Raw genomic sequence first — 57,671 nt, 5'->3', positions numbered from 1 at the left:
CCATCTCCTCGAGAATGTCAGCTGCGCGGGCCACGCCAAGACGTTCCAGGATGGTGACCTTGACCTTGTCGTCCTCCAGTTCAGCGAGTGTATCAGCCGCCTGCTCGTCGTTGAGCGCTTTGAACAAAGCGTCGCGCTCATTGAAATCCAGGTCGTCCACAATGTCCGCCAGGTCCGAAGGGTGCAGTTTCGAGAGCTCTTTCCAGGTCGCTCTCACCTGCACGCTGCGAACATCGCGCCCCAGAGGCTCGACAAAACTCCACGGAATCGAGTTCTCGCCAATCTTGTGATGGCGCCCCCGTTCGACGACATGGATGAGCCACGCGAAGCCAGCCCTGCGCACAAAGCTCCGGAACCCGGCATCGGCCGCTATGACACGCAGCTGCCCGTGGCTTTCCGCCAACTCGATATCGTTCACACGCACGACCTTGGCACCATGGATGTCGACAATCTGTTTGTCGAGAACATGGTTGAGCAGCAACATGGACGTGTCTTCCAGCTTGAAGTTGGGCTGAAGTTCTGCATCGGCGAGTTTGAGCGTGCACTCCGTGATGCCCAGGCCACGCACGTTGTGCCATGCCACGCGCGTCAAGCCGCGCCGGGTCGTGACCAGAACGGCCATGACGGCCGGGAACTTCTCGCCGGTGGCCACTTCAAGATCAGCTATCGAGCCGACGACGGCTTGCTTTCGATCCAGAACGCGCATGCCAAGAATGTTGCTGAGGTAGAACATTCGCGCCTCCTGGGGCGAGAGAATAACACAGCGCCTGTATGCTATGCATGATGGCTTGCAGTGTCAAGCAGGCGCGTGGAGACACCGAAATCAACTTGATGAACGCAGGCTCAGAACCCTACGGACGGTCGTCAACCTCAACTCCGCAGACCGACGATATGGCTTCCTCGCCGATGAGCAACGCCTCAGGAACAGGCGCGTGCTCGATGACGTTTTTGCGCCAGTCCACCGTGAACACAAGAATGAGCGAGAGCAATCCTGCCGCAACGTTGCTGACCGTCATGCCGATCCAGACACCACGTGATCCGAGTTTCAGGGCCATAGCGAAAAACCACGCCAGCGGCACGCGCAGACCCCATAACCGGACCAGGTCCAGGATCATGTTTGGAACATTGTGCCCTGAGCCCTGGAACGCTGACTGGACACCCATCATAAGCCCAAAGAACGGGTTGGCCCAGAGGAAGATGGACATGAAGAGGACTCCTTCGGCGATGATTTCCGGCTGGCTCGGGATGAACGCCCGAAACACCAGGGGCGTGATGAGGTACAGAAGAACGCTCGCACCCCCCATCAGGCCGACGATGGCGATCGTCCCCTGTCGTACGACGGTCGTGGCCCGGTCCTTCATGCCGGCACCCAATGCCTGTCCCACCATCGTGGCTATGCCCACACCCGCTCCGTCGTTGATGAGGGAGGTGATGCTGAACATTCTGTCCCCGATCCCGTACGCCGACAAGGCGATCGTGGCGTTTGGGACACGGCCGATGATGCCCGTCAGGACAATGAACCCGAAGGACGTACCAGATGCCCCGATTGAGGCGGGAAGGCCGATGCGAAGGATGCGTTTGACCCAGGCAATCTCAGGACGCAGGTCACGCCAGGTCACTCTCAGCTTTCGTCTCCCAGTCATGAGGACCCAGAGGGAGATAACGGCGGACAGTGCTTGACACAGAATGGTCGCGAGAGCGGCACCGGCTACACCCATGGGGACAAACGGGCCCCATCCGAAGATCATCAATGGGTCCAGCAGGACATTCAGACCAACGGTGACCGCATTGATGAGCATCGGCGTCACCGTATCTCCGTAGGCATTCATGATCTGGGCGTACAGGGCCGACACGAAGATAGCGGGCATGCCGATGAAGATGATCCGCGTGTAGCTGATCGCGTTCGCCGAAATGGCCCGGTTTGGAGTCAGCAGGGGAAGCAGGATTGGAGACAGCACCACGCCGATGACCGCCACGGCGAATCCAAGCAGGATCGCCAGAGACATGGTCTGACCGGCCGCCTTCTCCGCATCGACCTCGTTGTGCGCTCCCATGAACTGGGAAACGAGAGCGAGACCCGAGGACCCAAATCCGAATGCAAATGCGACGAGGAACCATACGACCGGTCCTGCCACCTGAAGCCCGGCGACTGCCGCTGCATTCTCGGCCTTTGGAAGGTGCCCGACCCAGAACGTGTCGGTCATGTTGTACACCATGTTGAGCAGGGAACTTACCATGACCGGCCAGGACAGCCGGAACATTGTCACGACGACCGGACCGTGCAGGATCTCCTCGTGTGTGGGCATTCTGGAGCGATCGCTCATGTTCTTCTCCTATGCCTGGGGCTCAGCCGGGACAACCAACACGTCAGGGGTTTCTCCCCCAAGAACTTCGCCCGCTGTAGAGGGAGAGTGCTCAATCACCTTGTGGTGCCAGTCGACGGTCGCCAGGAACACGAGAGCGAGTATGGCCGCAAGAACGTTGCTTACCAGCATCCCCGTCCAGATGCCGCGCGATCCCATGTGGAGGGCGAACCCGAAGAACAATGACAGCGGGACGCGAAGGCCCCAGAGACGTACGAGCTGCATGATCATCGGCGGGGTGTTGTGCCCTGAACCCTGGAACGCCGACTGGACCCCGTTGACGATGCCGAAGAACGGAATGGAGGGCAGGAACAGGGACATGAACAGGATGCCTTCGCTGATGATCGCCGGCTGTGTCGGAATGAAGGCCCTGAACAGCCATGGCGTGAGACCCCACAGAAGGGCCCCTTCACCTACAAGCATCCCAAACATCAGCGCTGTGCCGGTCCATACGACACTGTTGGCTCGTTTCCGCAGGTCCCCGCCCAACGCGTGACCAACCATCGTCGAGATGGAGAGCGACAGACCATCGATGGCAATGAAACTGATGTTGATGAAGCGGTCACCGATGCCATATGCCGAGAGTGCTACCGTTGCGTTGGGCACACGGCCGATGATACCTGTCAGAACCAGAAACCCGAATGACGTCCCTGAGACACCGATGGAGGCAGGGAGGCCAATCTTGAGAATACGTCTGTACCAGAACCAGTCCGGCAGAAGGTCGCGCCAGCTGACACGGAGACCATGTCTCCCCCTGAACAGGATGACCAGCGAGATGATTGCGGCGATGGCCTGGCAGATGATGGTGGCCACCGCAGCCCCTGCAACCGTCATGCGCGCGAAGGGCCCCCACCCGAAGATCATGAATGGGTCCAGGACAATATTGATGAGGACGGTCGCCACATTCACAAGCATGGGCGTAACTGTATCCCCGTACGCCGCCATGACCTGGGCGTATGCTACGGCGACGAACTCAAATGGCATGCCGATGAAGATGATGCGTGTGTAGATCGTTCCGGCGCGAACAACAGCAGGGTCATCGGTCAGGAGTCTCAACAGCCCAGGCGAGAAAATGACGCCTGTTGCCATGATGAACAACCCGAAGACAATCGACAGGGAAAGCGTCTTGGCTGCTGCCGTGTTCGCTTCCTCCTTCCGATGGGCACCCATGTACTGGGACACCAGCGCCAGCCCTCCGGAGTTGAACCCGAAGGCAAATGCCATCAGGAAGAAAATGACCGGACCTGCTATCTGGAGTCCGGCGACTGCAGAGGCATTCTCCGAGGCGGGCAAGTGGCCTACCCAGAAAGTATCGGCCATGTTGTACAGGTAGTGCAGCAGGCTGGAAATCATCAACGGCCATGCCAGTCTGAACATGGTCCGGACGATGGGTCCCTCGAGTATTTCTTTTCTTGATGCAGTTCTTGCCACAGTCTCCTCCAGACGGCGGGGCACGAACCCACACCTGCTTCAGACGCCTAGTAGTATACCCTCATTCGTACTACGAACAAGAAATAGCACGGACCAAAAAAGACGGGAGGCGCCATCCGGCGCCTCCCATGGTCAACTCAGTTTCGATCGAAGCTAGTGGTTGTAGGGGCCGCTCTTGCTGCCCCTGTGATCGCGCGGATCACCGTGCCCACCACTGGGGCGGTGTACTGAACCGGGGCTTCCACCTGGTCTCGAAGCACCGAGACTCCCACCGCGTCTGTCGCCCTGAGGACGCCCATCTCCGCTTGAAGAACGACCAGAAGCACCGGGACGAGGTCCCCCGCGATGCTCGTTCGGACGAGGACCGCCAGTGCTCTCGGTGCCGTCTGGACGGACGAAACGCGGCAACTCGGTCTTCGCCTTGCCATCCCAGATGCTGTAAGAACCAGTAGCCGCCTTCTCATGGCTCACCGGCTTGATATCGGGAGCGTAGCGGCTGACAAACTTGCGACGCGGTTCCTCCGTGCCACGAGGCCCTCTGCGATCAGAAGGACCACTACGTGGCGAAGACTGGAATCTTCGATTATCACTCCCCGGACGCCCCGTTCCCCGACTTGTCCCTGGTGTGCCGTCGAGCCTCGGTCCCTCCGTCCTGGGACGGTCAGCATATGGCCTGTCGGTACGCGGGCGGTCTGAATATGGTCTGTCTGTATGTGGACGGTCCGACGCAGAACGCTCTGTGCGCGGTTTGTCCGAATACGGCCTGTCGGTACGCGGGCGATCTGAATGCTCACCCTGGAGACGCGGGCGGGCGGCATGCGGCCGGTCGTCTCTGGACCCTGCACTCTTCGAGGAGCTTCTCTGACCAGCGGTACCGTGGTGTTCGCCGTGCCACACGTGCCCTTCCTGCCCACGACTGTCCGACCGCTCGTGGCGGTCCGGTCGTTCCTGATCGGCCGCGGCCATAGGCATCGAAGGCGTCCTGCGCACTTCATGGCTCTCTTCTTCTGTCCTGCGGCGCCAGTGAGCGTCGTCTTCTCCCTCAGGCGCTATGTCGAACATCCCGAAGCCATGAGAGTTCTTGCCTCCCAGGCCGGATTCGTACAGGAACGACAACAGCTTGGCATCTCCAGTCAACTGGAAACGACCTGTATAGCCATGCACGGGCGTGTCCTTGAACGAGATGACGGCCAGATGCGGCGTATGGTCGAGACAACTGATACTGAAACCATCGCTGGGTGCCTTCTCCTGCGTCCAGGCGTAGTACTTGCGCACGGCATTGTCCAGAACAATCTTGGAGAATAGTGGGTCGTCGGGCGCAAAGTAGTGTGCAGAGTTGCTGTCCTTGCTCTCACTCTGGTACACGGTGATGGGACTGATCGTACGAATGCGCCACGTCACCAGCCCGTGGGTGGGGATGGTAACGGGATAGGCGGCACTGACACGCACCGATTGCACGAGGTTCCGCTCCAGGTGAAGGTCATGGGCCTGCTCCAGCCGAGGCGTAAGCGCCTGGATGAACTCGGGGCTGGGCGACGACAGGTAGAACCAGACTGGTGACGACATCACCAGCTGATAGTGAACGTGTCCGTCTGCTTCAGCTTCTTCCCGCGGGGCAACGTCGATACGCTCCACCGACTTCGCATAGAGCTGCGAGAAGGTGAAGAGCTTGAAATGGGCTTCTTCCGTGCCCGTCGCGATGCCAGACCACTTGATGTCTTCGGGGATGCACGCATTGACAAGCCCCTGCACATAGGGGTTGTACCCCTGAGGTAAAATGAACTTGCCGAGAGCGCTCTGTACTTCGATCCTGATACGCATAGATACCTCCACTCAATTCAGAGAACAGACAACCGGAAAGGTGAGCCACCATGGCCATGACGCGCCCCATCCACTGGGGTGCTCGTTCGAATGTCCTGCTGTAGATATATCATTATAGGAGTTGTCAGGCACGGTGCAACCACAACTTCAAGACGAACAGGCACAACCTGCCTGCAGACGCTTGATGACATGTCTGGACCACATATACTCAGCTCATGAGTCTGCACACACGGATCCAGAAATCATTCAACGGTCACACTCCGCGTCTTCAGGCATTGGAGCTCCTGAAGTACATTGGCCCCGGCTTTCTCGTCACCGTGGGTTTCATTGACCCCGGCAACTGGGCATCGAATGTTGCTGCAGGCTCGCTCTATGGCTACCGCCTCCTGTGGATGGTGACACTGTCGACCCTGATGCTCATCCTCCTGCAGCACAATGCCGCTCACCTGGGCATCGTCACGGGCCTGTGCATCTCCGAGGCGGCCACGAAGTACATGCGTCCCCGGTTCGCCCGCCTTGTACTGAGCTCGGCCGTTGCCGCCTCCGTCTCCACGGCCCTTGCGGAGATCATGGGTGCCGCCATCGGCCTCAACCTGCTGTTCAAGCTGCCGCTGCGTATCGGCGCCATTCTCGTGTCGGCCGCCGTCATCTGGCTCCTTCTCAGCAACGGCTACCGGCGCATCGAGAAGCTCATCATCGCATTCGTGTCGCTCATAGGGCTTTCTTTCCTGTATGAGTTGTCGCTCGTACGTATCCCGTGGGCAGAGGTTGCGACCGGATGGGTTACCCCCGCCATACCCCTGGGCTCCATTCCTGTCATCATGAGTGTCCTCGGCGCGGTCGTCATGCCGCATAACCTCTTCCTGCACAGCGAAATCATCCAGAGCCGCCAGCTGAACCAGAAGGGTAGAGACGTCGTAGAAAAGCAGCTCCGGTTCGAGTTCGTGGACACCTTGAACTCCATGGTCATCGGCTGGGCCATCAACAGCTCCATGATCATCCTTGCTGCAGCCACGTTCTTCGTCAGCGGAACCGTCGTTACAGAACTCGGACAGGCTCAGGCCATGTTGCGGCCGATGCTGGGCCGGGCAGCGGCCATCGTCTTTGGTGGAGCACTGCTCATGGCCGGCCTCTCATCGTCGGTCACCGCGGGCATGGCAGGCGGCAGTATCGTCGCCGGCATGTCCGGCGAACCTTATGATCCGTCGGACAACCACACGCGCCTGGGCATCATGATGACACTGCTTGGGGCTCTACTGATCGTGCTGGTGATCACCAACCCTTTCAAGGGCCTCATCTTAAGCCAGATAGCGCTCTCCATTCAGCTACCATGGACGATCGTCCTGCAGATCCTGCTCACCTCCAACCCGCGCGTGATGGGAAGGTACGTGAACTCCATACTCGACCGCGTGCTCCTCTGGACGACGACCGTCATCGTCAGCGGTCTCAACGTCCTGCTCCTGGTCGATACGCTTCGCCATCTCCTTCGTTAGCGGCAGAACAGGCGGATCACACTCTTGCGCTCTTGACAAGACGCCCCGGCTCGAGTCTAATGAGATTGGCAGAAAGGAACGGTTTCCCTTGTCTGGCCATCCTGTGTCGGACCACGCGGGAAGAAAGGAGTCATCCTGTGACAACCTCAAAACCAGATGCACGCTGGAGAAGGCAGATCGTCGTCGTTCTCGCCATCATCGTGGCGACAGCCTCCTCGCTCGTTCTCTCTCCTGCCCCACGCGTGAGCGCTGCGACGTACAACCCTCTCAAAGCCATCCAGTATGCCGACCAATGGTGGAACAAGCGCAATCCCAAGTTCCAGAGCTATGGCTTCAATGATTGTGCCAACTACGTTTCCCAGTGCCTTATCGCAGGTGGCCTCAGCCTCCGCGCAAGCCCTTTGGTCGACAAGAGCGGAAGTCTCGCGCAGTGTACGAGCCTGGACGCCTTCCTGACGAACACCCTCAAGGCCACCATCTGGAAGACGTCCTCGAGTTCACTGGCGCCGACCGGCCTGCAGCCCGGTGATGTCGCCATTTTTGGCAATTGGCTTGGCCTGCATCATGCCGTGTTCGTTTCGGCCAAGCAGTCCAATGGCCAACCCCTCTTCAACGCCCACACGTACGACCGGAAAAGGACAACCATCGGCTGGCTGCTCGGTGGCTGGACGTACGTCAAGTACTACCACATCGTCAAGTCACCGATCACCGTCGCAGCCGCTCCCAAGCCTGCAACGCCGGCAACGTCGGCCGTTGTGACCCAGCCAGCTGTGACGACGAGAAGTTCGGTCCCTGCCGCGATCCTCAACCACCAACCCGAACCAGTCGAACTCGAGCGTCTCGTCACCACGCTTGCTCCGTCATCGGTGACGTCGGCGTCGGCAGTGCTGAACGGCATCATCAAGCCTGATGGTCAGCCAGCCCTCTGGTTCTTCGAATATGGTGTTTCCGAGACCTACGAGTACGCCACAGAAAAGCAGGGGCCACTCCTTGGAAACATGACGTACAATGTCGACCTTGCAGTCATGGAGCTCAAACCAGGCACACTGTATCATACGCGTCTGGTGCGGGTCGCGCCAGACGGCAGCCTCACGACAGGATTGGACACCACATTCCGCACGCCAGAGGCTCCGCGCGCAGCCACACACCAGGACTGACGGCGAGTCGCGAGCGGCGATCCACTGCTGTTCACGATTCTACGTTGCATTTCCCGCCTCCGAAGTACACTGACAGTCGACGCCTCTGCCCAGATTGCAGTCAGGGGGAGCCGCGCACGGAGGAACGTCGGTCATGACAGGTGATATGATCAGTGATCGCAATGACATCGAGTTGCCGGCTTCTAGTGTTGCACGTTCCGGGTCAGGTTTATGAGTACACTCAGAGGAATCCCTGCGTCAGCAGGTATTGCCATCGGCCGAGTGTACATCTATCGCCCGGACGACGTCATCTCGGGGATGTCCAAGGCCGATCTGCGGGCACTGCCCTACCCCGCCATTGTCGTCGCTCGCGACCTGACACCCGCGGACACAGCCTCGATCGACCGCAGGAACGTTCTTGCCTTCGTCACGGAGCAGGGCAGTACGACGAACCACACTGCTATCCTGGCTCAGACGCTGGGAATACCTGCTGTCGTCGGCCTGGGCACGGCGCTTGCGAGCATCGACGAACAGACACGCCTCGGCGTCGACGGGGCCGCTGGAACAGTTGTTCTGGACCCCACTCCCGAGGAACGTGCTATCCTCGAAGAGCATGCCCACGCCCTAGCAGCCGAACAGGATCATCTTTCGCAGTACAAGGACAGGGAAGCCATCCTCGGGAGTGGTAAGCGCATTGAAGTCTCTGCCAACATCGGTGGCCCCGGTGACGTCGCCACAGCCCTGCAGTTCGGCGCGAACGGGGTCGGCCTGTATCGCACGGAGTTCCTGTTCCTCGACCGCGACAGCCCTCCCACCGAGGAAGAGCAGGTCGAAGCATACCGTTCCGTTCTCACCGCCTTTGGCAGCAAACCCGTCATCATCCGGACTCTCGATATCGGAGGAGACAAGCGGATCCCGTACCTGCACCTGCCCCCGGAGACCAACCCGTACCTCGGCGTACGCGCGACTCGCCTTGGCCTGCGCAGACCAACGCTGTTCAAGACCCAGCTGCGCGCCATTCTGCGGGCCAGCACGGCCGGCACGGCGCGGATCATGTACCCAATGATTGCCGTCGCCGAGGAGATCGGACAAGCCAACCTTCTTCTCCAGAGCGTGCGTGACGAATTGGACGCAGAAGGGGCCGCGTACGACCACGACCTGCAGGTCGGCATCATGATAGAAATCCCGTCTGCGGCACTGGATGCCGAGCGTCTTGCCGATAGAGTCGACTTCTTCTCCATCGGCACCAACGACCTGACACAGTATACATTTGCCGCCGACCGAACGAACCGCGACCTCAACTACCTATATCAGCCGCTGCACCCAGCCGTGCTATCACTCATCCACATGACCATCGAGGCAGCCCACACCCATGCCAAGTGGGTGGGCGTCTGTGGTGAACTGGCGGGAGATCCGAGGGCCATCCCCGTTCTCATCGCCATGGGCATCGACGAACTGTCCATGTCGTCCGCCAAGATCCCACGCGCCAAACAAATTATCCTATCCCTCTAGCTGCTTCTTGTTCTCATGGAACAACAACCGGCCCCGTCTTGGCATGGGGCCGGTTCTGCACCTTCCGCAAGACGATGGGGACAGACCTCAATTCTGTTACACGCGAGCCACGAAGAAGACACGAGGTTCGGACTCCGGGTCGGCAAGAGGTACGGTCAGGTCTGCGGCACGCGCCTGATAGACCGCACTGAACCCGACCTCCAGCAGAGCTGTGGTCACCTCTCGCACCGACCACGCGCTTTCCACGAATGTCTCGTCGAAGCGAAGCCAGCTTCCCGACTCCTGCCGAACGAATCCGGAGATCTTGATGCGCCCCTGACGCTTGTCTTCGTCGTACATGCCGCGGTTGATAACCATCGCGTCCAGGGCATCCTCCACAGTCACATTGTTCCAGCGTCGCAGTCCCATCATCGTATTGAGGTCAAACGCAAACAGGCCTCCCGGCAGCAGGCATTGGTGCACACAGGCAAAACAGGACAGCAAGGCGTCGATGCCCGACAGATGGTTGAGGGCGTCGAATGTCGACACGGCGAGCCCAAACCGCGAGGACAGCGAGAAATCTGCCGCGTCACCCTGGACAAAGGACACCTCGCCAGAAGAGACGAACGAAGCGCAATTGATGCGCGCATGGGCCAGCATCGGTTCCGAATTGTCCAGACCCGTCACGACATACCCTGCCTGCAGGAACTGGAGCGCCAACTGGCCAGTGCCACAGCAGACGTCGAGCAGCGACCGCTCGCCCTTCGGACAGACCTGCTCGTACAGGGTCCGCAATCTCGGCCCGACCAGCGTCACAAACCCGGTCCATCGTTGATTGTATGCCTGTGCAAATGGTGCCGTATAGGACGATTCCATGCGAACCTCCCACCAGTGCGCTTCCAGCCAATCTAGCACCAGCACGCCCCGGGGTCAACACCGATGACACTGACAGGCGAGCCCGTCTCTGGCGAGAAGGGATCGGTCAGAAATGACGAGAGCGCCCCTCCGTGTGGAGGGGCGCTGCAACACCAATATGACCTGTCCCCAGTGTTACAGCAATGTCACAGGGCTAGGCGATGACACTCCACTGCGACGGCCTGACCTCGTCGCCGAAGGTCTCCTGCGCTTCCAGCAGACGCGCACGCTGAGCCTCGAGCTCGGTGAACAGGACCTCGGGGGTGTCGTGCGTGTTGTTCTTCCAGCTCTCGATGACGCGATCGATCTTGCTCAGGTTCTCGGGGATGCGGAGCGAGAACTCGGCCTCGTACTCCTCGTGCGTGTACTCGCGACCGATAATGTCCCCAAACAGCGGGACAAGGTCCCGGTACTCCGGGATCCAGCCTGTCGCAGTCTTGACGGCCTTGACGTCACCGTTGCAGCGCAACTCCATCCACTTGTACCAGACCTTCTTGTCGTTCTTCCCGTTGAGGAATTTGCCATCGCGGCTCTTGAGGAAGTAGTTGACGCCGAAGATCTTCGGCAGCCGCCTGGCCCCCCTGGCGAAATCGACGTTGATCTGGAGGTACTTGCCGAGCGGGACCGACAGGAAGTCCAGGTTGGACATCGGGTTGTGCTGGCGTATACCGGCCTTGCCGATGGTTGCAGCGGTCGTCTCGGACTCGATGGAAGCCCCAAAGGCGACGATGCCGTTGGCCCAGTCGATGGACTCCTGTACGGGAACCCACGTGTCCGAATCGCGACCGCCGTAGACATATGCGCTGACCTCGATGCCGTCAGGATGGTCGGCGTTCTTGTCCAGGTTCTCGAGCATCTCCAGGCCCAACGTGAAGCGGGCATTTGCATGAGAAGCGGGCACGGGCTTGCCATCGTTGTCGACCTTGCCCGGGGTCCACTCGCCCCTATAGTTGACGCCGTGCTCCGGGACCGCCGCGTCCTTGCCTTCCCAGTAGACGCCACCGTCATCCGTCCTGAGGACGTTGCTGAAGATGACCTGATGACCGGGTGCATGCAGTGCCTTCCACTGGATAGGGTCGTCCTTGCTGTTGACGCCCAGGATGATGCCAAACATGCCGTGCTCGCAGTTGACTGCTCGCACGATGCCATCGATCTTGCGGAGATAGGCGATGTCGTCGCCAACGATGCTCTCGCCGTCCAGCATGGCGGTCGACGTCTTGCCACACATTGAAGGGAACGCGCCCGTGAAGTAGGTGACACGATCATGAGGCCCGTGGATGCCCATGACCAGCATATGCTCGCACAACCAGCCTTCCTGCGACCCACGGTGGATGGCGAGGCGCATGGCCATCTTCTTCATGCCCAGCGTGTTGCCGGCGTACTGCGTGTTGGCACTGTAGACCATGTCGTCCTTGAGATCGATGTAGATACGGCGCTTGTCGATATTCTTCGTCGTCTTGCTCTCGGTCAGCTCGCCCTCAGCATGCACAAACTTGAAAAGGTGCGCCTGTTCACCCTGACGGACAAACTCCTCATAGCCTGGCCGATACAGCAGTTTCTCCGAATGTGCGACGTAGGGGCTGTCGGTAAGCTGAACTGCGGGGATAGCGAACTCGGAACCGTTGGGCCCCAGCGTAGCGAAGACGATCAGCATCTGACGTCCACGCATGATACCATCCAGGACCTCGCCGATGTCCCTGAGACCCTCGGTGCGGTCACGCGTCGAGATCCTGGGACCCATCTCTTCTCCAGGATCCACCAGGATGTTCGTGTGCTCCTTGTCGCGGCCCTGGTCGAGAGGCGAATCGAAGTGGATCGTATGGCCGTTTATAGCCAGATGTTGCTCCTCACCATCGTGGATCGCTTTCTCGCTGATGTAGGAAAGATCCTGGGTCGAGTCATCACAGACGAAGACGCTTGCTGGATCGAGCACCTTGATGAAGTGGGCAATGAAATCGTACAACTTCCCATTTGAGATCCTGCTGAGCTTGGCGTACTGCTCCCCGCCAAGCCGTTCCTCCAGGAACTTTGCGACGTTTTCGATCATGCACACACCTCCATCGATACTGGCCCTCCGGCCATGATTATTACTTGGACATTCTACTCCATTGTTCGCGAACGAACAGGCGGCGAGAACGGGTGAAAGCCCTGCGACGACGTCACATCCAGTGTTTGCGCCTGTAGTACCTGAAGAGGATGATGACCACGACGGCCATGACCACCCATACAAACAGGTAGCCATAGCGCCACTCGATCTCGGGGAAGTAGCGGAAGTTCATGCCGTACAGGCCTACGATGAACGTCAGGGGCACAAAGATGGTCGAGATGATCGTCAACGTTTTCATGATATCGTTCATCCTGTTGCTGAGCGATGAAAGGTATGCATCAAGCATGTTCGAGGCCAGGTCACGGTAGGTCTCCAGCATGTCCATCAGCTGGACCGCGTGGTCGTAGGCGTCCCGGAGGTATAGCTTGGTCTCGTCCTTGATCAATCCCGACAGGTCCTGCTGCAATCCAAGGACGACCTCACGCTCCGGCCACACCGTCTTACGCAGCATGAGGAGTTCCCTCTTCAGACTGAAGATAACACTTAGCGTCTCCGGCGTCGGATTGTCGATGACCGACTGCTCAAGGTCCTCAAGCTGGTCCCCCAGCTGCTCGAGGACAGGGAAGACCTCATCCAGAGCGACGTCGATGAGCGAGTAGAGCAGGTAATCGGCACCTGCGGACCGCAGCCGGCCCGCCCCTCCGCGAATGGCTGTACGCACGGCCTCCCATGGGTCGATCGGGTCCTCCTGGAACGTGATCAGCGTGGACCCCACGAGAAACGCTGAGACCTGCTCCATGGACACGCTGCCGCTGATGCGGGCAAGCCGAAACACCACGAACTTCTGGCCTTCATACGTCTCCACCTTCGGGCGCTCCCGCAGGTTCTGGATGTCTTCGAGTGCAAGAGGATGCAGGCCATACGTCCGCCCTAGCTCCTGCAGGACCGCCGGGTCACCGACACCGGTGACATCGATCCAGGTGGTCCCTGCCCGGCCAGCGTAGGCGGCGCAGATACGGGCTTCTCCGGACTCCTGCTCCTCGCAGTGGTCCTGGTCATACCACAGGACCCGGATATGGGTCGGTGGAATCACGGCATCTGCAGGCGGAACAGTCAGCGTTCCCGGCGGAGTGCCCGTCCTAGGCTTAGGCGTTCGCCCGGCCCGCGTGGACCGGTCCTTGCCGTGCGCATGGTCCTCTCGCATGTCAGCGCTTCAGGAGCGTATCATGGTAAGGAGCCACACGCAGGGCTCCAGCGCATCGACGGCATGGACGATGCCGGCCGGCATGACGATGGCGTCGCCCGCTGCCAGTGTGTGATGCACGCCGTCCAGGATAATGTCGACACTCCCCTGCAGTGCGCTCACCAACGCGTCGAATGGGGCCGTGTGTTCACTCAGCTTCTGCCCCTTGTCGAACGCGAACAGCGTGACGGTCCCTGTCGGCTGCTCGATCAGCGTCTTGCTGACAATCGCCCCTGGCTGAACCACAATCAGGTCGACCAGCCGTGCTGACTTGCCGTGAAGTTCGTCTGTCGCCATGATACACCTCCGCCTTGATTGTATCAGGATACCTGATGTTGGACCAGAGTCCACTGACGACACAGTAGTCCCGGGAACCGTGTCGGCACTCCGTACGTCCTAGGGGTGACGCGTCGGGGACACCGACCGGTTCAAGGAGATGAGATTATGAAGAGGAGCATGCTGGCTGTTATCGTGACTGTGGTGGCGGTTGCCGCCGTAGTCGTCACCCTTGTGCTGACCCGAGCCTCCGGAGGAGACCAGGTCACCGGGGATACGTTTGAGACGGCCGCCGGAAAGACGTTCACCATCGCACTGGATGCCAACGCCACCACTGGGTACAACTGGAGCCAGACCATCGGCGACAAGACGGTGGTCACGTTCGTCGGCAATACGTATGAAGCAGAGGCCCGCGACCCCCAGGTCGTTGGAGGGGGCGGCACGGACACCTTCACGTTCAAGGCCGTCGGCAAGGGAACGACCACCATCACGCTGGCCTACGCCCGTCTCTGGGAGAGCGTCCCTCCTGTCAAGACCAGGACCATCACGGTCACCGTCAAGTAGAACAATCACGAAACCTGAACCGCCCCGCAGCCTGCCACTGCGGGGCGTGGTCATACACCCTCCCGTGCAGTCTCCGACCACGCTCTTTCGAGACACCAGGCCTCGCATGGCCATGCTTTTCGGCGGCATCTGCATATACTGTCCACTATGAAAATGACAGATGCCGTGAAGCAGGTCCTGACCTTTGCGCTGATCGCCCTCGTCCTCGTCGTCATCATCCCGATGGTCAAGAAATCCCTCAAGCCCATCCCTGGAGTCCAGGCGCATGTCGGCGAAACCTTCACGGTCACGCTCGACAGCAGTGCCGATCCGGCATTCCGGTGGGATCTGCTGGCCACCGACAAAACGAAGGTACAGCTCCTGGATCAACCAGATGCCAAGGAGACCGTCGCAAGAACCGAGGTCTGGACCTTTCGCGCTGTCGCTCCCGGCAAGGTCACCCTGTACTTCGGCTACATCCGCATCGGTTATCCCAACTCCATTGCGGTCCGTACCCACTCAGTCCTGCTGACTGTCAACCCCTGAACGAACCCCCACCAAGCAGTTCTGGATGCTCCGATTGAACCTGTCCAATTCGACGCCCCGATCCGAGTAGAAGTACGCCCTCGCGCGGACGCCAGCAGCAGGAGAAGCCGAGCAGTGTGCTAAAGCGTTTGGCCCTCGCCTTGTTCGAGCATAGCCAACTCTGTTAGCTTCGCATGCAGATCTGCGATATGTTCATAGCTTTCAAACAGAACTCGATTGCACACATCGCCGAATGCCGTCAGAGCGACCTTGTCCGTGAATTCGCGCTTCCGCAAGGCGTCAGCTACAATGAAGAAGCGAGCTGCGAAGTCCTGCAACTGCACGAACTTTGACAGCGCATTCAGCATATCCGTCGAGTTCTCGACCTCAAAGAAAGCCTCGGGCATCTTCCTTTCGTTGAACCACACGACGTCCACAGTCTGAGCCTTTCTCAGCGTCTCGTCATACGTGAACTTGTACATCACCGGGACAGTTGCAACCGATGCCAAGGTTTGTTGCATGAACGGCTTGTTCTTGTCCTGTAATGGCACAAAAGTCTCCATGTGGCGCATAGCTCCAACTTGGACAATTAGCCCCTGATAGTATGCGTGAGTGTTCTCGTTCACCTTGGCAATAGGGGTCTTCCCTGACGGCAAGATGCTTTCGGGCAAACGGTCTCGACAGTCGTTCAGTGCCCACAAACCCGGACGGATTCTGAAGAAGAAACGCGGGTCCTGCACAATCCTGCGAACGGATGCGAAGGGTGTCTTTGTCTCCCAGGCGCACTCTGCTATGGTCGGTACAACTTGATAGAGTCGTCCGAGTGTCGCATATCCACCCTCGCGCTCCATCGCCTCGATAACGGCTTCGTACTGTTTCATTTCGGTCCTCTCCTATCTTCTTCGAGCAGTCTTCTCAGGCAACTCCGTCACGTCAAACAGGCTTTCTGTCTCCAGTTCAGCTGCTACGGTCGGACCTTCCTCGCCGAGGAGCCAGTTGTGTTCGGACAGGAAGGCTATGAGTTCGCCCTTGCGGCGCTCATACATATAGGGACGGAGGATGGGGTGCAGCTTCTGCACAGTGACGGGTGGGTCGAGGTAGTAGATGAAGTTGGCACCGGACCGGCCGTGCTCGAGCAGTTGCTCGGGGACCTCAGCGTCAAGGCATGAGACCCGCATCAGTGCGAGGTACCCTTCCTGCAAATCTTCGAAGTAGGCCAGTGGCGCCGAGGGGTTCCACAGCGAGAACCAACCCTCAGCACACAATCCCGCGAACACTGCATAATTGACGGGGATATGCACGTAGCTGTCCACTTCGGCCACATACGATAGCGCATACTCGGTCTGATTGGCTTGCTCCTGAGCTGTGGCGCCGAGCTGCGACAACTGAAATCGAGGGCGACCCTTGCGCGGGTCGAGGACAAACGGGCCACGGTGTCCGATGGGGCGTTTCTTGCAGACGAACAACTGCGGCTCGAGGCGTATGCCCATGCTCACGCCGCTCAGAGCGAACACGTTGACCCGTTCGTCGCGCCACGCCATTTCGATCTGCATGCGAGGTACCTCCGACTTCGACAGACCTGTACCAATCATGCTAGGCCTGCTGGATAAAACGTCAACACGTGCCTGCGGAACTTTGACGCCTCGGGCAACGTCCATGACATTGGAGTATCATCTCTTTTCCACGGTTGAAGCGGTCTCGGATGTGGTACAATGAACCATCCATTTGACAAGAGTCTGGGGGTTTTGCTGTATGAAAATCGCAATCAAGGTGCTGGTCGTTCTGCTGGCCGTGCTGATCGTCGCGGCCGGCGTTGCATGGTACATGATCGGGCACGGAGGCCAGCAAAGGGGAACAAATGTTCCCACGGTGGACATCGCACCCGCCCGGCAGCTCCTGAGCGACCTGAAGGCAAACAGCAGCCTCAAGTTCTCGATGGCTGTGCCGCGCAGCTTCGACTGGTATGTCGCCACGGGCGAGGGCAACCCAACGAGGCTGACTCTTTCGGGCGTCGTCATGATCGCCAAGTCGGCGACCTCGGACGAAGCTGTGAATATCGACACCTGGCTGCGCCGGCAAGGTTTTGCAGGTGACGTCGAGAACACCAGCTTTGGCGACACGACGGTCTGCGAGGGATATGTCAACAAGTCGCTTGTGGTCCTGGTTGTGACGCCGGTCTCGTCCGACGGCACAACGACGGAGGCGACCCAGCTTGTCGTCTATGCCGGTGTGTTGCCGGAGACCCCAGCGGCCAACTGACCTCAGGACATACGAAATGCACGAGGCGGGAGCAGTGATGCTCTCGCCCTTTTCATTGCGTATGTTCCCTGCCGGCTACTCTGGCATCACCACGACGATAGGCGTCATAGAATCGTCATTGCCCGCCGGGTTGTCCTCCAGCGACCGCCTGAGCCAGTCCTGGTCGACGCCTTCGGTCGACGCAACGATCTCCGCGCCGAAGACATCGTTGACGTCCACCACGCTGATACGTGCGCCTGTGCGCTCGAGGCGCCTGATGCTGGTCTTCACGTCCAGTGGTCCGGGGACGAGACAGGCGTCGTATGGCATGACCTTATCGCTGTCCACGGCCTTGGCCACCGGGCCGACGACCGCATAGAACCATCCCTTGCGGTGCAGCAGCTTTCCCAGTACCGTGGCGCCTGCCCCGAGAAGGACGCGGAACGTCCCTGCGAGTTCGATGTACGCCTGCACCTTCCAGGCTGCTTCCATCGGATAGCTGTACCAGTGAATGAACTTCCCGCCGCCGTGCCCTGTGCAGGGGCCGAGGAAACGCGCCAGGCGTGACGGCTTGAACGTGGGGGTCCACATCAGCGTTCCCTCGCACATGGTCATCACGCTGCTGGCAATCGTAACGACGCCCGTCGGGTGCTCCTGATGAACCCTGTCCACGATCGACGAGAGGTCGCTCACCTCGGTGAGCAGCCCGGTGTACACGTTGTGTCGGACGGCCGCCGTCCCCGAGGTCTTCACCTTGTACGAAGGAAGCCGGCCGAATCCGAGCCTCTCCCAGCACGCTGTCAGCATCGGGTCCCCGCGATAGAGATAGAAACCACGGTCGAGCATCTCCCTCGCCTTGTCCAGCTCGCCGCGCGATGCCAGGATGTCGACGTAGGCAACGATGTGCTGTTGGCGGAAGTTGTCGGTGTCCAGCTCCGCAAACCGCTCGAGCAGCACAGGATCGCTGGTGATGCGACACAGCCTTTTGAGGAGGAGACGCGCGGGATTGTCGAGTTCGCGGGCACTCTTCCAGTCCACCTTCGTGTACGCCTGACGCCACCATTGCACACCCTCATCCTCGCGGTGAAGAAAGAAGTAGAGCAGGTCACCCAGGATGACTTCTTCCCAGATGCCCATCGGGGGACTATAGAGCTGAACGGCTTTCTCGGGGTCGCGACGAAGGTACAGCGTTGCCAGCAGGCGCTTGGTGCGCTTCCATCCGGGATGAATGGCGCGTACGCGTGTCAGGAGGCCCAGTGCCTCCTCATCCCTGCCGGTCTGCATGAGACCGACCGCCCCCCACCAGGCGGCGTAGTCTGAACGTGGAGCAGCAGCAAACAACCGCATGGCGACGCGCTTGGCGCCAAGCCAGTCACATAGCGCGGCGATGGCGTAGATCATGGTCTCTTCCCGTCCGTTGTCGGCTATTGTGGCTTCTTCTCCGTAATGACGACTCCGATCATGTCGGGTCCCGACTGCCTTCCGACGACAGGTCCTAACTGGGTCAGCATGCTCGGCACGTTGTACCTGGACGTGAACTCACGCTGGAAGTCCTCCAGCTCGACCCGGTTGGCGCCGTAGTGGAACCCCACATACTCGACGCCCTTCTGCACATGCTTGTCGATGATTGCCCACAGATGTTCCAGCGCAACCTTCTTGGTGCGGGGACGGTCCACGACATCCGTGACCCCCTCGATGAAGCTGAGGATGGGCTTGATCTTCAGGACGCTGGCGGCGATGGCAGCAGCCTTTCCGATGCGCCCGCCTCTCTCGAGGTATTTGAGGGAGTCGAGCACGAAGTAGGTATGGGTCCGCAGAACCAGCGCCTCCACTTCTGCGATGACCTGCGACAGCGACACCCCTGCTTCGGCGAGCTCCACTGCTCGCATCGTCGGAAATCCGACACCAAGAGCAGCATTCAATGTGTCCACAAACTGGACGTGAGCCGTGTCCAGCTGGTTGCGCCCGGTGAGAGCGGAGTTGAGCGTACCCGACATGCGTGAACTGATGTGAAGCGAGATGATGTCTCCTTCGGGATCCTTGTCCAGAATGGCGCGATATGCGGAGGCGAATTCCTCAGGTGACGGCTGCGTGCTATCCGCCTTCGCGCCTGCCACGAGGCGGCGGTAGAACTCGTCGTTCGCAATGTCGATGCCGTCGCGGAAGTACTCACCGTCGAGTGAGACCTTGAGTGGAACGACGGTGACGCCGTGCTCTTCGGCATACCCTTGCGGCAGGCACGCCGTGCTGTCTGTTACGATGTGGATGGCCATTGTCGGCTCCTTTCTCCGCTTGTGCAGTCATCCCGCCGGCGGAGACAGCGGACCTGCTCACATGATCGTTAACGGGGGACTTCTTTCCCTGCATCTTACATTACACTACTTTGTCGACGATAACAACGCCCAACGTCTCGGGTCCCATATGACACCCGACGCCCGGCCCCAGCTGGCTGAGGACGGACGGAATCCCTGTGCGCCTCGTGAACTCAGTCTGCATTGCCTCGACCTCGGCCCTGTTGCTCACGTAGTGGAACCCAATGTGCTCGATGCCCCGTACGGCCGCCTGGTCGATGAGCGCCCAGATACGGTTTAGAGCGGCCCGCATGGTTCGCTGCCGGTCATACACATCGATTATACCGTCCTTGACCGTGAGGATGGGCTTGATCTGCAGGATACTGGCAGCGATGCCCGCCGCCTTCCCGATACGCCCGCTCTTGATGAGATACTTCATGGTACCGACGAGGAAGTAGATATGCGTGCGTGGCTGCATCCCGTCCAGCATTGTGATGATGGCGTCGATGCCGGCTCCTCCCACAACAAGCTTGATAGCCTCCATGACCATGAACCCGAGCCCGAGACCTGACGACCGCGAATCATAGAGATGGATACGCCTGGGATCGGTCTGCTCGGCTGCAATGTGCGCGCTGTTGAGCGTCCCGCTCACTCGGGATGACAGGTGAATGCTCAGCACCTGGCCGTCCGGGTTTGCGAGCAATCTGGTGTAGACATCGATGAAATCTTCGGGGCCGGGCTGTGTGGTGCCATACCTGGCTCCGGCTGCTTGTTTCGCGTAGAAGACATCAGGAGATATCTCCACAAACTCGCGGAAGAAGACGTCGTCGACCGAAACCTTGACCGGTACGACGGACAGGTCGTACTGTTCAGCAAAACCAATGGGAAGGTAGCTTGTGGAATCCGTTACGATATGGATGCTCACATTTGGCCCCCTTTTTCCGACCAGTTCTGTCAGGATTCGCCGCTGCGCCCCGGTCAGCCTTCATGTTCAGACTGCTTTGTCGACGATGACGACCGCTACGGTCTCGGGTCCCGTATGACACCCGACGACAGGACCGAGCTGGCTGAGGACGGACGGAATTCCCGTGCGCTTCGTGAACTCAGTTTGCATTGCCTCGACCTCGGCTCTGTTGCCCGCATAGTGAAACCCTATATGCTCGATACCACGTACGACCGCCTGGTCGATGATTGCCCACATGCGGTCTCGGGCTGTCCGCATAGTTCGCGGCCGTTCGAACACATCGACAATACCGTCCTTGACCGTGAGGATGGGCTTGATCTGCAGGATACTGGCTGCGACGCCTGCCGCCTTGCCGATGCGCCCGCCCTCGATCAGATACTTCATGGTACCGACCAGAAAGTACGTGTGAGTACGCAACTGCATCTTGTCCAGCATCTCTGTCACATCCTGGATACTTGCGCCGCCCTGTACCAGCTTGACTGCTTTCATGACCATCAGCCCAAACCCGGGGGCAATCGTCCGTACATCGTACAGATGAACGCGCCGAGGATCTGTTTGTTCGGCAGCAATGTAGGCACTGTTGAGCGTTCCGCTCATGGCAGATGAAAGGTGAATGCTCAGCACTTCGTCGTCCGGGTTTGCGAGCAACTTGGTGTAGACCCCGATGAAATCCTCTGGGGACGGCTGTGTTGTTCCACACTTCGCGCCGGCTTTCTGCTTCGCGTAGAACGTATCAGGAGATATCTCCACAAACTCACGGAAAAAAACACCGTCAACTGAGACCTTGAGCGGCACGACGGGAAGATTGTGCTGCTCAGCAAATCCGGTGGGAAGGGTGCTTGTGGAGTCCGTTACGATGTGAATAGCCATAGATTCCTCCTAGTCGAGAATCTCGGACGCCTTGACGATGCGCACGTCCTCCACAGGATGTGAACGCTCGCCCCACTGCGCCTGGGCGACGGGTGTCGCCGCGATAGCCGCCAGAACGTCCATGCCTTCAGTCACATGTCCGAACGCGGTGTAGTTGCCATCCAACTGGTCAGATGTGCTGGTCATGATAAAAAACTGCATGTCGGACTGATCGACGCGCGCTTGCTGAGCCGCCATGCTGATGACGCCGGGAACGTGCTTGACGTCGGAGCCCTCGAACTTGACGCTGCCGCCGCCCGTGCCGTTGCCCTGTGGGTCGCCACCCTGAACCATGAAGTCCTTGATGATGCGATGGAACTTGAGACCGTCATACGTGCCGGCGGTGACGGCCACCATGAACCGCTCGACAGTCTTGGGCGCCCGGGCGGCGTACAGTTCGAGTGTCATCGCACCTTTGGACGTTTCCATACGGACGAACTTGTTCTCTTCTTCCATGTGACGCTCCTAGTTGGCGACTTCGGTCGCCTGGATGATCATGATTCCGGTCAGAGGGGAGGACATTTCGTCGGGCATGTTGGGGTTCGGCCCGACAGGGACGCTGGCGATCTGGTCCACGACGTCCATTCCTTCGACAACGTGGCCAAACGCTGCGAACGTACCGTCCAGTCCGGTGTAGTCGCCGTGCATGATGAAGAACTGCATATCCGACTGCGTGACTCCCGCCTGCGACGATGCCATGGAGATGACGCCCCGGACGTGGCTGACGTCTGTCTTCTCAAAGGGGATCGCTCCGCCTCCCGTGCCGTTGCCATTGGGATCCCCGCCCTGGATCATGAATCCCTTGACGACCCGATGAAACGTCAGACCGTCGTACTTTCCTCCCGTGACGTTCTCGAGAAACTGGGTGACGGTCCTGGGCGCTTTGTCCCCGTAGAGTTCAAGCTTGATCGTACCCATGCTGGTCTCCAGCACAACGTATTTGTTCCCTGCCACCTGCGGGGCTTGAGCCTTCTTGAGGACGACGAACACAAGCAACAGCGACAGGATTACTGTCGCTGCCACTGTAATGACCACCGTGCGCGTGCTCGGCGGAATGGGCTTGTGGCCCGGATACTTCTTCTGCAGTTCCTGCGTCCGACTCACCTTCGGTGCAACTTTCTTCTTATTGGTGCTCATCGGTGGTTTCACTCCTGACAGTCTCGAAGTTGATTCGGCGAACAGACGAAGCAGTTGTCGATGCGCGTGTTCGCGCGCCGTCTGACGCAAAGGGGCCTGCCGAAGCAGGCCCCATTACTGGTTCTCTGACGCTAGTAGTCCTCTGACTTGACTTGATAGAAGCTCTGCGCATGTTGGCACGCGGGGCACTTGGTCGGCGCCTCGGTTCCCTCATAGACGTACCCACACTCACGACAGACCCAGACGATCTTGTGATCCTTCTTGAAGACGGAGTGGGCCTTGACTTCCTTCAGCAACTTGCCGTAGCGCTCTTCATGATGGGCTTCAGCTACCGCAATGGCACGCAGGCGCAAGGCGATTGCATTGTAGCCTTCCTGATCGGCAACGTCGGCAAAGCCCGGGTACATCGTCGTCGTCTCATAGTGTTCACCGTCGATGGCCGCCTGCAAGTTCTCGGCCGTTGTCCCCAGCACCAGCGGGACTTCCGCACTTGCAAGCGTCAGTTCCCCGCCGTTCTCCTGCTTGATGTCCTGGAGAAAATGGAACAGGATGGTGGCATGCTCCCGTTCCTGTTCGGCGGTCTCAGCGAAGATCCCTGCTATCTGCTCAAACCCTTCGGTCCGGGCCACCTTGTTGTACATGGTGTACCGGTTGCGGGCCATGGATTCACCGACAAAAGCTGCACCTAGATTGAGAAATGTCTGTTTCAACGCTCACCTCCATGCGCGAGTTGTGCTGCTACACTTCATTGTATCCAATGACCACGGACGGCACAAAGGGGAATATTCACAGTACCGGTCGGGTTTCACAGATTAGCGAAGGCCGGTGATGACACCGTCTCCGGTCACGTCGATATTCACCATTGCAGGAACCTTGGAGAGTGCCGGCATGGTCTGCATCGTTCCACCCAATGGGTACAGGAAACGCGCACCGGTCGCGGCGCGAATGTCGCGAATCGGGAACAGGTATCCAGATGGTGCACCCTTGACGTCGGGGTCATGACTGATCGATAAATGTGTCTTCGCCATGCAGATGGGCCACTTGTCATAGCCGGCCGCAGTGAACTCCTTGATGCGCTCGACCGCCACAGGTGTCAGTTCGATGTCACCGGCACGGTAGATCGTACGGACCAGTTTGCGCATCTTGTCCTCGATGGTATCGGTCAACTCGTATGGGTAGTGGATGGCTCCCACGTGAGATGTCGATGCCACTTCCTGGACGGCGCGTGCCAGTTCCAGGCCACCCTCGCTGCCATCCACAAAGAACGTGTGCGGAACGGCGGCCAGCGCACCGAACTGCAGAGCTTTGGCCTGAACCATCGCTACCTCTTCAGCGGTGTCGTCCGGGAATCGGTTGATGGCGACAACAACTGGCAGACCATACGAACGAATGTTCTCGATATGCACCCGGAGGTTCTCGCAGCCCAGCTCAAGTGCCGGCATATTGACAGCTGAAACAAGAGCGGGATCAAGCTTCTTGCCTGGCCTGACACTAAACGCCCCGCCGTGCATCTTCAGCGCGCGGACTGTGGCAACGATGACCACACAGTCAGGCCCCTTCATGCCGGCCTGTCGAAGTTTGATGTCCATGAGCTTCTCGAAACCCATGTCGGCACCAAACCCGCTCTCTGTCACGACATAGTCACCAAGTTTCAGTGCAATACGGTCGGACAGCACCGAGTTGTTGCCAAAGGCAATGTTGGCGAATGGTCCGATGTGAACAAAGGACGGCGTGCCTTCTTCGGTCTGAACCAAGTTGGGATAGATGGCATCCTTGAGGACAGCGGCCAGGCCCCCGGTTGCGCGCAGGTCCGCGACCGTCACAGAGGCCCCATTACGGCTCCGCGCAACGACAATCTCCGACAGACGCTCGTGCAGATCTTCGAATCCCGTCGTCAGACCCATGATGGCCATGATGGGCGAGGCGGCGGCAATGTCGAAGCCGGTCTCGTACGACGTCTCTGTCTTGACGCCGTCTTTCTTCTCTGTGAGCTGAATCGTGAGCTTGCGCATCGACCGGTCTTCTACGTCCATGGTCCGGCGCCAACTGATGCTCTGTGGATCGATGTCCAGTTCGTTTCCCTGGGAGATATGGTTGTCCACGACTGCAGCCAGCAGGTTGGTTGCTGTCTCTACTGCATGAATGTCGCCCGTGAAGTGCAGGTTGATCTGCTCCATCGGAAAGAGAGAAGACTTGCCACCACCCGTTCCACCGCCCTTGATACCAAAGACTGGACCCATGGACGGTTCGCGCAGTGTGTTGACCGTCTTGAATCCCTGTTTGTTCAGTGCCATGCCCAATCCAATGGTCGTGACCGTCTTGCCTTCACCAAACGGTGTCGGCGTGACAGCTGTCACATCGATGTACTTGCCATCCGGTCTATCCTGCAAACGCTGAAGGATATGGTAGTCGATCTTGCCCATGTACTTGCCAAAGAAATCGACCTCCTCGTCACGAATACCGAGCGACCGTGCAAGATCGCCGATGTTGTACTTGTTGGATGCTTTTTCGAACATAGGTCACACTCCCCCTTTCACGTGGTAGTTCTTATTATTGTACCCTCAATCTGGTTCCCCCGCACCCGCAGAGGCTCAGACAAGACCGAAATAGTGAGCTGCAAACGTGAAGACCGACGCAGCGACACAATAGAGCGCAAACCACTGCATCTTTCCCTTCCGTGCAACCTTGAGCAGCAGCCCAATCGCGACGAGGCTGGTCAGCACGCTGACGACGACACCGATACCGACCTCAGTGAGGGCGCTTGAGGACATGCCCGCCCGCAGAAAGTCTTTGAGCTTGAAGACTGCCGCGCCCGCAATGGTGGGGATGGCCATGAGGAAGCTGAAATGGGCGGCATCCTCCTGCTTGAGACCCCTGTAAACGCCGACGGACATCGTCGTTCCACTGCGCGAAAGGCCCGGGAGCAACGCGAACACCTGCGCGATACCAATGGCCACCGCATCCTTCCAGCCGACCTCGCGGATCGTCCTGGTCGTCGACGAAAAACGCTGCAGAACCAGCAGGACAGCAGTGACCAGGAACATGGCCGCCACGACGTAGTAGCTGGCAAAAGCCTTCTCGATGGTCGCACCGAACAGGACACCGACGACTCCGGACGGGATGATGGACATGACGATGAGCCAGAACATGTTGCGCTTGCGCGCTTCGTCATGAGACAGGCTCTCACGGAACGTGTAGAGGAATCCCTGGAACAGGCCCGTGATGTCACCCCAGAAGAAGATGATCAGGGCGATGAGGCTGCCGAAGTGCAAGGCCACGTCAAAGGCCAGCGTCGAATCGGCCTTGAGGAGTCCCGAGAACACGACCAGATGCCCCGAGCTGCTGACAGGCAGGAACTCGGTCAGCCCCTGTACAATTCCGAGCACAATGCTTTTCCACAGTACCATCGGTGGTACCTCCAGGTATGACCTCAGACATATGCCATATGGTAGACAAACGCCTCCAAAAAGCAAAGAAACGGCTTCCAGAGAACGGCCAAATCCTTGTTCGGGCCGTTCCGTCCGGCCTGGCTTCAGATCAGAGAAGCGAGTGTGTGCCCGGCGGCCGTCAGGATAGCCAGCGAGCCGTTGGGCAACTCCTCCCAGGGACCGGTGCCCAGGGGTTCGCTGGCGACGAGTTCTCTGCCATGCTGGTGTTGCAGGTACATGCTGTGTCGCTCTGGATCAGTGCTGTAGTGGAAGGCATACATGCGTCGTCCGTCGCACAGCAGGAAGTTGAGGCCGGTGAAGTCCCCGACGGACGCCACCTCGTGGACGGCGCCCCTCAGAGCGTCGAGGGGATCGGCCGCCGACTCGAGATGCTGCAGCAGCAACGCAAAGTAGACTTCACTGTCATTTTCACCTTCAAGGCCGTTCCTGAACCTGGGCAGGAGGTGCTCTATCAGACGTTCGCGCGAACAGTGCCCGTTGTGGCAGAATGTCCAGCGGTGCGCGACGAACGGGTGCGTGTTGGCCAGCCGGCGGGACGTACCACTGCTGCGGCGGATGTGAGCAAGAGCAATGCGGGCACTGACCTCGCGAGCGGTCAGCTCGAAGAGTGGCGATTCGTTTGCAGGTCCCGGTTCCCTGACAACACGGGGGCCGTCCTGTTCACCGTCATACCATCCGATACCCCAGCCGTCGGGATTGCCCTCACCGGACTTGTCGGCAACCGCCAGTGAACGTAGCGAAGGTTCGATGTCCATCATCCAGGGAGCTATAGATTGTGACATCGTGGCGACCATTCCAAACATCCTGCACATCAGCGTTCCTCCACAGGCAAGCCGTCCACGGCCTCCCTGCGTTCAGGATACGTCGTCAGCGCCGCAGCGCAATTGTGAACGCTCATAGTGCCTGACCCCAACGCTGTTCACAATTGAAGACGGGAACGCAGATCGCCGATGAATTCAACTTCGTCTTCGGGTGAGATGCCATACTTATGACGGCCGCCGGTCTCCACGAGAACGACATCCCTCAGCGCACGAGGCTGTTTGCAAACAAGGTGCCCGCGACTGCCACGAGGATAATTGCGGCGAGCCAGCCAACGAACAGGCCTGAGAACAGCCGCTTTCGCTCGTCTTCGGTCATGCCGCGCAGGCCGAGGAACATGAACCCGAAGACGCCGGACAAGACGGCAAGGGTCAGTCCCGCCTTGAGGTTGACCTGATGCCAGACCGCAGGATCGGCGAGCGTCGCAGGCACACGAAACCCAAGCCACGGATTGGGCGTGGAGAACGCCGACAGGACCCCGACGATGCCGATGGCGAAACAGCTGACGGCGACCAGGAGAGGCGTGGTCCTGCCGACCTCCACGTCACGGGCAGTGACGCCACTGTCCCGCGCAACCTGTTCGGAGTAGCGCCACAGCCAGACACCCGCAATGAGGATATAGACCACCAGGGCTCCCGCAACATACAGCCCCGCATCGCGCGTGACAACCCCGGCGACAGCAAGCAGGTCGACGATCCCGGCCACCGCTCCCCCAGCGACAAACAGGACTCCACACTTCCGGTTCACGACGTCCCAGACGCGGTCGTCCGCCATGGTGGCAGGGAACCGGGCACCGTAGAAGCCGTTGCGTTTGACTTTTCCCAGCATCAGCGGAACCCCAAGGACGACAAACAGCAGCGCCAGCCCAAGACTGTTCAGAACATTCTCCATAAGCATTCATCTCCTCGCCGGAGCCCACCCCCGACATGGTGCGCGCTCATCACGTCCACTTGATACTATACACATCCTCGGAGTGGAAGCCACCACGACACCTGCAAACCAAGACCTCCGGGACTCCTAAAGTCACAGACTTCCGATGAGCTCCCAGACCACCCGAAGCACGTCACGCGCAGCCGTGCCGAGGACAGCCGCGGGGAGGTCCTCCGCCGTGTCAGTGGTGGCATGGTACCATGGAGCTTCTCTCCCGTGCGCCGAGAACATGCAGCTGGGAACGCCGAGCTGGCTGAACGTCTCATGGTCCGATCCCCCTGTCCAGGGGATGATCGCGAGTGAGGCGCCATCCTGGATTGCGCCTGAGACAGCAGTCATGATCGCCTGGTCGGATGGATCGATCGCTACCCCGAGGACCGACGTCGACCGCATCATGTCCAGGTCCAGCACAGCGGACAACGATTCAGCCAGCTCGGGGGCTGCTGTCACAAAGGCAGCAGACCCCAGCAGTCCTTCTTCCTCCCCGCTGAAAGCGACAAACCAGATCGATATCGGGGGGACCGCGCCCAGCGAGACCATCGAATGCGCCATCTCCAGCATGACGGCGACGCCCGACGCGTCGTCGTCGGCTCCAGGGTACATCACGCCCGAGCGGTCGGTCCCCAGGTGATCGAAGTGTGCGCAAACCATAATCGGCCGCGTGTTGTCAGTCCCGAGCAGCACGCCGGCAACGTTGGAAGCAGTTGCGTCCGGATTCCATGATGCCGTGATGCCAAAGGAAACCTTCAGATTGAGGTCGCGTGAAACGACCTGGCCTGCCCATGCCTGTGCCGCTATGTCGTCGAAGGAGAGCCCTGCCGCCCAGAACACAGAACGCGCTCCAGCCACGGATATGAGAGCCGACACGGGTGCATCGGGAAGGGCTGACACGAACTGGCCATGCATGTCGAACGGATTGGGCGCCGAAGGCATGTCGAGGATGAGCACGCCGGCGGCGCCATGTGCGGCGGCGCTCCCGACCTTGGCCGCCAGGTACGTCTGCGATTCGGGTACAGAACGCACCGGGGCGCTGTAGCGCAACAGGACCACGACCTTTCCCGCGACGTCCAGGCCAGCATACTCGTCATAGCCCGTCATCTGAACCCCAAACCCCGCAAGCACAGCATCGGCCTCAACGCTCCCATTTCCAGCATACGGGATCGCCATGCCGCGGCCACCGAGGAACGACTCACCGCGCGTTCCAGTCGCCTTGATACCCGTGAATGAACTCACCACGTACAGGGGTGCCTCATACGTGGCAAGATACTCCTTGAACCCGGGAGGTTCTCGCAGGCCAATCGCCTTGAACTGTGAAGCGATCCATGCAGCAGCCTGTGCCTCGCCGGTCGTGCCCGTACGGCGACCGGCATAGGCCGGTGAAGCAAGCTCGACGACAGCATCGTGAGCACGCTGTGCGTCCACTGCAGACACGGCCTTGTCCACACCCGGCCATATGGTCCGGGGTCTGCAGCCCGCAGCGGTGACAATGACCAGGACCAGAACGACCCATCTACGATTCACGGCAACCTCCCCAACGGACACGCGCGCGTCCTTCGATTGGCCCTCGACCACGAGATTCGCACTCCACAACATCGCCTTGACTCATCCTGTCGCCACCCTACAATAGAGGCGCACTATATCTATAGTAGTATGTACGAATGGGGGTCGACTTACAGATGAAAATTGGAATCCTGACAGGCGGCGGGGATTGCTCCGGGCTGAACCCGGCGATACGTGGTGCGGTGTTTAGAGCCATCGACTACGGAGACGAGTGCATTGGCCTTGTCGGAGGCTGGCAGGGACTTCTCTCATGTGAGACCGAACCGCTGGACCTCGCGCGCGTCGACGAGATCATCGACCGTGGCGGCACCATCCTTGGGACGTCGCGGACCAACCCATTCAAGGACCCCTCTCTTGTACAGCAGCTCATTGCCAACATTGCAGCCCTGGGTCTGGATGCCGTCATCGCCATTGGTGGGGACGACACACTGGGTGTAGCCACCAAGCTTGCAGCGCTGGGCGTCAAGGTCGTCGGCGTTCCGAAGACGATGGACAATGACCTGTCAGGAACGGACTTCACATTCGGATTCGACACGGCAGTGAGTGTTGCTCTCGACGCTTCGCGAAGGCTGAAGGACACTGCACTGTCCCATCGGCGCATCATCATCCTGGAAGTCATGGGCAGATATGCTGGATGGGTTGCACTCTATACCGGCATCGGCTCAGGAGCCGACTACACACTCATCCCCGAGGTCCCCGTCGACTGGGACGCCCTGGTGCGCCAGGTCATGACCGCCTACAGGCGCAAGAAGTACGCCTTCATCGTCGTGAGTGAGGGTGTAGAAGTCACACAGGCCACCAGCGAGAAACTGGACGACTTCGGCCACATGCTGCTGCAGGACAGGGGTGTGGGGCCGGAAGTGGCCAGGATCGTCGAGGAGAAGACGAGAATCTCGACTCGTTCGGCCACGATAGGGCACATCCAGCGGGGAGGAAGTCCCACCCTGTTCGACCGCATCCTGGGATCCCGCGTCGGCGTGAAAGCCGTCGAGATGATCCATGACGGCGAATTCGGCAAGATGGCTGCTCTCCGCGGCACCGAAGTGACCGCAATTCCGCTCATTGAAGCCGTTGGCAAGCTCAAAACGGTCCCTCAGGAGTGGGTCGACCTCCTGAAGGTCTTCTCCAAGTAGCCATGAAACGCATCGGACTTCTGACCAGCGGTGGCGACGCCAGCGGCATGAATGCTGCCATTCGCGCAGTTGCACGTACGGCTGCGTCGATGGGAGTCGAGGCAGTCGGGTTCGAGCGCGGCTACGACGGACTGGTATCCAACACCTGGATAGAGCTCAACGCACGCAGCGTCTCCGGCATCCTGGAACTCGGAGGCACGATGCTCAAGAGTGCCCGCAGTGAACTGTTCCGTACTGAGGAGGGCCGCAAGCAGGCAGCGCTCGTCGCCCAGCAGAACCGGCTGGACGGCCTGGTCATCATCGGGGGCAACGGCTCACAGACGGGTGGTTACCTGCTCGGCCAGTTGGGTGTTCCCGTCGTCGGGGTCGCGTCGACCATCGACAACGACCTGTATGGGTTTGACTACACCATCGGGTTTGATACTGCTGTCAACATCGCCATCGACGCCATCGACCGTATTCGCGACGTGGCGGAGTCTCACGACCGCGTGTTTGTCGTCGAGGTCATGGGCAGGGACAATGGCTCCATTGCACTCGAAGCCGCTCTGGCGACGGGCGCCGACATCGTTCTGACCCCGGAATTGCCCTTCAGCATCCCCAAACTCATCACACGCCTGCACGATGACGTCATGGCGCAGAAGAAACACCACATCATCGTCATGGCAGAAGGCGCAGGGCATGCAGAGGAACTGTCGCACTATATCGATGCCAACCTGCCGGTGGAGTGCAGGGCGACCGTCCTCGGCTACGTCCAGCGAGGGGGGAGCCCCACGCGCTTCGACCGCATCCTGGCCAGTACATCGGGCGAAGCGGCAGTTGTCGCTCTCAGTGAAGGCCGCTCGGGTGTCGTCGCAGGAACACGCGACGGGCATATTGTCCTTCAGGAGACGCTCGAAGCAGTCACCCGGCGCAACCTTCTCAAGCCAGAGCTTGTGGAACTGCTGAAGCGAGTATCCATCTGACCTTGTTTCATCCCAGGAGGACCAATTGGGTCGAGTCTTCAAGTCGCTGACCTTCCAGATTATTGTGACTGCCCTGCTCATCGTGGGCGTCTCGATGGCGATTCTGAGCAACCGCCTCATCTTCGAGTTTCAGGACGAACTCGTCAAGAAGGAAAGCGAGACCCTCCAGGCCATAGGATCGCAGGCCGTCGAACGCTGGAACCGCATGTATCGCGAACTGTCCAGCAGCTACAAGTTCGACAAGCTGAGCCAGAGCAAGCAGAACGAATTGGTGAGCGTCTTCCTCTCGAAGTCCTATTATGACTACATCGATGTGTTCAAGGGAAACTTCCCACGTGTCAGCATCGGATACCAGGTCAGCCTCTTCACGCCAAGTCTCGTCTACCTGACCGATGGGTCGCGTAACCCGCTGCCCAAGCTGACCGTCGCTCTTCCCTTGAAGGCAGGCACACGGACTCTCGGCTATCTGGTCGTCGACAGGGACATGCCTCAGGTCCTCGCTCCGTTGCAGCGTGTCCGTTTCGAGGCCTTCAAGACTTCGACTGTCTCCATCGCGCTGAGTGGCGCAGCGACAATCATCCTGCTGACCTTCTTCCTGATACGCCTGTTGTCCCTTCGCCGCAGCGTCGTCCAACTCAAGACCAACCTGGACACGCGCGTGCCACGCGGTGGAGGGGAACTGGGAGAGATCTCGCGCGCGGTCGCCGACCTGGCACACTCACTCAAGCGGAGCATTGAAGAAGCGAAGCAGACCGAGGCCCTCAAGACGCTCGGCATCTTCACAGCCGGTATCGCCCACGAGGTACGCAACCCTCTTACAAGCATCAAGGGATATGCAGGTCTTCTGGAGAAGAAGCTGCAGGGGCGTCCCGAAGCCAAGTACATCATCCCTATCCGCAGCGAAGCCGACCGTCTCGAATTACTGGTCAAGGACCTACTCACCTTCGGGCGCCCTGCGCCGCCTCAGCCGGTCGAGTTCGACCTGCGTGGGTTCTTCGAATCGATGGGAGAGCTCATGGCGCAGCAGTTCGAGGACGGCCATGCCACGCTCGACCTCCAGGTGCCACAGGTCATGGTCACATGGGATGCGCGCCAGACCGAGCAGATGTTCATGAACCTGCTGCAGAACGCCATACAGTCGATGCAGGATAAGGGCGGTGGGGTCGTTACCGTCACCGCAAGGATCGAAGCTGATCGTGTCATTCTCGAGGTACGCGATGTCGGTGCGGGTATCAGGAATGAGGACAAGCCCAAGATGTTCACCCCGTTCTTCACGACCAAGGAACACGGCACCGGCCTTGGCCTTCCCATTTCCCAGAAAATCGCCTCTTTTCACAATGGCGTCATCACCTATGAGAGTACAGAGGGAGCGGGCGCTACGTTCACTGTCAGCATGCAGCGAATCATCAATCCTGGTGTTTGACTCGGACTTCGAAACCGGTAAACTGTGAAATTGCCTATGAAAACCCAAAGCAAGCTCATTCTGGTCGTGGACGACGAGGAAAACATACGCGAACTGCTCCGCGAGTCACTTGAGGACGAGGGCTATCGCGTCAACGTCGCCAAGAACGGTCAGGAAGCAGTCGAGAAGGTCAGAGCCCTGAACCCGGACACCGTCCTGATGGACGTCAAGATGCCCGTCATGAGCGGCATGGATGCTTTTCTCAAGATCAAGGAATCCCAGCCCGATCTCCCTGTCATTTTCCTGACAGCGTTCGGCTCGTCGGATGTCGCCATTTCCGCCATGAAGTCCGGAGCCTATGACTATCTAACCAAACCGTTTGACATCGATGAGGTCAAAATCAAGGTGAAAAGGGCTCTTGAACTTCGCGAGCTGTCATGCCTCTCAGGACGGGCTCGCCCCGAGGACCTTCCCGTCATCAACAGTGACGAGCTCGTCGGCCAGAGTCCACTCATGCAGGAAGTCTACAAGCAGATCGGCAAGGTTGCCAGCTCGGATGCGACCGTCCTGGTCCTCGGCGAATCAGGTACTGGCAAGGAGCTGGTCGCCAAGGCCGTTCACAACAACAGCCATCGAAAGGACCGGGCGTTCATCGTCGTCAATTGCGCGGCCATCCCGGAGAACCTTCTCGAGAGCGAGCTGTTCGGTCACGACAAGGGAGCCTTCACTGACGCCTTCGATACGCACATCGGCAAGTTCGAACAGGCATCCAGTGGCACCCTCTTCCTCGACGAGATCGGCGACATGTCGCTGCCGCTCCAGGCAAAACTCCTGCGAATCCTGCAGGATGGAGGCTTCGAACGCGTCGGCGGTCGAGAGCATCTGACGTCGTCGGCACGCGTCATCGCGGCCACGAACCAGGACTTGACCAGACTGGTCTCTGAACGCAAGTTCCGCGAGGACCTGTTCTACCGGCTCAACGTCATCACACTGCGTCTTCCCCCGCTGCGTGACCGGCGCGGCGATACTGTGCTGCTGGCACGCCACTTCGTCAGGAAGTACGCGGCCAAGTACGGGCGTGACGTCACAGAGATAGCAGACCAGACCTTGGAACGCCTTACTGCCTATGAGTGGCCGGGAAATGTCCGGGAGCTGGAAAACGTCATCGCCCGGGCAGTCATCATCTCTCAGGCACACGTGCTCCTGCCCGAGACAGTAGAACTCTGCGCTCAGCCCATTCTGCACCGACGCGAGGAATCTTCAGCTCCTGAGGGTCAGCCACTGGTGGCACAACCCACGCGGCCGCAGGCAGTCGGCGCAGACGGCAACGGTGGACTTCGTCTGTCAGACGCCATCCAGCAAATGGAGATCGATATGATCCGCAAGGCGTTGCGCGAGTCCGGTGGGAACAAGACCAAGGCCGCCCAGATCCTCGGCATCTCCCGCAAATCGCTGTTCAACAAGATTCGGGACTATAAGCTGCAGGACCGGGACCAGTAGCAACAACATCCTGCGCCTGATTTCCTGACTCTGCGAAGCCCTGGACACCAACCGCCGGGGCTTTGTTCGTTCACGGCAGGGCAGGTGCCCGGCCCGCGAAGCCGGGCCTTTGACAAGAGCCATCCAGAAAGGTACCATGTGCAATCATGCCAACAACCCGAACCGGAAGCATAGTGTCCGTCGTAGCAGCGGCGTTCGTCTGGGGAACGTCCTTCGCCGTCTCCAAGCTGGCTCTTCGCTCTATCCCTCCGCTTTGGCTCGCATGGATACGCTTCGTGCTCGCAAGCGCCATCCTGCTCGCCTGGCTGCTTGTTCGTCACGAAGACCTTCGTCTGGACCGGCGAGCATTCGGCGCCATGATGCTGGGAGGAGTCCTGGGCTATGCGCTGAACCATATCTTCGAGAACGTGGGTCTTGCCCTGTCGACAGCCTCCGAGATCTCACTGATGATGGGCGTCTTTCCCGTCCTGTCGCTCCTGGTGGAGGGTCTGGTCTATCACAGGAGGTTCTCCTGCATTGCCGTCGGGGGCATTGCGCTGTCTGTCGTCGGGGTCGTTCTCATCGTCAACCCACGTTCTCTTATAGGGGCCCTGGGAGGGAAGCGCCTTCTTGGCGACGGACTCATCATCCTCTCAGGCATCTGCTGGGCATTCTACAGCATTCTGGTCAAGAACCTGTCCAAAAACAGCTCGGCCAGCAGAACTGCGATGTTTCAGATGCTGTTTGGCAGTATCGTCCTGCTTCCTCTGGCAGGTGTGTTTGAGCGGCCGGCTTTCCCAATCCCCGCCGAAGGTGTCTGGGCCGTCATCTATCTGGCGGTCTTCTGTTCGGTCGGAGGGTACTCCCTGTACAACTACGGAGTTGCCAGAATGGCATCGACCCAGGCGGTCAACATCCTCAACCTTGTCCCGGTCTTCGGTGTGCTGACCTCCTGGGTCGTGCTGCACGAAACAGTGACAGTAATGCAGCTAGCCGGCGGAGCCGTCGTCCTTCTCGGTGTCCTGCTTAGTCTACGCGATTCTTCGCCTTCGGCTTCTCCTTCATGACGACGACGGGTCCCAGAACCGTCGGGCCCACGTGACAGCCGACGACACAGGAGACCCTGTTGTACTCGACCGGTACGTGGAGCACCGATTCCATCCAGTCCCCAAACTCCCTGGCCTCATCCCAGTTGTCGGCCCAGTGTAACCCTGCAGACACCACGCCGTAGGAGGCCATTTCCAGAACCAACTCCTTGAGCCGTTCCTTGCCCGCCTTGAGCGTCCGGATCTTGTCGTGCGTCACCATGCGGCCGATGTCGTCAAACCAGACGATAGGCTTGAGCTGGATGATCGTCCCAATGAGGGCCTGAGCACCTGTGAGGCGGCCACCCTTGTACAGCCAGTGGAGCGACTCCATGATGAAGTAGACCCACGTGCGGTCCCGCAGTTCGGTGAGCGCTTCGACGATTTTGGCGCGGCTCTTGCCCTCATCCGCCATGCTCTTGGCCAACCGGCCCATCGTCAGCTGGCAATAGCCACTCTGGCGAGAGTCCACGATGGAAATTCGATCCTCGGCCACCAGGGTCTGGACGGCAACGTGCGCCGCGTTGACAGACCCCGAGATAGCCCCCGATATCATGACACAGACGATTTCATCTCCAGCCTCGAGAATCGGCCCGAAAATGCGCACCAGGTCGGCGGGGTTGGTCTGCGCGCTCTCGAAGATGACGCCCTCACGCTCCTTCTTGTAGAACTCGGCCGGCTTCATGTCGACGCCGTCGCGATACAGTGTCTCCCCTTCACGGACATAGAGAGGCGCCATGACTATGCCTGCCTTCTCAAAATCCTCGACAGTCATGCCACATGTCGAGTCCATGACGACTCTGATCATTCGACTCCTTTCAGGGGCCCTGTTTGGACCGCCTGTCACCGTATGCCGGTGTCACGAGTGGGGAATTTGCCCATCGTGCTGCACGACAGCCCCAAGATAAGCATCACTGGCTGCTTCGACCAGATCCTCTGGTTACGCCTTCATGATGATGCAGGGGCCAAGAAGGTCAGGGCCCGTGTGCACGCCCAGCACGCACGACAGCTTGGTATATGACACAGGAGCCTGGAGGATTTCCTCCATCTCGGCGTGGAACCCCTGAGCCTCATCCAGGTTGTCCGGCCAATGCAGGGTTGCAGCCTCGACCCCGTTCTTGCCACAGTCTGCGACCAGCTGGCGCATGTGGTCCTTGGCAACCTTGATGGTTCGTGTCTTGTCGTAGGACGTCATGCGTCCCGCTTCGTCGAACCAGACAATTGGGTTCAGCTTGATCACGGATCCAACGAAGTACTGCGCTCCCGTCAGGCGTCCTCCATGGAACAGCCACTTGAGTGATTCCATGATGAAGTACGTGCGCGTCCGGCTGCGAATGTCGGCCAAAGCCCGAACAATTTCCACGCGATTCTCGCCTGCATCAGCCATCTTCTTTGCCGTATGACCAAGGTAGGCTTCACCGTAGCCGGATTCCAGGGAATCGACGATCGTTATCCTGTCTTCGGCCCCGAGCATCTGAACAGCGACGTGCGCTGCGTTCACGGAACCCGAGATGGCGCTTGAGATGAGCACACATATGGCTTCGTCGCCTGCTTCCACGATGGGCTTGAACACGGAAACCAAGTCTGCAGGATTCGTCTGGGCGGTCTCATAGATGAGACCCTCCCTTTCCCGTTGGTAGAACTCGTCGGGAAAGATGTCCACCTGTTCACGGTAGAGCTTGTCACCGTCCCGGACGTAGAGAGAGACCATCGCTATCCCGGACTGGTCGAACTCCTGTCTGGTCATACCTGTCGTCGTGTCCATGACAACTTGTATCATGTGTTGTTCACCTCCGCGTATTCGCAAGCATAGTTTACCAGAAAAGACGACCCACAACAACCAGCCAGGGCCGGCACCTCGCCCGGTAGCGATATGGCATCCTCTTGCACCGCTCCAGCATTGCAAATCAGCCCTGTCGCCATACAATATCCATAGTCTGCAGCACATGGCTGACTGGCAAAGAGGTGGTCCTGGCATGAGGCACTCGGGAGAGCGTATAAGAACAGGGCGTGGAATCGTGAGAGCAGCATGAGGCGAGTTCTCCGCGTCGCAGGGCGCGCAATCCTGATATCCTTGCTCGCGGCGCTGTTATGGCTTGTCCTCGGGACCCGACCCCTCTTCTATCTTGCGACCCTCATCACAACGTACACGGTGGTCATGGTCCCGCTGGTACTGGGGACAAGCGACCGAATCCGGGTCGTCAAACACCTGCGACAGGCAGTCGTGCAGATGAAGTCACGGAATACACTGACGATTTCGCTTGAGGGCATCCCGTCACGTTCCCCTCTCTCAATCCAGCTCCAGCCGCTGGTCCCCGAGTACATCATCCGCGAAAGCTCGTCCTGGCACGACCGGACGTACGTCCTGCAGTTCCACGTCAACCGTCGAGGGGTGTATGACCTGGGCGAGGGTATCCTGACTGTGACCGACCCTCTTCGCCTGTTCCGCCTCAGCAGGCGCCTGATAGCAGATGAGCAACTCACCGTGTTCCCCACAGTCCTTCCCCTCGAGAAACTGCGCATCTCACTGACCTCTCCCCTCGATGGTCAGCGCGTCAAGTTCGCACCCAACTATGATGTCTCGCAGCTTGCGGGAGTGCGACCCTACGAAAGTGACCCCATGAACCGTATTCACTGGAAAATGAGTGCTCACAGAGGTGAGCTCATGGTGAAGGAATTCGCCCCGTCGGCCTCAAAGACCGTCGTCGTCCTGCTCAACCTGACGCTTCGGCGCGAGCCCAGCTTCACCCTGGAAACCTTCGAAGACTACATGACCATGGTGGGCGCCAGTGTCCTCCAGTATGGCCATGACCGCAAGCTGCCCTTCGGGCTTACCGTTCTGGGTGAGGAGACACTCTCCTCCAACGGCTTCTCGAAGGACGCGACCCATTTGTTCGCGTGTTACCGCCTCCTTGCACGCGCGCGGGCCCGCATGGACCATGAACCGTCCAGTACAGTGTTCCTCGACTATCTCCAGCGGGAACGACTCCGCATCCCCGCCCGCTCACAGTTGTTTCTCATCCAGCACGAGCTGAAGGAAGAGGAGATTGGAGCGCTGCTTCGCATGCAGGCGCAGTTCTCACGCATTTCGATCTGCCTGTTCCCGCACGGAAGCTTCCTGCTGTACGGCGAGCGGGCAGTCCCGTACTTCATGCCCGACGTCGAACAGATTGCACGTCTCAAGAAGACGCAGAAGATCCTGAGAGATGCCAGCGTGGACCTGTCCATTATCGGTCTCAACGATACGCTCGCTGCCCTGGGAGAAGCCTGATCATGCATCGCGAGAAGTCACTGCTGCATATCTCCTTCATGATGGTAGCGACGCTCCTGGTCTTCTGGACAGCTCGCGCCACTATTCCACTGTGGATCGTGCTGCCCGCGCTGGCCGTCCTGGTGGCAGGACCATGGCTGGAGCGGCACAAGCTCACGTGGGAAGCCATTATCACCGTCGCTCTGATCAGCGTTCTGGCCACAAACAGTCAGCGCTTGGCCATCGATTACGCAGCACGCTATCGGGAGTTCTTCTTTCTCCTCGTGCCAATGCTCTTCTACGCAGGCATTGTTCTCACCCGGTTGAAGACTCCTGGCGAACCAATCTACCTGTACAACATCGTGTGGCTGGCGCTGCTGGTCACGCTCGACGTCGCGGGCGCCGGCGTCTCGATCGCAGTGCTGTCACTCCTCGTCCTCCTGGCACTGCTGCTTGCGGGGACAGACGAGGACCGGCCGAGGTTCCTCCAGCGGCTGGTGCCGGTTGCCATCATCCTGATCGCGGTCACCATCCTGGCAACGTCCCTTCCGGTCGAGACAGGTCCGTTCAGCGCATCAACTGCCCAGAATCTCCAGGATTTCCTGTTTGGCCATCCTACGGCCGTCGACTTCATCACAAGACGCCATACCACGAACTGGTGGAAGCCCTGGCCAGCCGCTGCAACGAGTCTCCTCGGCTCCTGGCTGATGCGGACTGCACTTGTCGAAGAACTCCACGTCCTCGTCGGTTCCCTGCTGACGGCTCCAATCGTGATCCTGCTTGCCTGGATATTCCTTGGTGCCGTCCTCCAGCAGGGACCGGGAAAGTCCCTGCGCAAGCTTGTGCCTGCTCTCCTCCTGCTGCTCGGCATGGGCTGCATCTTCGTGGCTCTCATCAGCATACACAGCAAGGCTCTGAACACCCTGATGTTCGGTCCTTCTTCACCCTGGATCATCAATGGCAAGCTTCTGGTACCGCGTACCTGGCAGATGTTCCTTGCGCTCAGGTTGAAGGTCAATCTCTTTCCATCTCCCGCCGTCATAGCATTGCGGCTCGTTCTGCGCAACTTGTCGATCCTGACAGTGCTCTATTGTGGCGTCACCTGTGTCCGGGAGGCATTCGCAACCAAGTGGGACCGCCTCGAGGGCATTGGGCGCAGGCGCGACCGCATCGTCATCGAACGAACCATCAAGAGGATCCGCAGCCTGGATGACGAAGAGCTGCTGCGCGACCCACGTGGAACGGTCATCGCGATCTTCTACATGGCCGCCAACGCCTTGTATCCACTCGACCTTGCGATGGTACGCGGAGAAACGCCGACAGAACTGACAACTCGCGTTGCCCGGTGGTATCCTGACCTGGCCGAGAAGGTCAGCGTTCTGGGACGACTGTTCTACGTCGCCCGCTACTCGAAGGTCGACGTGACTCCCGATCAGGTGAGGCTGGCCAAAGCTACCTACCAGGAGCTGCTGGAGATGCTGAAGGTCGAGGCCCAGCACCCGCGCATTAGAACCGAGGGAGCATTGCCCGTCTCCCAGTGACCCGACCAGTCTGTAACGTGCTGGAGCCCTGCCCGATGTAGTGAGTGAGGTGAGATGGGGACAGCGGGGATTCTTCAGACAAAGGTACCGACAGGGGGGCGTCGCAGTACTGCGGCACGCTCCACTGGTTTCCGCGTGTTCTTCAGGACCGCAGGGGCCGGGCTGCTGGTGTCGTTGTTCATGCTTGTCGTCGCCCTTCTCCTCCGCAGTGCTTCCTTCCTCATCGTTGGGCTCGCTGCACTGTCCTATACGGTCATTCTGTGCGGCATGCTCACCGCCCTTCACCAACGGCTCACGGTCACGAGCGTCCTTCGACACAGCGTCGCGACGGTACGCCAGCCCAACATGCTGACCTGCACAGCCTCCGGATACGGGGTCACGGGACCTCTGCTGCTGTCTATCGAACCGCTGCTCCCGCCCTACGTGATCCAGCGCCACAGCAGGAAGGGCGACGACGACATGACCGCGTTCTTCGACGCCACCCGCAAAGGACAGTACACTGTGGGCTCCGCCCGCGTCTCGCTGCAGGATCCACTGCGCATTTTCCGTATCCAGTGCACGGTTCCCTCCCAGCTGACCCTGACGGTCGTCCCGCGTCCAATTTCCCTCGCAGCGATGCACATCGCGCTCACGTCACCTCTCGACGGACAGCGTGTCCGCTACGCTCCCAATGTCGATACCAGCCAGCTCACAGGGACTCACCCCTATGACGGCGAGCCGATGAATCGCATCCACTGGAAGATGAGCGCTCACACGGGAACGCTCGTCGTCAAGGACTTCACTCCCTCGGCGTCTCAGACCGTTGTCCTGCTGGTGAACTATACCGTACACCGGGACACGGGCTTTGCGCTGGAAGCGCTGGACGACACGCTGTCGACCGCGGCTGCAAGTATCCTGCAGTATATTCATGACCACAACCTGCCCTTCGGCCTTGTGGCAATCGGGTCCCATACGGAATGGGCGGGCACCGGCCGTGACCGCACGCATCTTCTCTCCTGCCTCACGGCGATAGCCAGAGCCCAGGCCGTGCGGACAGAAGACACCGGCATCGTGCTGGACTGGCTGAACCAGAACGCACGCGTGATCCCCGCGCAGTCACAATTGGTTCTCCTCGCGCATGAGATGGACGAGACGGAGATCGTGCACTTGCTCAAGCAGCGCCAGCACTTCGCGCGCATCACGATCATCCTGTTCCCGGAAGGCACGTTCCTCCTGCCGGGCGAGCACCAGGCACCGTACTTCCTGAAAGATACGTCGAGACTGCTCCGCCTGAGGTCTCAACAGCGCGTGCTCAGAGCAAACGGCATCGAACTGACGATTGTCGGACTGAACGACCCGATCACGACGCTCGCCACCGGCTGAGGAGACCATCATGGACACGACACGCATCGCCCGGCTGATTATCGCCAATACCGCCTGTTTTCTCGCATTCTGGATTGCCCGTCTTGCGGTCCCCTGGTGGTTTGGTGTAGCGGCACTCGTTCTGCTGAACATCGCGCTGCCACATCGCAACCAGAAACTCTTCCGACTCTATCACGGTCTCGAGACGTGTTTCATCATCATCTACCTGGCGCTGACTGCCGACCGGCATACCCTGCAGGAGCTTCTCGCTATTCTCCTGCTCACTGTGCTGTTCGAGCTCTACTTCTGGTTTGTCGGCAACCTGACGCTGGCCGCCGAGTCGCCCGCCCATTTTCTCCGCATCAGCATCATCGCCTGCTGCTACGCTGTCCTTGGCAATACGGACCCCCTCATCGCCACCATCGTGCTGGCCGTCATGCTGGCCGCATCGATGCTCTCCGCGGTCACCGCTTCCGACCCACGAGCAGCCAGGCGGCTTCTGCCTGGATTCATCATCCTCCTGGTTGTCTTTGTGGCTGCAGTCGCCTCCCCCATCGTACAGGCGCCTACTCTTCCCAGAGCTGCCGTATGGCTGCTTCCAGGGACACCTGCGTCCACACCGAAACCCGCGGGAACGGGCGGATTGCCTGTCAACCTGCCTGCCCTTACACTGCGACGCGTCATGGAGGAGCACTTCTGGGAGCTGTTCGGGTTCATGTATCTCCCGCTGGCGATCATGATGGCAGTGCTGATCGCCGCAGTCATCGTCTCCGTCTCGGTCCTTCACAACACCTGGGGCAAGACCATACGTACATTGATCTTCCCTGTCGCAGTCGTCGCGACTGCTCTGATCTTTGCGATCGTCTACACGGGAGCCAAGACCGGGCAGATTTCGAACGGCATCGCTCAGGCAGGACGTGTCCCGGGGGAGAGTTACGACGACATCGTCAAGGCACTGAGGGAACGCAACGTCCTGCCTCCCAAGAACAATGAGATCAAGGCTACGCTCGAGACCATCGTCGCCGGCGTGTACTGGATGGGGGCCAGTCTCCTTCTGGTGTCGATTGTCGCCAGTATCCGGGATATGGTCTTTGAGTTCCGTCACGAGGTCCTGCTGTCGATGCTCGACCGGTCGGAGCGCAAGAAGGTTATCCGGGCCGTACGCCGGCTCGTTTCGCTGGACGAGGGGGCCTTGCTGGAAGACCCCGTCACCAGTATTACAGCGTTGTTTGCCATGGGCGTCGAGGTCGTCGGGACGATCGGGCCGCGCCTGCGACGGGGAGAGACCGCCGGTGAGTTCGCACAGCGTGTGGCGGTCGAAGCCCCTGCCTGCGCGAACGCAATGGCTCAGCTGGCAACACTCTTTGGCAAAGCGCGGTACAGCCGTCCCAGCGTCACCGGGGAAGACGTGCTTGTGGCCAAGGCCACACTGCAAGACCTGCAAGCAAGTGTCCGCAGCATACGCAACGAAGCCCGGGCTTCGCGACGACCGGCGCGTGGCCGTTGATTTCGGTCTGAACGGCCTACAATGAAGAAGACAGAACATTACAGAAGGAGCTGACCATGAACGAAAACCTGAACAAAGCCATATCCTACGTCGAACAGTACTTCGTCGGCAAGAACACGGTCGTCGATGTCGCCTTTGCGACGCTGCTCGCCGGCGGGCACATTTTCCTCGAGGACGTCCCCGGTCTGGGCAAGACGACACTCGCCAACCTCATCTCCCGCTCGCTTGGGCTGGAGTTCAAGCGCATCCAGTTCACCCCGGACCTCCTGCCGTCGGATATCTCCGGCGTTTCGGTCTATGACCAGAAAACGCAGGAATTCCGGCTGAAACGGGGACCGATCTTCACCAACCTTCTGCTGGCAGACGAGATCAACCGCGGCACCCCCAAAACGCAGTCCGCGCTGCTTGAGGCCATGGCCGAATACCAGGTCACCATCGACGGGACCATCGTCAAGCTGGACCGTCCCTTCGTGGTCATGGCGACCATGAATCCCATCGAGTACGAGGGTACCTTCCCGTTGCCCGAGGCGCAACTGGACCGCTTCATGGCCCGACTGACGATTGGATATCCGAGCAAGGAGAAGGAAGAGGAGATCGTCACCGGCTTCTATGCCCGGGTCAAGGTCATCAGCGACGACGTCCGTATCATCTCACGTGACGACCTGACGACGATGCAGAAAGAGGTCGAGGACGTTTTCATCGCGCCGGAATTGATCACCTACATCGTTTCGCTGGTCGACGCCACGCGGCACGACGATACCGTCTACCTTGGACTGTCTCCTCGTGGCAGCATCGACCTCATGCGTCTCAGCAAGGCGTACGCGTATCTTCAGAGTCGCGACTTCGTCATCCCGGACGACATCAAGCTGGTTTTCCCGTTCGTCTCGGGACACCGGCTCATCCTGCAGGCTGAAGCCCGTCTCCGGGGCGTCACGACCAACGAGGTCGTGACCAATACTCTCAAGAACGTCCCCATTCCCAAACTGGCTGACTACAGCAAGCAATGAAGCGGTACCTCCCCCCGAGCATGTTGGTTCAATGCGAGGGGTGCTTCCGCACCGCCTCCCGCGGCCTGACTCTCGGGGCCGGGCTGGCCGTGCTGTGGCTTGTCCTGGGAAGTCATGCACTGTTCTTCACCGCATGTGCAGCCGTCCTGTACAGTGTCGTGCTGCCCGTCGTCATGATGCGTTCGATCGACACGGCCGGCGTCTCGGTCCTCGTCAGGCGTCAGCTGGTCATGATGGGCAAGCCGGACATGGTCAGTGTGAGTCTGACCGGTACCGGAGCACGCAGCCCACTACGCTATGACGTCTCGCTGTGCCTGCCACCCTATCTGGTCAAGAAACATGAAAGACACGCTCCGAGCGGTTTGATGGTCTTCTTCGAGGCCAATCGGCGGGGGGACTATCAAGTAGGTGACACAATCGTGACCATCCAGGACCCCCTCCGGGTGTTCTCGCTGTCTCGCGCGTTATCCAGTCCACAGCGTGTCACCGTTTTTCCCCGGCTACTTTCCTTTCCCCGGCTACGCATCGCCCTTACATCTCCTCTCGACGGACAGCGCGTGCGCTTTGCCCCGAACTACGACACGAGCCAGCTTACAGGCACTCACCCGTATGCGGACGACCCGCTGAACCGCATTCACTGGAAGGTGTCCGCACATACCGGGGCACTATATGCAAAAGACTTCAGCCCCAGCGCCTCCAAGACCGTCGTCATCCTGCTCAACCTGACACTGCGCCACACGCCGATCTTCGATACCGACGTTTTTGAGGACTATATGTGCACCGTCGCCGGCTCCATTGCGAACTATGCCGGCGACGCCCATCTGCCCTTCGGACTGATAATCCTGGGGCGGGAACAGTTGAACAGCGGCTATGGAACCGGCAGTGCCCATCTCGTCAAGTGCCTGTCTCTGCTCGCCCGCGCCCAGTCGGTCGTCGAGCCCGATCCATCCAAAGCCGTCTTCCTGGATTACCTGCAGACCCGGAAGTTCGCCATCCCCTCGCGCTCGCAGCTGTTTCTCATCCAGCAGGAAATGACCGAGAACGAAATCGGGACACTGCTCCGGATGCGAGCACAGTTCTCCAGGCTATCCATCGCCCTGTTCCCGCAGGGAAGTTTTCGACACTACGACGAGCACAAGACTCCCTATTTCATGCAGGACTATGTGCAGATCGAGCGTCTGCGGTCTGCCCAGAAGGTCCTGCGCGATGCAGGTGTCGACCTGTCCATCATTGGACTCAACGACACGCTTGGCGTCCTGTCGGGGATTTGACGTGAACGAGCCCCATCTGCACCTGCGGAACCTTCCGGAACGATTCGCAGCAGCGGCAGTCGCAGGGATGGCCGCGTGGTGGTTCACCCACACGGCAGTTCCCTTCTGGTGGGCAGCCTTGCCGTGTGTGGCACTCGCCTTCGCAACGCTCTTTCGGCGCGCTTGGCCGACCTGGCTGGCTTGGGGAGCAGCGACCGGCGGACTGGCCGCCCTCCTGGCCCTTACGCTGCGCTCACCCCGTGCCGAGATCGTGTTTGCCTCCATCGCACTGGCACTCGTGTTCGCTGGATTGACGGCGGCGACGTGTGCACTGGTGACGTCGCGTGCCTTTCCGCGGAAGACTGCGTCGCTCATCGTATGGCTGGCCGTCGCTGCCGCGCTGACCGGTCAGGGATCTCCCTGGATCGCGCCGGCCGCCCTGGCAATTCTAGGCACAGCCGGCCTCCTGGCCAACCGCCAAGAGGTCCCTCATGGCAACGGCCTCCGTCCGCTTCTCCCCCTGCTGGTCAGTCTCTTCCTGCTTGTCGTCATCGTCAGTGCTTCTCCCGTCGGCCGCTCTCCCGCCCAGGGTCCCCTGTCGACGTTCGTCCAGCATTCTCTGTTTCCGGACGCCCCTGCGCCTCTGCCACCTCAGCAATCGAGTCAAGTCCCAGGCGGACAGCAGTCATCCAGGAACCCGGTCCGCTATGTCGCCCCGATGCTCCGACTGTGGTTGTATGGCCTCGAACGCACGCTGCTGCCGTGGGCCGTGCCTCTTGTCCTCGGATTGCTGACGCTGGTTCTGGGACTCATCATTCTCATGCTGCTGACCCGCAGTCCGATCTCTCATGTCCTGCGCATGCTGACGCCTCCGTTGCTCATCCTTGGCGCCGCCGCCCTCGCCGCTGTCCTGGTCTCTGGTCTGCAACTGCCTCGAGGACCGGCACTGGCCAAGTTATATGAGCAACTGGGCAGGATCGGTGAACTTGCCCGCGCCCAGCAGCCTGCGGCTATCGACCAGGCGCTCCGCCAGGCAACGCTCCCCGTGCCCTCATGGCTGCAGGTTCTTGGTGTCGTCGTCGCCTCGGCGGCTGCCGTCGCCATCGTCTTCATGGTCGTGCTTATCCTCTCGAGGGCAGCATTCGAAACGCGCTACGGCTTTCTGCGCACCATTACAGACTCTCAGGAACGGAGACAGGTTGCCGCTTCCATTCGCCGGATGGCATCCCTGGACGAGGCTCTGCTGATTGCGAACCCGCGCGAGGCTGTCATCGCCCTTTTCTACATGGGAGTTGCCGCCCTTCAGGACCTGCCTCTCTCTCTTGCCCGTGGCGAGACCCCCGAAGAGCTGGTGATACGAGCCCGTGAACGGTCCGAAACCGTCGCGTCTTCTCTGGAACTCCTTGTGACAGCGTTCTACCGGGCCCGCTATTCTGACCAGGACATTCAACCTCAGCAGGCCATTGCGTCTCGGGACGCGTACAAGAGTCTTGTCGCCGCCATCAAGACCGCAATTGAGGGCAAGCGGTCCTCCCAATCGCGCGCCGTCACAATCACGTAGACAATTCGACGCGGGACATCCTTCCCAGAACAGGTATTTTGGTTCTGTCAAGCCCTTGAGCCGCATCTTCACAATGCTTGACGCACTCTCCTGCCACCGTAGAATGGTTATGTTCCTGCTGAGGGTGCGACAGTCTGAAGTGTCCGGCGCAGAATGAGTCAAGACCATCAGCAGTACTTGGGGGCGATACGCATGCAATACGTAATCAAGCGCACAGGTGAAAAAGTACCCTTCGACCAAGCCAAGATACGCATCGCTATCATGAAAGCCGGCAAGGCTACGAAGGAATTCGACGAGACTGAACCGGAACGCCTGACGCGCATTATCGTCGCCCAGATCCCCGACGACATCGCCACGGTCGAACAGATCCAGGACCTCGTCGAGCAGACTCTCATGGAGTCACGCCATCACAAGACGGCCAAAGCCTATATCCTCTACCGCGAGCAGCACCGAAAGCTGCGCGACCTCAAGACACTGCTTGACCCCCGCGAGACAATCCAGAAATACCTGGAGAAACTGGACTGGCGCGTCAACGAGAACTCCAACACCAGCTACTCTCTTCAGGGGCTCAACATGCACCTTGCGACAAGCGTCGTGAGTCGGTACTGGTTGAACGAGGTCTATCCGCCGGAAGTACGGGACGCGCACGTGGGTGGCGACATCTACGTTCACGATCTGGGATACCTGGCAGCCTACTGTGTGGGCTGGGACCTCAAGGATCTTCTCCTGAGGGGACTCGGAGGCGTGTACGGCAAGGTCGAAAGCAAGCCCGCCAAGCATTTCCGCTCGGCGCTGGGGCAGATGGTCAACTTCATCTTCACCATGCAGGGTGAGGCAGCCGGCGCACAGGCGTTCAGCTCGGTCGACACCTATCTCGCGCCCTTCATCCGCTACGATCACCTGCGCTATGACGAGGTCAAGCAGGCCGTGCAGGAGTTCGTGTTCAACATGAACGTCCCCACACGGTCGGGTTTCCAATCCCCCTTCAGCAACATCACCCTGGATCTGCACCCGCACGGCGCCACGGCCGGCGAGGAAGCCATTATCGGCGGAAAGCCTGTGCTCGAGACCTATGCGGACTTCCAGCCAGAGATGGACATGTTCAACCGCGCATTCGCCGAAGTCATGCTTGCCGGCGACGCCAAGGGCCGTGTCTTCTCGTTCCCCATCCCCACGTACAATATTACCAAGGACTTCGACTGGCAGAACCCTGTCTATGACCCCATCTTCGAGATGACCGCCAAGTTCGGCATCCCGTACTGGAGCAATTTTGTGAACAGCGACATGGATCCGGACGATGCCCGCTCAATGTGCTGTCGTTTGAGGCTCGACACGCGCGAACTGCGGAAGAGAGGCGGCGGATTGTTTGCGGCCAACCCTCTCACCGGTTCCATTGGGGTCGTCACCATCGACCTCCCGCGTATCGGCTACCTCTCTCATAGCAGAGACGAGCTGTTCGGGCACCTGTCCCACGTCATGGACGTCGCTCGCACGTCGCTCGAAATCAAGCGCAAGATCATCGAAAACCTGACGACGGCAGGACTCTATCCCTATTCACGTCACTACCTTGATGGAGTCAAGCAGTGCAACGGGTTCTACTGGGCCAACCATTTCAACACGATTGGTATCAACGGCATGAACGAACTCCTGCTCAATTTCGCCGGTGTCACAATTGCTGAACCCGACGGACAACGTCTGGCGCTCGAGATCATGGATTTCATGCTGGGCAAGCTAGAGGAGTTCCAGCACGCAAGTGGACAGCTGTATAACCTTGAAGCAACCCCCGCCGAATCAGCAACCTATGTGCTGGCCAAGCAGGACAAGGCTCTGTATCCAGACATCATCGTGGCAAACGAAGAGGCCGTCAAGAACGGAGCCGACCCCTACTACACCAACTCCACGCAGTTGCCCGTGACGTACACGACCGACCCGTTCGAGGCGCTTGACCTCCAGGACCCGCTTCAGGTCAAATATACAGGAGGCACCGTCGTCCACCTGTTCCTCGGCGAACGGCTGGAAAGCGCGGATCAGGCCAAGCAGCTGGTGCGCGCAGTCACGAACAGCTATCGACTGCCCTACTTCACGCTAACGCCCACGTTCTCGGTATGCCCCAAACACGGGTACATCGCCGGCAATCATCCATTCTGCCCCAGGTGCGACGAAGATCTGGTCGTCGAGGCACAGAAGGTAGCTGCGGGCCCTGCCTCTGAAGACGTCCCGTTTGCAACCCGTCCTGAAAGCTAGGAGGTGTCTGCCCCATGAGAAGATTCCGTCGTCCCAAGAAGAAAGCCATCTTCCTTGCCGTCGCTGTCCTGGTTCTTGCTGCGTCTGTGTTCCTCGTCGCACGCAACCTGAATTCGAACGGCACACCGGGGACCACGGCAAGACCCTCGAAGAATGATGTCGGACTGTATCTGGACAAGGGCGACCTCTGGCAGTGGGTAGGCGGGCGCAAGACACAGCTGACCAAGGTGGGTACGGTCGTCACCTTCGACTGGCACCCCGCCGGAGGCGAGCTTGTCTACGTGACCAGCGAAGCCAACGGTTCCTACAAGGCTGTCGACCGGAAACTGGCGTCCAAGCAGGAACTTGTGATCAGCCAGGGCAAAACCGAGATGTGGCCCAAACTGCTTTGTTCTTCGAGTGGCGTCCTGCTGGTCGAGGCTTCGCCGACGACGACTCCGCGGCTGCTGCAGCTGGCCATAACTTCACTGGGCTATGAAGGCACGACAAGTGGCTCATTCTGGACACAGGTTCCACTGACAAGAGAACAGTTTGACCGGACGACGCGACTGATCATGGACGGATCGACACCTCTCATCGTCTCTCCCGGCGGCATCTGGACGATCGCCGCCTCAAGTCTCGGCTTCGACACGGCTCACACGTTTCTCGGCCCGACAGGAGTCACGTTTGCCGATGGTACATTCTTTGGCCCCATGCAGGATACCAAGGGGGCGTTCCTCGGCATCAAGACCAAGGATGGCAAGGTCACGAGCGTAACTCCGCCACCCACGTCAACAGGCATCCTCCAGCCCTTCGTGCGCGGCGCATCACGGACGACCGATAGCAAGACACTTGTCTACGAACTTGGCATCTATGGTTCAGGTACGAGCGCCGACGGCAAGACCGCCCCACTGACCTATGAGACGTGGCAGTACGTCGAGGGCTCGCGCAGCCCCAAGCTTATCGTCAAGAGCAGCGCCCCATCGCTGTTCGCCTATCAATTCACGGGCGGCACTGCACCCGTTGCCGCCGGCATGCAGCCCGGCGCGACGCTGACGACCGAAACGGGACTTATGTTCCGGGACCGGCCCATTACCATCGGCAGCAAGGTCCTGGAAGTGGCAGCCCCCACGGAGACAAGGACAGCTCTGGCTCTCGGTCAGGGCTGGGTTCAGGCAAAGGGGCTCGGTCAGGCAAAGGGAAAGACCGGCTGGGTCTATGGCGGATATGCCAGAATAGCGCGCGGATCGACAACGTATGCGCCGTTTGCCAAGGTAACCGCTTCCAAGACTGTCAATGTCTACCTCGACGAGAGTCTCAGCGGAACCGCCACGACCGTACTTGAAAAGGGTGACAACGTCGTTGCAATGGGAATGACGGCGGACAAACGGGCAATCCGGATTATGCTGCCATCGGGAACGACGGCGTTCGTAGCGACAAGCAGTGTCACTGTATCTAATTGAAGTCCCGACTATACTTTGCCTGGTAAGAGGAGGTGACGAGTGAAAGAACTAGAGAATGGGGACCTGTTGCTGGACAACGGGATAACGGTATCCGCGTGGAGACGCACAAGGACTGAAGTCTACAGCCGCGTGGTTGGCTATCTGAGGCCCGTTTCCCAATGGAACAAGGGGAAAAAGGCGGAGTGGGCCGACAGGATATGCTTCGAGGCAAAGAAACAACACAACACAGCACAATGATCGCGTTGCGCAAAGCGCCGCTGGACATGGACCTCCTGCAGAACTGTCAGCGGCGTTTTCATATTGTCACGAGGGAAGTACCCTCTCGTGGAAAAACGGCGACATGAGGCTAGCGCACTACGAACCACTATCGCTCAGCGACTTCCCGGGCAGACTGGCCACAACCGTGTTCACGGTGGGCTGCAACTTCGCGTGTCCGTACTGCCACAACCCTGAGCTCGTTACCGCGACGGAGGATACGCCGCGACTGACCGAAGAGGCATTCTTTTCGTTTCTCGAACGCCGCAGGGGCAAACTCAACGGCGTCTGCATCACCGGGGGAGAACCGACGCTTCACGCCGATCTGGTCGGATTCATCGACCGCATTCGCGCTCTCGGCTATGCTGTCAAGCTGGACACTAACGGGTCCGACCCCGAGATGCTTGGAAACCTTCTGGAAACAAGCTCTCTGGACTATGTTGCCATGGATGTGAAAGCGCCGGCCTCGCGATACAGTGACGTGACAGGTAACCCGCATGCTCTCGCCCTCGCGGAGATCTCGATACAGCTTCTGGCCGGGAGTGACACCGTCCATGAATATCGGACGACCATCTTGCCTCTGCTGTTCAACGAAGTCGACATCGATGGCATCGCCGGCATGTTGCCCCCTGGATCGCGATACGTCATCCAGAACTTCGTCCCTACCAAGACCCTCGACCCGGACCTTGTCCGTGCCAGAGGATTTGAGTCCGGCGACCTCGAGACCATTGCGGACCGCACGCGCCTGCACTACCCTCTCCTCTACATCACCACACGAGGCGGCATCTAGGCTGAGCCGACCCGTTCACCGCATCCACCCCGGTCGCTCCTGTCTGCAGACGCCGGCCCCCACATCATCAGTCGCCTTTCACGCTGTAACGTATTTGTCTCTGCCACGTTTACATTAGCAAGGAAGGGTGATCTGGTGGGGATAGCTACCGCGGAACACTTGTCCGTCCTTACAGACAAGGAAGGAAGCACTCCACAGGCGCACCCGTAGTTGTGGCGATCATTGCTCGACACTAAATCCGGAGCGGACCGCCCCACTGTAGACAGCGTGAGTTCGTGTGTTTCGCAGGCACACGATATCACATACCCTGGGGATGCGGTGTCGCAGCCCCAGGGTACCCCGGCAAGAGCGTTCAGCAGCAGTATTGTCTCGCCACGTACTCAGACAGAGTCCGACCTCCTGCCGCCTGAGACAGCGCCGTAGATCATTTCCGACACCTGCACCATCAGACGCTTGGCCTGTAGTGCACGCTCAAATCCTGCCATAAACACGCACAGCGAGTATGTCGGGCCGCCCGTCACGCTCACGAGTTCAGCGTCGAGCAGAGAACCAGGCATACCACCCGTCTTTCCCGCCAGAGCGGCACTGCCGGGAAGCGGCCAGGCAATCAGGTCTCTCAGCTGGTTCATGCGCAGATAGCCAAGGATGCGTTCACTCGCCGCGTTCGAGACAAGACGATGCGTGTACAGCTGCGCCAGCATGTTGGCGATTTCAGCGGCGGTCACGCTGTTGTCGATTCCACGGGCGAGTGTCTCGCGGTCCATCATCCGACGTCGAATGCTGGTCACGGCATAGCCAAGGCGGTGCAGGACATCGTTCAGACGCTCCATGCCGATCTCCTCGATAAGCTGGTTGCAGGCCATGTTGTCAGACACACCCATCATCATGATGCACAGATCCTGGACCGACCACGGGCGAGTGCTGTCCAGATGCTTGAGAAGGCCAGTCCCATGAGGGGCAGGAACTGTCAGACGAATGGGCCGGTCCCACGCCAGTTCACCCAATTCCACCAGCTGCGCAACGCAGACCAGGAGCGGGATCTTAATGATCGACGCGGCTCCAAACGGGAGGCTGCCGTTCTGGGAGAAGATGAGACAACGGTCTTCTGCACTCAAGAGCTCAGCGTGCACGGCACATGGAAATGCGACCGTCGCAAGAACCCCTTGAAGCGCTTCCTGAACGGAAACGTACCGCGTGTCCTGCTTCACTCTGTCTCAGGCTTCGGCTGGTCGTGGTACACGCGTCGAACGAGCTTCCCGACAATACAGAGGACCTCGTAGCTGATCGTCTGGGCGAGTGAGCCCAGATCACCCGCGGTGATGCGCTGGTTTCCGGCTTCACCCATAAGAACAGCTTCGTCGCCCACCGTCACCCCCCGCACGTCCGACAGGTCGATCATGGTCTGATCCATGGTCACCCGTCCAATGACCGGCGCCCGCTTGCCACGAATGAGCACCGAGGCCTTGTTGGACAGCATGCGGGAATAGCCATCCGCGTAGCCTACTGGAAGGATACCCACCGTCGTCGGCTTGTAAGTCAAATAGCTGCGCCCATAGCTGATGCCATAGCCAGCAGGGACCTGTTTGAACGCCATCACCCGGGACTTCATCGACATTGCCGGTCGCAATCCCGCAATCGGCACGCCCTCAATGGGCGAACAACCATAGAGCAGCAACCCCGGACGGACCCCTTCGAAGGTCGCAGCCTTCATGGTCAGGATGCCGGCCGAGTTGCAGAAATGGGCAATAGGAGGCCGTATCCCCTCCACGGTCGACTGATGCAGAACTTTCTCGAATCTGCGCAACTGCATGGAGGAGTACGATTCGTCCGAGTCCGCACAGGAAAAATGCGAATAGAGCCCCTCGACCTCAAGACCTTTCATCCCGTTCAGCTTGTGCAACACGTCCAGCGCCCCTTCCGCAAGAACGCCGCCTCGTCCCATGCCTGTATCCACCTTGAGATGGACCGTCAGCTGCTTTCCGGCGGCGGCTTCGACGAGTTCGCGGGCGACGTCGTCGTTGGGGACGCTGAGCGTAATACCCTGAGCGATTGCCTCCTGGACTCCGAATACAGGGACATAGCCAAACACCAGCACGCGACCTTTGATTCCAGCTCGTCGAAGCTCAAGAGCCTCTTCCAGCGAAGCAAGTGCGAACCAGTCGGCGCCTTCTTCCTGGAGGACCCGCGCCACATGCACCGCACCATGCCCATAGGCATCGTTCTTGACAACGCACAGCACGTTGGTCTTTGCCGGCACCATCCCACGGATGACGTGATAGTTGCCCCGTACGCAGGCCAGATCGATCTCCAGCCACGTGGAACGCCCGAACTGCTCGACCGAAACCTTGTCCTCTCTCTTCATGACAAAACAATAGCACGATTCAGAGAGCGTTCAACACAGGAATACTCACTGATACGCAGTCTGCAGGCATGCTGTCCACGGTCACCGCCAAGTATGCAAACGTTGCCATTGACAAGAATCAGGTATTCCGTATAGTAGCGGTGTAATCGATAACTTCGTTATCGGTTATATGCCCTCCTTCGAAAACAGCCCGGACCGCGATCGCGCTTCGGGCTGTTTTCTTTGCTGCCCCTTCTACCAGAATCTGACAGGCTGATAGTCCGCGGTCGACTGGTGCAGTGGCGGCAACTCCCTGTCTCCTGCCGCGCTCCGCAACGCCTCCTCCATCGCAGCCGCGAAGAAACGCTCAGAGCTGTAGTGGTCGACAATGGCTACACAGCCTCCCCCCTGAGACACCTCGAGCGCCCCGTGATACATGACATCTCCCGTGATCAGTACCTGGGCTCCCGCTCTGATTGCAGCTGGGAGAAGTGACGATCCTGCTCCGGAACAGAAGGCCACGCGTTCGATAGCCTCCGGCAGGGTCCCGGCCACCGGCAATACCGAAAGAGCGAAGAACGACTTGATGAACGTGGCGAACTCTTCCGGACCCATGACATGAGGCAGCCTCCCCATGTGTCCAAACCCGGCAACTGGACTCCCAGGAAGATGTTCCTCGAAAACGTCGACTGCCCGCTCCTCGTATGGGTGCGCCCCGCGGAGGGCCTTCAGGACAGATGCCAGGTCCCGGCCGGACACGATGGTCTCGACGCGGTCCTCGGCCACGCTGGTCATGGCATTCTCCTCACCCACGAAGGGATGTGCCCCAGGATCAGGCACGAACCCACCCGTCCCGCCGGCCCGGAACGACGTGCGCGAATACGACCCGGTATGCCCTGCCCCAGCGCCAAACATCGCCTCCAGGACCTGTTCTCTGAACTCGGGAGGAACAAACGTGACAACTTTGTACAACCGTTCCGACTCGTGAAGCTCAAGAATGCGCAGGTCAGTGAGGCCCATCCGACGCGCCACAAATGTGTTGAGACCGTCCGGGGCAGCGTCGAAGTTCGTATGTACCGCCAACAGAGCCATGTCCATACGAATGGCGGCCAACAGCGCCGAGTGCTGGATCGGGTCCAGCTTCTTGATAGCCCTGAAGATGGGAGGATGATGGGACAGAATGAGATTGGCACCAACCCGGTCCGCCTCCTCGACTGTCTCGTGCGTGACATCCAGACAAAGGAGGACCCCGCGTACCTCGTCGTCCATTGAACCGACGATCAGTCCTGCGTTGTCATACTCCTCCTGCAGCCGAAACGGAGCTACCGTGTCGACGAGATCGTACAATTCCCGGATGCGCATTGCGCACCTCCTGTGTCAGCACATTGCGTTCGACAAGAGTATACGCCACGAATGACCGAACCGACAGGCAACTCACCAGGGAAGTCCCAGGCTAGCTTCCGGTTCCAGGAAGCTGGTCCTCGTTTGAACCAGCGTGCGCTGTTCTGTCCGCTCGTACCATCCCGAACACCAGAGCGGCTTCTCCCGCAAGAGCCACGAGATCGCCCGCGCTGTAGGCCGAACCCATGTCGCCGAGAAACGGCAGGACGATATAGTCTCCCAGAAGATTGAGGTGCGTCCGGTCACTCATGAGAACGACGTTGGCTGCGGTGCCATCCCTGACCAGCTCCTCTGCGTGAGAGCCCTGACCGGTGGCGACAAGCGCTTGGGGATCAGCCGGCATACGTCCGTGATTTGCGCCGATGACAAGGACGTTGAGCATCAGCCCGACCAGAAGAATCGGAACGCCGAAAACCCTGCGGTTCAGCAGCAGAAACGCCAGGAGCATGAGGAGGGTCAGGACATAGACGCCTGGAAGCAGCGCGCCAAGCAGCGATTCCCCGCGGGACGTAAAAATAAGTAGCTGAATTACGAACGCCCCTACGCCGAGAGGCAGAGCCTTCAGGTGAAAATTTTCGATGTAGCGGAGCCGTCCCCCGGTGAGTAGACTGGAGACCAGCGCGACACCCAGGACAATCAGGACGAGCATACTAGGCTTGAACGCCCGCTGCGATGCTGACTCCGTCCGTCGAGTCGATCTGCACAGCGGAGGGGAAGTTGGTCATGTCTCCTATCTCAAGGTGTGCATGAACAAGCTTCGTGAATGTGACCACCAGTTCTGGATCGAACTGTGCCCCGCGCTCCTGGTCCAGGATCTTCAGGGCTTCCGTGATCGTGAGGCTCTTGGCCCGGTAGGGTCGCATACTCACCATGGCGTCGAACGAATCTGCAACAGCAATGATGCGCGCACCAAGAGGAATGTTCTCACCCACGAGATGGTCCGGGTAACCCTTGCCATCATATCGCTCATGGTGGTGCAGGACGATCTCCCGTCCGCCCTGGAACAGCGTCAGCCCCTCCAGCAGGGCGGCGGAAACCCCCGGGTGCTCCATGATGTGATGGAACTCCTCCGCGCTCAGTCCTGGCTTGCGCAGCAGGCCGTCGTCCAGCCCGACCTTCCCCAGGTCGTGCAGCACAGCAGCCTGCAAAACCATGGCCTCTTCGCCACTCTCCATGCCAAGCTCATTACACATTTCTTCAACCCACGCCCGCACGCGCTTAGAGTGCTGAGCTGTCTCCGGACTCTTGCTCTCCAGGACGTCGACGAGCTTCTCGAGGATAGCCTGCGTCTGATTGCGGAGCGCCTGCTCTCGCTTCAACGCCGCATAGAGAAGGAGAAATGTCGGCAACATAAGGAGTATGGCGATGGGGTTGACTCGAAACAGCGCAGCCAGAACCATTCCCAGTGGGATGAGTGCTGCCGAGTCAAGCCAGCTCTGCCTGAGGAATGAACCCAGTACCCTCGGCCAGCTCTGATGAGTGAGGCTCGCGAACAACCCGGAGAAAACGAGAGAGTCGGCAATCAAGTAGAAGAAGGCACACACAAGAATCGCGAGCAGGTTTCGTCCTTCAAGAAATCCCACCACGGGGGATCTGAGCCAGCCGTACACGATGCTGGTACCTCCCACCGTGATGGCGTAGTGACCGGCATTGAAGATTATCTTCTCCAGCGACTTGTGACCAATCAGGTCACTCCCGATCGTTCCCAGGACAGCCAGGACCATACCAGGAACCGGAAGCCAGATGCATGCCACTGCAAACGTTATGGCCAGCGAGACCGTAACCTCTGTCTCCTCTCTACCATATCCGAAACTGACGATTGGATAGACGTCGGCAAGGATGACGAACACGAGCACCAACAGGAACCATGCTACGCTGATCGGAGCGCTCGTGTCACGCAGAGACCACCCCACTACGGCGGTCCCCACAGCGGCGAGCACCACAAACACTATGTATGCAATGCCCGACCGCGGCAGTCTTTCACTCACTAAGACGTTGCCTCCACATGAGACCAATGAACCTGCATCCTACACACCAATTGTCACCTGCAATTCCGTGCTGTCAAGCTGCTCCTCCGCGATTTCACTTCTTCCTGGGGT

51 protein-coding genes (1 of these 51 running past the window's edge) are annotated in these 57,671 nt (G+C 59.4%); 22 read left to right on the top strand and 29 right to left on the bottom strand.

Features of this window, described 5'->3' with window-relative positions:
• From C0398_04980 to cas6, 4 genes are all read right to left on the bottom strand, one after another.
• Window positions 1–733, bottom strand: the 5' portion of a protein-coding gene (locus C0398_04980; GenBank protein ID MBA4365345.1) for a hypothetical protein. It extends 491 nt beyond the left edge of the window; the window shows 733 of its 1,224 coding nt (coding positions 1–733); its start codon is at window positions 731–733; the stop codon falls past the left edge of the window.
• A gap of 118 nt (window positions 734–851) precedes the next feature.
• Window positions 852–2,324, bottom strand: coding sequence for a hypothetical protein (locus C0398_04975; protein ID MBA4365344.1), 1,473 nt, complete (start codon window positions 2,322–2,324; stop codon window positions 852–854).
• A gap of 9 nt (window positions 2,325–2,333) precedes the next feature.
• Window positions 2,334–3,794 (bottom strand): MATE family efflux transporter, encoded by a 1,461-nt coding sequence (locus C0398_04970; GenBank protein MBA4365343.1) that lies wholly within the window; start codon window positions 3,792–3,794, stop codon window positions 2,334–2,336.
• A 153-nt stretch (window positions 3,795–3,947) separates the two neighbouring features.
• On the bottom strand, window positions 3,948–5,615 hold the full coding sequence (gene cas6 / locus C0398_04965; protein MBA4365342.1) for a CRISPR-associated endoribonuclease Cas6: 1,668 nt from the start codon (window positions 5,613–5,615) through the stop codon (window positions 3,948–3,950).
• Between the two features lie 215 nt (window positions 5,616–5,830).
• On the opposite strand from cas6, the gene C0398_04960 reads away from it, so the two are divergent.
• The 3 genes from C0398_04960 to ptsP all read left to right on the top strand — a co-directional run bounded on the left by C0398_04960 (window position 5,831) and on the right by ptsP (window position 9,756).
• Window positions 5,831–7,108 (top strand): Mg2+/Co2+ transporter, encoded by a 1,278-nt coding sequence (locus C0398_04960; GenBank protein MBA4365341.1) that lies wholly within the window; start codon window positions 5,831–5,833, stop codon window positions 7,106–7,108.
• Between the two features lie 59 nt (window positions 7,109–7,167).
• Window positions 7,168–8,265, top strand: coding sequence for a hypothetical protein (locus C0398_04955; GenBank protein MBA4365340.1), 1,098 nt, complete (start codon window positions 7,168–7,170; stop codon window positions 8,263–8,265).
• A gap of 210 nt (window positions 8,266–8,475) precedes the next feature.
• Window positions 8,476–9,756 (top strand): phosphoenolpyruvate--protein phosphotransferase, encoded by a 1,281-nt coding sequence (gene ptsP / locus C0398_04950; protein ID MBA4365339.1) that lies wholly within the window; start codon window positions 8,476–8,478, stop codon window positions 9,754–9,756.
• A gap of 96 nt (window positions 9,757–9,852) precedes the next feature.
• Here ptsP and C0398_04945 read toward each other — a convergent pair whose 3' ends face one another.
• The 4 genes from C0398_04945 to C0398_04930 form a co-directional block, all read right to left on the bottom strand.
• Window positions 9,853–10,611 (bottom strand): class I SAM-dependent methyltransferase, encoded by a 759-nt coding sequence (locus tag C0398_04945; protein MBA4365338.1) that lies wholly within the window; start codon window positions 10,609–10,611, stop codon window positions 9,853–9,855.
• Window positions 10,612–10,804: 193 nt separating this feature from the next.
• Window positions 10,805–12,697, bottom strand: a complete 1,893-nt coding sequence (locus C0398_04940; protein MBA4365337.1) for a phosphoenolpyruvate carboxykinase (GTP) — start codon at window positions 12,695–12,697, stop codon at window positions 10,805–10,807.
• A gap of 112 nt (window positions 12,698–12,809) precedes the next feature.
• Complete coding sequence (corA, locus tag C0398_04935; protein MBA4365336.1) at window positions 12,810–13,901, bottom strand: magnesium and cobalt transport protein CorA; 1,092 nt, start codon at window positions 13,899–13,901, stop codon at window positions 12,810–12,812.
• Window positions 13,902–13,910: 9 nt separating this feature from the next.
• Complete coding sequence (locus C0398_04930) at window positions 13,911–14,237, bottom strand: cupin domain-containing protein (GenBank protein ID MBA4365335.1); 327 nt, start codon at window positions 14,235–14,237, stop codon at window positions 13,911–13,913.
• A gap of 147 nt (window positions 14,238–14,384) precedes the next feature.
• On the opposite strand from C0398_04930, the gene C0398_04925 reads away from it, so the two are divergent.
• Window positions 14,385–14,780: a hypothetical protein gene (locus C0398_04925; GenBank protein ID MBA4365334.1), complete on the top strand. Its 396-nt coding sequence runs from the start codon at window positions 14,385–14,387 to the stop codon at window positions 14,778–14,780.
• A gap of 147 nt (window positions 14,781–14,927) precedes the next feature.
• Window positions 14,928–15,305 carry a hypothetical protein gene (locus C0398_04920; GenBank protein MBA4365333.1) on the top strand — a complete coding sequence of 126 codons (378 nt, stop codon included), beginning with the start codon at window positions 14,928–14,930 and terminating at the stop codon, window positions 15,303–15,305.
• A gap of 119 nt (window positions 15,306–15,424) precedes the next feature.
• Here the strand turns inward: C0398_04920 and C0398_04915 are convergent, their stop codons facing one another.
• Complete coding sequence (locus C0398_04915) at window positions 15,425–16,135, bottom strand: hypothetical protein (protein ID MBA4365332.1); 711 nt, start codon at window positions 16,133–16,135, stop codon at window positions 15,425–15,427.
• Window positions 16,136–16,177: 42 nt separating this feature from the next.
• Window positions 16,178–16,876, bottom strand: coding sequence for a hypothetical protein (locus C0398_04910; protein MBA4365331.1), 699 nt, complete (start codon window positions 16,874–16,876; stop codon window positions 16,178–16,180).
• 160 nt (window positions 16,877–17,036) lie between these two features.
• On the opposite strand from C0398_04910, the gene C0398_04905 reads away from it, so the two are divergent.
• Window positions 17,037–17,543 carry a hypothetical protein gene (locus C0398_04905; GenBank protein ID MBA4365330.1) on the top strand — a complete coding sequence of 169 codons (507 nt, stop codon included), beginning with the start codon at window positions 17,037–17,039 and terminating at the stop codon, window positions 17,541–17,543.
• 75 nt (window positions 17,544–17,618) lie between these two features.
• Here C0398_04905 and C0398_04900 read toward each other — a convergent pair whose 3' ends face one another.
• From C0398_04900 to C0398_04845, 12 genes are all read right to left on the bottom strand, one after another.
• On the bottom strand, window positions 17,619–18,863 hold the full coding sequence (locus C0398_04900; GenBank protein ID MBA4365329.1) for a hypothetical protein: 1,245 nt from the start codon (window positions 18,861–18,863) through the stop codon (window positions 17,619–17,621).
• A gap of 83 nt (window positions 18,864–18,946) precedes the next feature.
• On the bottom strand, window positions 18,947–19,795 hold the full coding sequence (locus C0398_04895; protein ID MBA4365328.1) for a hypothetical protein: 849 nt from the start codon (window positions 19,793–19,795) through the stop codon (window positions 18,947–18,949).
• 100 nt (window positions 19,796–19,895) lie between these two features.
• The gene (locus C0398_04890) at window positions 19,896–20,795 is read right to left on the bottom strand and encodes a hypothetical protein (GenBank protein MBA4365327.1); all 900 of its coding nucleotides are present in this window, start codon (window positions 20,793–20,795) and stop codon (window positions 19,896–19,898) included.
• Window positions 20,796–20,804: 9 nt separating this feature from the next.
• On the bottom strand, window positions 20,805–21,647 hold the full coding sequence (locus tag C0398_04885; GenBank protein MBA4365326.1) for a hypothetical protein: 843 nt from the start codon (window positions 21,645–21,647) through the stop codon (window positions 20,805–20,807).
• Window positions 21,648–21,656: 9 nt separating this feature from the next.
• Entirely contained in the window at window positions 21,657–22,142 is a 486-nt protein-coding gene (locus C0398_04880) for a peptidylprolyl isomerase (GenBank protein ID MBA4365325.1), read from the bottom strand.
• A 9-nt stretch (window positions 22,143–22,151) separates the two neighbouring features.
• Window positions 22,152–22,823 carry a peptidylprolyl isomerase gene (locus C0398_04875; protein MBA4365324.1) on the bottom strand — a complete coding sequence of 224 codons (672 nt, stop codon included), beginning with the start codon at window positions 22,821–22,823 and terminating at the stop codon, window positions 22,152–22,154.
• Between the two features lie 131 nt (window positions 22,824–22,954).
• Window positions 22,955–23,533 (bottom strand): rubrerythrin family protein, encoded by a 579-nt coding sequence (locus C0398_04870; protein MBA4365323.1) that lies wholly within the window; start codon window positions 23,531–23,533, stop codon window positions 22,955–22,957.
• Window positions 23,534–23,635: 102 nt separating this feature from the next.
• The gene (locus C0398_04865) at window positions 23,636–25,339 is read right to left on the bottom strand and encodes a formate--tetrahydrofolate ligase (protein ID MBA4365322.1); all 1,704 of its coding nucleotides are present in this window, start codon (window positions 25,337–25,339) and stop codon (window positions 23,636–23,638) included.
• A gap of 75 nt (window positions 25,340–25,414) precedes the next feature.
• A complete protein-coding gene (locus C0398_04860) occupies window positions 25,415–26,230 on the bottom strand; it encodes an undecaprenyl-diphosphatase (protein ID MBA4365321.1) in 816 nt (271 codons plus the stop codon).
• Between the two features lie 125 nt (window positions 26,231–26,355).
• On the bottom strand, window positions 26,356–27,084 hold the full coding sequence (locus tag C0398_04855; protein ID MBA4365320.1) for a hypothetical protein: 729 nt from the start codon (window positions 27,082–27,084) through the stop codon (window positions 26,356–26,358).
• A 211-nt stretch (window positions 27,085–27,295) separates the two neighbouring features.
• The gene (locus tag C0398_04850) at window positions 27,296–27,988 is read right to left on the bottom strand and encodes a hypothetical protein (GenBank protein MBA4365319.1); all 693 of its coding nucleotides are present in this window, start codon (window positions 27,986–27,988) and stop codon (window positions 27,296–27,298) included.
• 126 nt (window positions 27,989–28,114) lie between these two features.
• Window positions 28,115–29,614 carry a hypothetical protein gene (locus tag C0398_04845; protein MBA4365318.1) on the bottom strand — a complete coding sequence of 500 codons (1,500 nt, stop codon included), beginning with the start codon at window positions 29,612–29,614 and terminating at the stop codon, window positions 28,115–28,117.
• A gap of 83 nt (window positions 29,615–29,697) precedes the next feature.
• Between C0398_04845 and C0398_04840 the strand changes: the two genes are divergently transcribed.
• The 5 genes from C0398_04840 (at window position 29,698) to C0398_04820 (ending at window position 35,624) form a co-directional block, all read left to right on the top strand.
• Window positions 29,698–30,714: a 6-phosphofructokinase gene (locus C0398_04840; GenBank protein MBA4365317.1), complete on the top strand. Its 1,017-nt coding sequence runs from the start codon at window positions 29,698–29,700 to the stop codon at window positions 30,712–30,714.
• A 2-nt stretch (window positions 30,715–30,716) separates the two neighbouring features.
• Window positions 30,717–31,676 carry an ATP-dependent 6-phosphofructokinase gene (locus C0398_04835; GenBank protein ID MBA4365316.1) on the top strand — a complete coding sequence of 320 codons (960 nt, stop codon included), beginning with the start codon at window positions 30,717–30,719 and terminating at the stop codon, window positions 31,674–31,676.
• Window positions 31,677–31,701: 25 nt separating this feature from the next.
• On the top strand, window positions 31,702–33,099 hold the full coding sequence (locus C0398_04830) for a hypothetical protein (protein ID MBA4365315.1): 1,398 nt from the start codon (window positions 31,702–31,704) through the stop codon (window positions 33,097–33,099).
• A 36-nt stretch (window positions 33,100–33,135) separates the two neighbouring features.
• On the top strand, window positions 33,136–34,578 hold the full coding sequence (locus C0398_04825) for a two-component system response regulator (protein ID MBA4365314.1): 1,443 nt from the start codon (window positions 33,136–33,138) through the stop codon (window positions 34,576–34,578).
• A gap of 146 nt (window positions 34,579–34,724) precedes the next feature.
• Window positions 34,725–35,624, top strand: a complete 900-nt coding sequence (locus C0398_04820; GenBank protein MBA4365313.1) for an EamA family transporter — start codon at window positions 34,725–34,727, stop codon at window positions 35,622–35,624.
• Here C0398_04820 and C0398_04815 read toward each other — a convergent pair.
• Together C0398_04815 and C0398_04810 are read right to left on the bottom strand one after the other, a co-directional pair.
• Entirely contained in the window at window positions 35,584–36,450 is an 867-nt protein-coding gene (locus C0398_04815) for a hypothetical protein (protein ID MBA4365312.1), read from the bottom strand. The genes C0398_04820 and C0398_04815 overlap by 41 nt on opposite strands.
• A 132-nt stretch (window positions 36,451–36,582) precedes the next feature.
• Window positions 36,583–37,620 carry a hypothetical protein gene (locus C0398_04810; protein ID MBA4365311.1) on the bottom strand — a complete coding sequence of 346 codons (1,038 nt, stop codon included), beginning with the start codon at window positions 37,618–37,620 and terminating at the stop codon, window positions 36,583–36,585.
• Window positions 37,621–37,671: 51 nt separating this feature from the next.
• Here C0398_04810 and C0398_04805 point away from each other — a divergent pair, with 51 nt between their 5' ends.
• From C0398_04805 to C0398_04755, 11 genes are all read left to right on the top strand, one after another.
• On the top strand, window positions 37,672–38,913 hold the full coding sequence (locus C0398_04805) for a hypothetical protein (GenBank protein MBA4365310.1): 1,242 nt from the start codon (window positions 37,672–37,674) through the stop codon (window positions 38,911–38,913).
• Window positions 38,914–38,915: 2 nt separating this feature from the next.
• Window positions 38,916–40,433: a hypothetical protein gene (locus C0398_04800; GenBank protein MBA4365309.1), complete on the top strand. Its 1,518-nt coding sequence runs from the start codon at window positions 38,916–38,918 to the stop codon at window positions 40,431–40,433.
• A gap of 54 nt (window positions 40,434–40,487) precedes the next feature.
• The gene (locus C0398_04795) at window positions 40,488–41,795 is read left to right on the top strand and encodes a hypothetical protein (protein MBA4365308.1); all 1,308 of its coding nucleotides are present in this window, start codon (window positions 40,488–40,490) and stop codon (window positions 41,793–41,795) included.
• A gap of 10 nt (window positions 41,796–41,805) precedes the next feature.
• Window positions 41,806–43,281, top strand: a complete 1,476-nt coding sequence (locus C0398_04790) for a hypothetical protein (GenBank protein MBA4365307.1) — start codon at window positions 41,806–41,808, stop codon at window positions 43,279–43,281.
• A gap of 56 nt (window positions 43,282–43,337) precedes the next feature.
• Window positions 43,338–44,288: a magnesium chelatase gene (locus C0398_04785; GenBank protein MBA4365306.1), complete on the top strand. Its 951-nt coding sequence runs from the start codon at window positions 43,338–43,340 to the stop codon at window positions 44,286–44,288.
• Complete coding sequence (locus C0398_04780) at window positions 44,285–45,559, top strand: hypothetical protein (GenBank protein ID MBA4365305.1); 1,275 nt, start codon at window positions 44,285–44,287, stop codon at window positions 45,557–45,559. The genes C0398_04785 and C0398_04780 overlap by 4 nt, the downstream gene beginning before the upstream one ends.
• A 1-nt stretch (window position 45,560) precedes the next feature.
• Window positions 45,561–47,099, top strand: a complete 1,539-nt coding sequence (locus C0398_04775; GenBank protein MBA4365304.1) for a hypothetical protein — start codon at window positions 45,561–45,563, stop codon at window positions 47,097–47,099.
• 192 nt (window positions 47,100–47,291) lie between these two features.
• A complete protein-coding gene (locus C0398_04770; protein ID MBA4365303.1) occupies window positions 47,292–49,343 on the top strand; it encodes a ribonucleoside triphosphate reductase in 2,052 nt (683 codons plus the stop codon).
• Window positions 49,344–49,357: 14 nt separating this feature from the next.
• Window positions 49,358–50,785 (top strand): hypothetical protein, encoded by a 1,428-nt coding sequence (locus C0398_04765; GenBank protein ID MBA4365302.1) that lies wholly within the window; start codon window positions 49,358–49,360, stop codon window positions 50,783–50,785.
• A 39-nt stretch (window positions 50,786–50,824) separates the two neighbouring features.
• Window positions 50,825–51,022 (top strand): hypothetical protein, encoded by a 198-nt coding sequence (locus tag C0398_04760; GenBank protein MBA4365301.1) that lies wholly within the window; start codon window positions 50,825–50,827, stop codon window positions 51,020–51,022.
• Window positions 51,023–51,125: 103 nt separating this feature from the next.
• A complete protein-coding gene (locus C0398_04755; GenBank protein MBA4365300.1) occupies window positions 51,126–51,830 on the top strand; it encodes an anaerobic ribonucleoside-triphosphate reductase activating protein in 705 nt (234 codons plus the stop codon).
• A 380-nt stretch (window positions 51,831–52,210) separates the two neighbouring features.
• Here C0398_04755 and C0398_04750 read toward each other — a convergent pair whose 3' ends face one another.
• From C0398_04750 to C0398_04730, 5 genes are all read right to left on the bottom strand, one after another.
• The gene (locus C0398_04750) at window positions 52,211–53,038 is read right to left on the bottom strand and encodes a hypothetical protein (GenBank protein MBA4365299.1); all 828 of its coding nucleotides are present in this window, start codon (window positions 53,036–53,038) and stop codon (window positions 52,211–52,213) included.
• On the bottom strand, window positions 53,035–54,192 hold the full coding sequence (gene alr, locus C0398_04745; GenBank protein MBA4365298.1) for an alanine racemase: 1,158 nt from the start codon (window positions 54,190–54,192) through the stop codon (window positions 53,035–53,037). The genes C0398_04750 and alr overlap by 4 nt, the downstream gene beginning before the upstream one ends.
• A gap of 234 nt (window positions 54,193–54,426) precedes the next feature.
• Window positions 54,427–55,533, bottom strand: a complete 1,107-nt coding sequence (locus tag C0398_04740; GenBank protein ID MBA4365297.1) for a Nif3-like dinuclear metal center hexameric protein — start codon at window positions 55,531–55,533, stop codon at window positions 54,427–54,429.
• A 91-nt stretch (window positions 55,534–55,624) separates the two neighbouring features.
• Window positions 55,625–56,221 (bottom strand): hypothetical protein, encoded by a 597-nt coding sequence (locus C0398_04735; protein ID MBA4365296.1) that lies wholly within the window; start codon window positions 56,219–56,221, stop codon window positions 55,625–55,627.
• A gap of 1 nt (window position 56,222) precedes the next feature.
• Entirely contained in the window at window positions 56,223–57,560 is a 1,338-nt protein-coding gene (locus C0398_04730; protein MBA4365295.1) for a hypothetical protein, read from the bottom strand.
• Between the last annotated feature and the right edge of the window lie 111 nt (window positions 57,561–57,671).

The sequence above is a fragment of the Coprothermobacter sp. genome, from assembly GCA_013824685.1.
GTDB lineage: Bacteria > Caldisericota > Caldisericia > Cryosericales > Cryosericaceae > Cryosericum.
The sequence above is the reverse complement of the archived record's forward strand: the minus strand, read 5'-3'. Positions and strand labels throughout refer to the sequence as shown.

Bases quoted from the DNA above. Each gene is read 5' to 3' on its own strand.
- C0398_04820 (MBA4365313.1), top strand. From the start codon at position 34,725: ATGCCAACAACCCGAACCGGAAGCATAGTGTCCGTCGTAGCAGCGGCG.
- C0398_04920 (MBA4365333.1), top strand. From the start codon at position 14,928: ATGAAAATGACAGATGCCGTGAAGCAGGTCCTGACCTTTGCGCTGATC.
- C0398_04795 (MBA4365308.1), top strand. From the start codon at position 40,488: ATGGGGACAGCGGGGATTCTTCAGACAAAGGTACCGACAGGGGGGCGT.
- C0398_04855 (MBA4365320.1), bottom strand. From the start codon at position 27,084: ATGTGCAGGATGTTTGGAATGGTCGCCACGATGTCACAATCTATAGCT.
- C0398_04865 (MBA4365322.1), bottom strand. From the start codon at position 25,339: ATGTTCGAAAAAGCATCCAACAAGTACAACATCGGCGATCTTGCACGG.
- C0398_04785 (MBA4365306.1), top strand. From the start codon at position 43,338: ATGAACGAAAACCTGAACAAAGCCATATCCTACGTCGAACAGTACTTC.
- C0398_04860 (MBA4365321.1), bottom strand. From the start codon at position 26,230: ATGGTACTGTGGAAAAGCATTGTGCTCGGAATTGTACAGGGGCTGACC.
- ptsP (MBA4365339.1), top strand. From the start codon at position 8,476: ATGAGTACACTCAGAGGAATCCCTGCGTCAGCAGGTATTGCCATCGGC.
- C0398_04815 (MBA4365312.1), bottom strand. From the start codon at position 36,450: ATGATCAGAGTCGTCATGGACTCGACATGTGGCATGACTGTCGAGGAT.
- C0398_04755 (MBA4365300.1), top strand. From the start codon at position 51,126: ATGAGGCTAGCGCACTACGAACCACTATCGCTCAGCGACTTCCCGGGC.
- C0398_04850 (MBA4365319.1), bottom strand. From the start codon at position 27,988: ATGCTTATGGAGAATGTTCTGAACAGTCTTGGGCTGGCGCTGCTGTTT.
- C0398_04880 (MBA4365325.1), bottom strand. From the start codon at position 22,142: ATGGAAGAAGAGAACAAGTTCGTCCGTATGGAAACGTCCAAAGGTGCG.
- C0398_04960 (MBA4365341.1), top strand. From the start codon at position 5,831: ATGAGTCTGCACACACGGATCCAGAAATCATTCAACGGTCACACTCCG.
- C0398_04925 (MBA4365334.1), top strand. From the start codon at position 14,385: ATGAAGAGGAGCATGCTGGCTGTTATCGTGACTGTGGTGGCGGTTGCC.
- C0398_04875 (MBA4365324.1), bottom strand. From the start codon at position 22,823: ATGAGCACCAATAAGAAGAAAGTTGCACCGAAGGTGAGTCGGACGCAG.
- corA (MBA4365336.1), bottom strand. From the start codon at position 13,901: ATGCGAGAGGACCATGCGCACGGCAAGGACCGGTCCACGCGGGCCGGG.
- C0398_04940 (MBA4365337.1), bottom strand. From the start codon at position 12,697: ATGATCGAAAACGTCGCAAAGTTCCTGGAGGAACGGCTTGGCGGGGAG.
- C0398_04835 (MBA4365316.1), top strand. From the start codon at position 30,717: ATGAAACGCATCGGACTTCTGACCAGCGGTGGCGACGCCAGCGGCATG.
- C0398_04780 (MBA4365305.1), top strand. From the start codon at position 44,285: ATGAAGCGGTACCTCCCCCCGAGCATGTTGGTTCAATGCGAGGGGTGC.
- C0398_04945 (MBA4365338.1), bottom strand. From the start codon at position 10,611: ATGGAATCGTCCTATACGGCACCATTTGCACAGGCATACAATCAACGA.
- C0398_04885 (MBA4365326.1), bottom strand. From the start codon at position 21,647: ATGGCTATTCACATCGTAACGGACTCCACAAGCACCCTTCCCACCGGA.
- C0398_04825 (MBA4365314.1), top strand. From the start codon at position 33,136: ATGAAAACCCAAAGCAAGCTCATTCTGGTCGTGGACGACGAGGAAAAC.
- C0398_04770 (MBA4365303.1), top strand. From the start codon at position 47,292: ATGCAATACGTAATCAAGCGCACAGGTGAAAAAGTACCCTTCGACCAA.
- C0398_04810 (MBA4365311.1), bottom strand. From the start codon at position 37,620: ATGCCAGGACCACCTCTTTGCCAGTCAGCCATGTGCTGCAGACTATGG.
- C0398_04740 (MBA4365297.1), bottom strand. From the start codon at position 55,533: ATGCGCATCCGGGAATTGTACGATCTCGTCGACACGGTAGCTCCGTTT.
- C0398_04805 (MBA4365310.1), top strand. From the start codon at position 37,672: ATGAGGCGAGTTCTCCGCGTCGCAGGGCGCGCAATCCTGATATCCTTG.
- C0398_04800 (MBA4365309.1), top strand. From the start codon at position 38,916: ATGCATCGCGAGAAGTCACTGCTGCATATCTCCTTCATGATGGTAGCG.
- C0398_04915 (MBA4365332.1), bottom strand. From the start codon at position 16,135: ATGGAGCGCGAGGGTGGATATGCGACACTCGGACGACTCTATCAAGTT.
- C0398_04840 (MBA4365317.1), top strand. From the start codon at position 29,698: ATGAAAATTGGAATCCTGACAGGCGGCGGGGATTGCTCCGGGCTGAAC.
- C0398_04910 (MBA4365331.1), bottom strand. From the start codon at position 16,876: ATGATTGGTACAGGTCTGTCGAAGTCGGAGGTACCTCGCATGCAGATC.
- C0398_04955 (MBA4365340.1), top strand. From the start codon at position 7,168: ATGAGATTGGCAGAAAGGAACGGTTTCCCTTGTCTGGCCATCCTGTGT.
- C0398_04905 (MBA4365330.1), top strand. From the start codon at position 17,037: ATGAAAATCGCAATCAAGGTGCTGGTCGTTCTGCTGGCCGTGCTGATC.
- C0398_04975 (MBA4365344.1), bottom strand. From the start codon at position 2,324: ATGAGCGATCGCTCCAGAATGCCCACACACGAGGAGATCCTGCACGGT.
- C0398_04845 (MBA4365318.1), bottom strand. From the start codon at position 29,614: ATGTTGTGGAGTGCGAATCTCGTGGTCGAGGGCCAATCGAAGGACGCG.
- C0398_04930 (MBA4365335.1), bottom strand. From the start codon at position 14,237: ATGGCGACAGACGAACTTCACGGCAAGTCAGCACGGCTGGTCGACCTG.
- C0398_04735 (MBA4365296.1), bottom strand. From the start codon at position 56,221: ATGCTCGTCCTGATTGTCCTGGGTGTCGCGCTGGTCTCCAGTCTACTC.
- C0398_04790 (MBA4365307.1), top strand. From the start codon at position 41,806: ATGGACACGACACGCATCGCCCGGCTGATTATCGCCAATACCGCCTGT.
- cas6 (MBA4365342.1), bottom strand. From the start codon at position 5,615: ATGCGTATCAGGATCGAAGTACAGAGCGCTCTCGGCAAGTTCATTTTA.
- alr (MBA4365298.1), bottom strand. From the start codon at position 54,192: ATGAAGAGAGAGGACAAGGTTTCGGTCGAGCAGTTCGGGCGTTCCACG.
- C0398_04765 (MBA4365302.1), top strand. From the start codon at position 49,358: ATGAGAAGATTCCGTCGTCCCAAGAAGAAAGCCATCTTCCTTGCCGTC.
- C0398_04895 (MBA4365328.1), bottom strand. From the start codon at position 19,795: ATGGCCATCCACATCGTAACAGACAGCACGGCGTGCCTGCCGCAAGGG.